Consider the following 57,086-nt stretch of genomic DNA (forward strand, 5'->3'; position numbering starts at 1 on the left):
CTTCGGCCGAGCCGACCTCCTTGCCGCCTACGACCACCTGATCGGCCGCTGGCACAGTCAGGCCGGCAATCGCCTCCGTGCCGCTGTCTCGGTCTCGGCACCGCAGCGGGTCAGCCCAGGGTATTTTGCCGATCTCGACCGGCTCAGCCGCGCCCACGACCTGCCGATCTATGCGCATATGCTGGAAACCAAACTGCAGCGCGTCCTCAAGGACGAGCAGTCGCGCTTCGGCGGTCGCAGCCTTGTCCGCTACACCGCAGACCTCGGTCTGCTCAGTGAACGCATGAACATTATCCACGCGATCTGGGTCGACGACGCGGACCTCGACCTGATCGCGTCGTCGGGAGCCACGATCGCCCATAACCCGATCAGCAATCTTCGGCTCGGTTCGGGCGTGATGCCGTTCCGTCGCATCCGCGACCACGGCATCCCGGTCTGCCTCGGCACCGACGAGGCCATCGCGGACGACAGCGTCAACATGTGGGGCGTGGCCAAGATGGCCGGTCTGATTCACAACATTTCCGGGGCAAACCCCGACCTTTGGCCGACCGCTACCGAGGTGCTGGGATGCCTGACGGAAGGCGGTGCACGGGCCATGCGCCTCGGCCGGGACGCCGGCGCCGTAGCGGTCGGTCGCCTCGCCGACCTCGCGCTGGTCGACCTCGATGCGCTGCCCTTCACGCCGCTGAACGACCTGCACCGGCAGCTCGTTTATTGCGAGAACGGCAGTTCCGTGCGCATGACGGTCGTGGCTGGACAGGTGGTTTACGACGGCACACGCGTCACCATGGTCGACGAGGTCGATCTGCTGGCCGAAGCGCGCGACCTTTTCCGCGCCCGGCAGCCGGCGCTCGAGGCCGCCCGCCGCGCGGCCGACCGCTGGCTCTCGGCCTATCGGGCCATGGTGGGCCGGGCCGCTATGCGCGATGTCGGCTTCAATCGCTGGGTCGGCGACGCGGCCCTAGGGGAAGAACGGGTATGACGCTGCCGAGCCACGGACGGTATGACTACCAGCCCATCACACGTCGCCCGGACTTCACGTGGCCGAACGGCGCCCGCCTCGCGGTTTATGTCGCGCTCGGAGTGGAGGACTATCGTTTCAGCGATGGGCTGACCGAGAACCTGCTCGCGGGGGCCTCGAAGCCTGACTTCGTCAATACCTCCTGGCGCGACTACGGCAACCGCGTCGGCGGTTTCCGGCTCATCGACCGGCTCGCCTCGTTCGGCATCGCGCCCGCCATCCTGCTCAACACCGCGGTCTACGACACCGCGCCCGATCTCATCGAAACCGCGCGCGCGGCTGGCGCCGAGATGGTCGGCCACGGCATCACCAATTCCGACACGCTCGCCGGCATGGGGGAAGCGGAGGAGCGCGCCTATCTCGACGCCGTCGCAACTCGCATCGCGCGGGAGGAAGGCGAGCCGCCACGCGGCTGGTCGAGCCCTTGGCTTGCCCAGACCGAGCGTACCTTCGATCTCCTGGGCGAGGCCGGCTACGGCTATGTGCTCGACCTTCGGCTCGACGACCAGCCGGTCTGGCTGAATACCCGGGCGAAGCCGCTGCTCGCGCTGCCCTACGCCCTGGAACTGAACGACAGCTCCACGATCATCGGCCGGCAGGCCGGTGCGGCCGAATTCGCCGAGATGATCATCAACGAGTTCGACGAGTTGCTGGACGCTTCGGCCAGGCAACCGCTCGTCATGAGTGTCGTGGTTCATAGCTTCATCTCGGGCGCGCCGTTCCGCCTCAAGACCCTCACGCGAGCGCTGGAGCATATCGCAGCCCGCCGCGACGATGTCTGGCTGACCACGCCGCGACGAATTGCTGACGCATACGGCGGCAGGGTTCCTTGAGCGGAGGCACGGCTTCATCGTGCTTCCGGGATCCGTCAGCCGGGGCGCCTGCTCTCCCTTTTGCCGGAGCTGCAGCAGGTAGTCTATCCATGACGAGGACACCCTTATACGAGTGGCAACAGAGTAGAAAACCGACACAACAGGCAGAAGATTGTTTGGTCGAAGCGACGATGATGATCGACGGCAGTGGGTGGGTTGGAGCCGTTGCCCGACATGTGCCGGCCGTATGTCAAGGTCTGCCTAGATGCATCTATCCGGCAGGATCATTGGGATCCTCTAACAGAATTGGAGGGTCGAAGTGGCGCGCTTTCAAGGTTGAAAGGCGCCTGTCCGTTTTCCAGCAAGACAGCTTCGAAGCGGCCATTCCGGTTTCGGCCAACTTCGGTCGTTCGACGGGCGGCTCGCCACGGTACTCGGCTAGTGGCTTGTCGGTTTTTCACGGACGCGATCGGCAGGCAAAGGCACCCGAACTTCCGGTAAGAAAATTGGTAAGAATCCTGGTAGGATTGCGCGGACGAAAAACGTCTAAGTCCTTGTGCGCACATCGATTGGAGCCGAATCCCTTCGCCCGCTCCATATTTGTGTGCCGCGACATATTTGCTTAGACTCGCGACATTAAATCTTGGACTTCTGGCGCCCATCGCTGGCCATTCCATGTCTCATCATCACAGGTAACTGTCCCCATCGACGGGGTATCATTCCTCGATTGCTCATCAGCAAGAGAGTGACCGCCATGAGACTGTTCGGACCCGAGTTCTTCCATCTGTTCACACGTTATGTGAGAATCACGCTATCGATAGGGATGCACGGAAAGATTCGGACAATGGAGCGACGGACTGACAAGCGACGCTGAGTGGAGTTGCAAGCAGAGGTTCGTGCACGAGCGCGGGATCAAGCCCCACATTCCCGTGTTCGACAAGTCCCAGCGGAGCGACGGCACCTTCAGCCGTTCGGACTTTGCCTATGATTATTGGCGCAATCTGTACACATGCCCGGCCGGGCAGCAGCTCTAGCGATACCGCCGTCTTTTCGGTGCAACCCGCGACGGTGCCGATTCCGAGGGCTTCATGCGTTACCGCGCCAGCAAGGTCGATTGCGATCCTTACACGTTGAAGCCTGCGTGCTGTCCCAATGCATCGGCCCGCTAGATCCTGCGCTCGATCCAGGAAGGCGCCCGCGACATGGCCAGGAACATCGCGATGACCGCGGACTACGTCACCTCGCGACGCGAGCGGAAGAAGGTCGAAATGCTGTTCGCCCATCTTAAGCGCATCCTGAAGCTGGACAGGCTGAGGCTACGAGGGCCGAATGGGGCGAGAGACGAGTTCCTCCTTCCCGCCGCCGCCCAGAACCTCAGAAAGCTTGCCAAGCCCGTTCCGCTGCCTGCTCCAGCCCTGGCATGAGGCCCAGGGCAGCCTGTATTTGACATCAAGAATAGCCGGTCAGGCGCGCCCGGACCAACTTTTTAAACGCAATCGACCCTTAGCGGACGTTGCGCCGTATGGGGCCTGCTCTCGAAAGCAGACACAACCTGATCGAGTTGAACAGAGACATGTCTGTTGTTTGCAGGCCGAGGTTCAGCCCGCGCACAGACCGAGGTTTCGCGCTACGTACATTGAACATCCTGCAGTCGTTTGACCTTTATCTGTGGGTACCCAAGCGATTGAGGGGGCAGTCAGCGGCGACGGCCACCGGTCGGCAGGTTGACGGCCGTTCTGCGGGAGCCACCAAAAGTCCCAGCCGCGCGGCGACGTCGCGGTGCTGCTGCGTGTCAACCAACATCGAGGATCGGCGCGCGCCGATACGTCGTCGCTGTTTCGTAGGCGTAGGCGTAGGCCAGCAGGTCCGCTTCGCTCCAGTGTCGTCCGACGAAGATGAGGCAGAACGGCGCCCCAGACCCATGGGTGCCGGCCGGCATCGTGACGCCGGGCAAACCCGCGATGTTGATTTCGCCTACGGTGGTCTCGTGGATCGAGTCGCCGCTGTGCAAGGCCGCCAGGGGTTCGCGCATCTGCGGGAACACCAGGACGTCGAGATTGTGCCGCGCGAACACCTCTTCGATGATGGCCAGATAGGCTTCCTTGAGGGCCACGAATCCCGACAGGTCGGGCGGACGCGTCGGATCGGCGAGACAAGGCCCGAATTCAGGTAGGTTCGGCATGAAGCCGAGCACACCCTTGGGCCCGAAGGCGTTCTCGGCGGCGGTCGCGGCCGCGAAGGCCGCGAAGGTCTTGAGCGCCACGTTCGGCCCCATGCGCTTCAGGTATTGCTCGAGATCGTAGGGGACGGATTCGAGGCCGCGTCCGTCGAATTCGTGCAGCGGCGGGGTGGCCTGGCGCAGCACCGCGAAGCCGGAGTTCGCGAAAGGGTCGTCCACCAGCACGGCGCCCTGAGCCCGCAACTCGCCCTGCGCCCGGGTGTAGAGTTTCTCTGTTTCGGTCGAGAGCGGCATGTCGCGCCATCCGGGGCCGTAGAGGCCGAGGCGTTTGCCCTGCAGCGCGTCGGGCTTCAACTTCGACGTGTAGCCGCCCTTAGGCCTCTTGCCGATCCCCGCGATCGTCTTCGGATCCTCAATCGTGTAGCCGGCGAGGACGTCGAGGCATAATGCGGCGTCGCGCACGCACCGAGCGATCGGCCCCACCACGTCGCGGTTGCTGGACAAGGGCATGACGCCGGCATTCGGCACTAGCGCGAAGGTCGGCTTGATTCCGACGAGCCCCTGGGCCGAGGCCGGGTTTTGGATCGAGCCGCCAGTTTCCTCCGCAAGGCCGAGCACGGCCATGCTGGCAGCCACCGCCGTCGCGGTGCCGGCGCTGCTGCCGCCGGGCAGGAATTCGCGGCCCGCCGCGTTGAAGGTGGGGCCCGCCCAGCTGTCATTGGCATGGGCACCGGTGTGGCTGAGCACCGGCACGTTGGTCTTGCCCAGAATCACCGTGTCGGCGGCCCGCATGCGGGCCACGACGGGCGAATCGGTGCCGGGCATCAGATCGACGCCGCCGGTTTTGCTGTAGAGGAGGCGCCAGCCCGCCGTGGTGGGAAAGCCCACCATATCCATCGGGTCCTTGACCACCACGGGAATGCCGGCGAGCGGCCCGAGCGCTTCCCCGGCGGCGCGCCGCTTGTCGATGGCACGCGCATCGGCCAGCGCCTCCGGATTCATGAAGATGATGGCGTTGTAGGCAGGATTGTACGTCTCGATCCTGTTGAGGCAGGCCTGGGTCAGAGCCTCCGCCGTCATTGTGCCGTCTGCAAAGGCACGCTGTGCCTTCTCTACGGTCATTTCGACGAGGTCGATCGGGCCCGACGGGGCTACGGTGGTCATGGCGGCGAACTCCGATCCTGCAAAGCGAAGCGCCAAGCAGGACTTTGCCTGCCAGCCTGCAAAGACGATGCCGGACACCCGTGGCCGGTCTCGGCGATCCTGGTGGTCGGCGCTTGCGCGGCCGACCCGACCCGCCCAAAACACGACGCGCGGCACATCGGCCGACCCACGGGGGATCAGAAATCGTGAAGGCAAATGATCCCTGGAGGGTCGGCGTGCTGTTTTCCCAGACCGGCGTCACCGCGGCCGTGGAACGAACCGGGTTGAACGGGACGCTGCTGGCGATCGGCGAGATCAACGAGGCCGGTGGCATCCTAGACCGGCCCCTGGAACCGATCGTCTATGATCCCGGATCCCTGCCGAAGATCTACCGCAGCCTGGCCGAGCGCCTGCTATCGAGCGACCGGGTCAAACTCATCTTCGGCTGCTACATGTCGAACTCCCGTAAGATGACCATTCCGGTGGTCGAGGCGTTCCGTGGCCTCCTGTTCTACCCAACGGCCTATGAGGGCTTCGAATATTCCCCCAATTGCATCTACACGGGTGCCTCGCCGAACCAGAACTCGCTGCAACTCGCCCGTTACCTGTTCGAGGTCTACGGCAACCGCTTCCTGATGATCGGTTCCAACTATGTCTTTCCCTACGAATCGAACCGCATCATCACCGATCTCGTGGTGCAGTCGCGGGGCAAGGTGCTCGACGAGATCTATGTGCCGCTCGATGCCGGGACCGACGATTTTACCAAGACGATCCGGCTCATCGAGAAGCTGAAGCCCGATGTGATCTTCTCGACTGTGGTAGGGCGCGCCACCCCGTTGTTCTACCGGGCCTATCACGAGGCCGGCTTCGATCCCGCCACCATGCCGATCGCGAGCCTTACCACGAGCGAGGCCGAGGTGGCCGACATGCCGGCGGCCATCGCCGAGGGCCACATCACGGGCGCACCCTTCTTCGAGACCCTCGGCACCCCGGCCGCGACCCGCTTCGTGCAAGCCTACAAGGCGCGCTTCGGGGCCGACGCGCCCGTCACGGCCTGCGCCGAGGCAGCGTATTTCCAGGTTCACCTCGCGGCGCGCGCGATGCGGCGCGCCGGCACCGACGATCCCGATCGGTTAATGGGCGAGGTGCGGGAAGCGGAGTTCGACGCACCCCAGGGCCGCGTCCGCATCGACCGCGAGAACAATCACGCGTTCCTGTGGCCGCGCGTGGCCCGGCTCGACGCCGCCGGGCGCTTCCAGACGGTGTGGAACCCCGGCGTCCGAGTAAAGCCCGACCCCTACTGCGTGGTGCAGAGCCTTGACGACTGGTCGGCCGACAGCCTGCACCAAACGCGCGGTTGACCGGGAGGGCATCGATGTCGATCAACGTCCTGCGTGACCTGCGTGACCTGCGTGTCCAGGTCGTCCACCCGCCCGACGAGGAGGGGATCAGCCTCGTCGAGCATCTGCGCCGCATTGGCTGCACCGTGGAGGCCAATTGGCCGATACCCGACAGCCCCGCGCCCCAAGCCGACGTGCTGATGCTCCACATCGACTACGATCAGCGGGATCCCATTCGCAAGCTGTTGCGCCAGCAGGGTGACCAGGGCCCTGCGGTCATCGCCATCGTTGATTACGAGAACCCGTCGACCCTGCAGATCGTGCTCGAATGCGGCGCCCTTGCTGTGACCGAGAAGCCGATCCGCCCCTTCGGCTTGCTGACCAACATCATCCTGGCCCGCACTCTGTGGCTGGAGCGTCAGGCCACCGCCCGCAAGATGCGCAAGTTCGAGGCGAAGCTGTCGGGCATCCAGAAGATCCAGCGGGCCAAGGCCATCCTCATGCAGAGCCAGGCTCTTAGCGAGGACGAGGCCTATTCGACGATCCGCAAGCAGGCAATGACGAAACGCACCTCGATGGAGGACATGGCTTCCGCCATCATCAACGCGAATGACCTCTTGACAAAGAAATTCCCCCGCACTTAATTGAAACTGTCTCTCGGGCCTATGCAGTGCTGCAACGCCGAGTGACGTTGGTCGAACAACAATGACGTTGTTTGGCACGGCTCAGTAGCCCGAACGGTCCAACCTGGACCTGTCGGGCTTTTTTTTGTTCGCAGCGTCGAAAACTCTTGTCGCTGCGTTTGCACCACTTTCGCAGCCTTTGCCGGCCTGATCGATTTCGCTCGCCTGCCGGGCGGAACCTGAACACCCATGGGCCCAGACCTGGGCACCTCTGCTTCGCTTCGTCTTCTCCGAGGGACCTCCCATGCAATTCGACCGTCGTGCATTCCTCAAGACGGGTGTCGGGGGTGCTGCAGCCCTGGCCACCCCGGCCCTGTTCACCCGCGTGGCGGAAGCCGCCGATACGATCGACGTCGGTGTGCTGTTCTCGCTGACCGGTGGGCTTTCCATCGTCGAGAAGTCGCTGCACGACGCCACCATGATGGCGATCGCCGAGATCAATGCCTCGGGCGGCGTGATGGGTAAGCAGATCCGCGCCGTCGAGGAAGACGGCGCGTCCGATCCCAAGACCTACAACGAGAAGGCCTCAAAGCTCGTCATCGAGAACAAGCTGCCGACCGTGTTCGGCTCCTACACTTCGGCGAGCCGCAAGGCCGTGCTTCCGGTCTTCGAAAAGCGCAACAGCATGTACTTCTACCCCACCTATTACGAAGGGTACGAGTGCTCCAAAAACGTCGTCTACACCGGCGCGGTGCCGAACCAGCAGCTCTCGAATTTCATTCCCTGGATCATCAAGACGCTCGGCAAAAATAGCTTCTTCATCGTCGGGTCGGACTACATCTACCCGCGTGAGATGTCCAAGGTCTGCAAGATCCTGATCGAGAAGAACGGCGGCAAATACGTGGCCGACGAATATCTCGAGCTCGGACATTCCGAGTGGGGCTCGATGGTCAACAAGATCAAGAGCTCGGGTTGCGACGTCGTGCTGTCGAACGTGGTGGGCGACTCGGTGATCTCCTTCTACCGCGAGTTCAAGAACCAGGGCCTGACCCACGACAAGCTGCCGATCTGCGCCACCGTCACATCCGAAATCGAGATCGCCGCGATGGGAGCCGACTACGCGGTCGGCAGCTACACGTCCTTTCCATATTTTCAGGCCATCGACTTGCCGGAAAACAAGAGCTTCATCGAGCGCTATCGCGCCTTCGTGAAAGACCCCAAGGCCGTCACCCACCACGCCATGTGCTCGGCCTATTTCCAGGTGTTCCTGTGGAAGCAGGCGGTCGAGAAGGCCAAGGAGACGAGCCCCAACGCGGTACGCGAAGCCGTGCGCGGCCAGGAGTTCGACTCGCCCGGTGGCAAGGTGAAAGTCGAAAAGGAAAACCTGCACACTTGGCTGACACCCCGCATCGCCCAGTGGCAGGCCGACGGCCAGGGCAAAATCGTCGACGCCTACCCCGAGCCCGTCATGCCGCTGCCCTATTCGGCCTATGGCGAGACCGAGACCAACCTCTTCTGCACGCCCAAGGGCGTCGACCCGCGCAAGCTGAAGGGCTGATCGCGCCTCCCTTCTTCCGCTCTCGCGGGAGAAGGGCAACCCGCCCCCTAACCTCGAGACCTCCCGTTGACCGACGTTATCTTCATCGGCCTCAGCCTCGGATCGATCCTGCTCCTCGTGGCGCTCGGCCTTGCCATCACCTATGGGGCCATGGGGGTTATCAACATGGCCCATGGTGACCTCGTCATGGTGGGCGCCTACACGACCGTGATGTCGGGCCTCTGGCTGCATCTCGGCTTCCTGGCCTCGATCCCGGTAGCCTTCGTGGTAACAGCCGTAATCGGCCTCGGAATCGAGAAGTTCATCGTGCGCCGGCTCTACGGACGCCTGCTCGATACGCTGCTCGCCACCTGGGGCGTCGCCATCCTGCTCCAACAGGCGGTGCGGCTCGAATTCGGCGCGTCGTTCTTCGGGCGTCACATCGAAGGCCTCGGCTCAGGGCTCCAGAAGGCCGACGTGCCGGCCTGGCTGCAAGGCTCGATTACCCTGCTCGGCGTCGATCTCAACCTCTACCGCACCTTTATCATCGTCGTGACGCTGGCGCTGACGGGGCTGACCTGGTTCATCATGTACCGCCTGCCGATTGGCACCCAGGTGCGCGCCATCATGCGCAACCCGAAGATGGCGGCCGCCTGCGGCATCGATGTCGAGCGCGTCAACGCCCTGACCTTCGCCTATGGATCGGGCCTCGCGGGTGTCGCCGGCGTCATGATGTCGGGTTTCAAGACCGTATTCCCCGACATGGGCACACCCCTCGTGGTCGACGGCTTCCTCGTGGTCGTGGTCGGCGGTGTCGGCTCGCTGTTCGGGTCGCTCGCTGCGTCCGGCATCCTCGGCCAGATCAACGGCATCGTGGCGGCCGGCACCAACGACATCATCGCCCGCGCGGTGGTGTTCGGCGTCGTGATTCTCATCATCATCTTCAGGCCGAAGGGCCTGTTCTCCTTCAAGGGGCGTTGAGTCATGCTGACGAAGCGCCAATTCGAGATCGCGTCCTACGCGCTCTTCATCGGCATCATCCTCATCCTGCCGCTCTTCTTGGGCGAGTTCTGGACGAACCGCATCGCCAAATACCTCGTTTACGGCATGCTCGGCGTCGCCATCTGCCTGTCCTGGGGTTACGCCGGCATCCTCAACCTTGGCCAAGGCCTCTTCTTCGGCCTCGGCGCCTACATGATGGCGATGTCGCTGAAGCTGGCATCGAACACCAGCCAACAACAGGATGCCGCCACCCCGATCCCCGATTTCATGTTCTGGAACGCCGAGCCAGGCGCCAAATCTGACCTATGCTGCATCGTTAAGGGCTCCTGGCTCTGGTACCCGTTCCAGTCGCAATGGTTCGGCCTCGTCATGGCGGTCGTGGTGCCGACGGTCGTGGCGGCGTTGCTCGGCACGATCGTGTTCCGCAAGCGCATCACGGGCGTGTTCATCTCCATCATCACGCTCGCGCTGGTGCTGCTGGTCCGGTTGCTCCTCATCAGCAGCCAGCCGCTGACCAACGGCTTCAACGGGCTCACCGATCTCGGCAGCTTCACGTTCGGCGATTTCGCCTTCGATTCCTATGGCGTGCCGCTCTATTACGTCGTCGCGGTCGCGCTCAGCCTCGTGCTGATCCTGGCCCGGTTGCTGGTCGAGACGCGCGCCGGTCTGGTGCTGCAGGCCATCCGCGACGACCAGAACCGTGTGCGATACCTCGGCTTCGACGTGCCGGCCTTTCAGATTTTCTTCTTCGCGGTGTCGGCCGGCATCGCGGGGCTTGCGGGGCTGCTCTACGTCAACGTCGCCGAATTCGCCTCGCCAACCTTCATGGACCTCGCCTTCTCGATCACCATGGTGGTTTGGGCGGCGGTGGGCGGGCGCTCGTCGCTGCTTGGGGCTTGCATCGGCGCTATCCTAATCAACATGGCGGAAGCCACAATGAGTGAGACGCAGGGTCTGCTCGAAGCTTGGCGTGCCATCATCGGGCTCGTCTTCATCCTGGTGGTGCTGTTCCTGCCGCGCGGCCTCGCCGGGCTCGCCAACGATGCTGTCGACTGGCTCCTCGCCCGCGTCGGTCGCACCCGGCCGACCCCGGCCTCCGTGCCAGACCATCTGACCGCTAGCCGCAACGGGAGCCTCTGATGGCCGCAGCTCTCACGCTCGACGGATTGGGCGTCGATTTTTCGGGCTTCAAGGCCGTCTCTGGGGTCTCAACGGTCGTGGAGGACGGCGAACTCCGGGTGCTCCTCGGCGCCAACGGGGCTGGCAAGACGACGCTGATGGATCTCGTCTCGGGCCGCACTGCTTCGACGGAAGGCCGGGTGTTCCTGTTCGACCAGGAGATCACCAACCGCGAGGAGCACATCATCGCCCGCGCCGGGCTTGGTCGCAAATTTCAGCTCCCGAGCATCTTCAAGGAACTGACGATCCGCCGCAATCTCGAGGTGGCGAGTTGCCCGAGCCGCGGTGTCTTCGCCAATCTCGGCTTCGGCTTTCCAAAGTCGAGCCGCGATCGCGTCGACGAAGTCTTGGAGCTGACGGGCCTGACGGACTTGGCTGAGGGGATTGCCGCGAACCTGTCGCATGGCCAAACGCAATGGCTCGAACTCGGCTTGCTGATCGTCCAAAACCCCAAGGTGCTGCTGCTCGACGAGCCGACCGCCGGCATGACGGCGGGCGAAACCCAGAAGACCGCCCAGATCATCAACGGCCTCAAGGGTCGCCATACGGTCATCGTGGTGGAGCACGACATGGCCTTCGTGCGCGAGATCGCCGAGCGCATCACCGTGCTGCACCTCGGCCAGATCATTGCCGAGGGCAACATGGCGGCGATCGAGATGAACGAAAAGGTGCGCGAAGCCTATCTCGGGTCCGGGGGGATCCACTGATGCTGTCCCTCACCGGCGTCGACAGCTTCTACGATCGCAGCCACATCCTGCACGGGGTGTCGCTCTCCGTGCCCGACAAGCAGATCCTCTCCGTGCTTGGCCGCAACGGCACCGGCAAGACGACGCTGCTGAAGACGCTCATGGGCCTGACCGACAAGGCGACGGGGAAGATCCGTCTCGACGACAAGGATCTGAGCCGCAGCCCGACCCATCTGCGCGCCCGTTCAGGCATCGCCTACGTGCCGCAGGGCCGGCAGATCATCCCGGATTTCACGGTCCGTGAGAACATCCTAATGGGCGCCTTCGCGCGGCCCGACGGCAAGCAGGCGATCCCCGACCTCGTGCCGGTGTTGTTCCCCTACCTGATGGCCAACCTGAACCGTCCGGGTGGGCTTCTGTCGGGCGGCCAGCAACAGCAGCTCGCCATCGCGCGGGCGCTGGCGGCCCAGCCGACCGTGCTGCTGATGGACGAGCCGACCGAAGGCATCCAGCCCAACATCGTGGCCGAGATCGAGGCCATCATCCTCCGCCTCAACCGCGAGGAGGGGCTGACCATCATCCTGGTCGAACAGAACATCGCCTTCGCGCGCCGAGCCGGCCACGTCTTCGCCATTATGGAGAAGGGCCGCGTGGCGGCCGGTGGCCCGGCCGCGGCGCTGACCGACGACCTCATCCATCGCCATCTTGCCGTGTGAGCCCCCGGTCTTCACGACACGAACCTTCCGCCCCCACCGGATAACGACAACACCCAACCAAGGACACGTCCCATGCTGCACGGCGACATTTCCTCCAGCAACGACACGGTCGGCGTCGCCGTCGTGAGCTACAAGATGCCCCGGCTCCACACCAAGGCCGAGGTTCTCGCCAACGCCAAGAAGATCGCCGACATGGTGGTCGGCATGAAGTCGGGCCTGCCCGGCATGGATCTCGTGATCTTCCCGGAATATTCGACGCACGGCATCATGTACGACTCGAAGGAGATGTACGAGACGGCCTCGACGATCCCCGGCGACGAGACCGAGATCTTCGCCGAAGCCTGCCGCAAGGCCAAGGTTTGGGGTGTGTTTTCGTTGACCGGCGAACAGCACGAGGAGCACCCCAACAAGGCGCCCTACAACACCCTGATCCTGATGAACGACCAGGGCGAGATCGTGCAGAAATATCGCAAGATCATGCCGTGGGTGCCGATCGAAGGCTGGTACCCGGGCGACTGCACCTATGTGTCCGAAGGCCCCAAGGGCATGAAGATGAGCCTCATCATCTGCGATGACGGCAATTATCCCGAGATCTGGCGCGACTGCGCCATGAAGGGCGCCGAGTTGATCATCCGCTGCCAGGGCTACATGTACCCGGCCAAGGAACAGCAGATCACCATGTCGAAAGCCATGGCATGGGCCAACAATTGCTACGTGGCGGTTGCCAATGCGTCCGGCTTCGACGGCGTCTACACCTATTTCGGCCATTCGGCCCTGATAGGCTTCGATGGCCGCACACTTGGCGAGACGGGACCGGAGGAGATGGGCATCCAATACGCCCAGCTGTCGAAATTCCTGCTTCGCGACGCCCGCAAGCACGGCCAGTCCGAGAACCACCTCTTCAAGCTCGTGCACCGCGGCTATACGGGCATGATCAACTCGGGCGAGGGCGACAAGGGCGTAGCGGCCTGCCCGTACGACTTCTACGCGAAGTGGATCGCCGACCCGGAAGCCACCCGCGAGATGGTTGAGAAGATGACCCGCGACACGGTGGGCACGGACGAGGCGCCGATGGAGGGCATCCCGAACAAAAAGACCGCGGCACACCGTTAGCGGCACCTCCCTTCTCCCGTTCGCACGGGAGAAGGATCGTGGACCTTGAAGAGGACCCTTCCCATGCTGCTCGTCGAACGTGTCCTGGGGAGCCGGATCGATCCCCTTCTGTCAGATCGCCTGCACCACCTCGAACACCACGGCCAGGTCGATATCCTCAACTTGCCCGCCGCCGAGCTGGCGCGGCGCCGTTTTCGGGCCACTAGCGCGGCCGGTGAGGAGATCGCCATCGCGCTGCCGCGCGACCAGAAACTCTTCGATGGGGCGGTGCTGGTGCTCGAGGATCACAAGGCCATCGTGGTGCGGGTCGACAGCGAGCACTGGTTGCGCCTGCAGCCACGCTCGATCGCCGATGCGGTGGAGCTCGGCTACCACGCCGGCAACCTGCATTGGCGGGTGCGCTTCCAGGGCGAGGCACTGTTGGTCGCGCTCGAAGCGCCGGTCGACAGCTACCTCGACCGTCTCGGGACGCTGATCACAGAGCGCCGCGTCGTCACCTCGGTGTCGAAGACCGACGACCTGTGATGCAGGCGCTTCTCGCGACGCTTTGGCAAAGCGATAGCGCCTTCCCGAGCGGTGGCTTCGCGTTTTCGAACGGCATCGAGGGCGCGGCCGCGCTCGCGGGGTCGCTCGACAAGGAGACGCTCGGCACCGTTCTGGCCTTCACACTGCGGCATCGCTGGGCCACGGCCGACAGGCACGCCATGCTGCATGCGTTCCACGCAGACGACATCGAACGGCTGGCCATCATCGACCACACCTTCGAAACTGCCACGCTTCCCGAACCTCTGCGGGTCGGCTCTCGTCGCAATGGCATGGCGTTTCTCACGGCCCATGCACGATTGGACACACCCGGCGCACAGGACTTGCGTGCCGCCATCGCCGGGGGGCAGTGCCTCGGCCACCTGCCAGTCGTGCAAGGCTGGATCTGGCGGCGTTGCGGGCTTGACCAGAACGCGGCGGTCGCGGCCTCGGCCTATACGGTGACGGCCGCGATGGTGAACGCGGCGGTCCGGCTCGGTCTGGTCGGAGCGATCGAGGCGCAGCGCGTGCTGGCCGGGACCTTTCCATTGATTTCGGACCTCGCAGCGATGCCGTTCGATCTATCCGCCGACGTTGCCTTCCCCAGCGCGACACCCTGGCTCGACATCGCGGTCACCCGGCACGCACGGTCCGACCTGCGCTTATTCTCGAACTAGCCATGGCCAAGCTTTCCCCTGCCGTCATTATGCTGAGGGGGCCCGAAGGGCCGTCCCGAAGGACAAACGGTGGTTGTGCGTCCTTTGACTCGGCCGCAACGCGGCCGGCTCAGGATGAGGATGGCCGGGGCCTGACGTTGACCCGCTTGGAGGAGCCTTCATGCTGCTGACGCCGACCGAGCTCGAACGGCTCACCATCTTCACGGCCGCCGAACTCGCGCGCAAGCGGCGGGGCAGGGGCCTGAAGCTCAACCATCCCGAGGCCGTGGCGCTGATCACCGACGAGATCCTCGAAGGTGCGCGGGATGGAAAATCCGTGGCGCAGATGATGAGCTTCGGATCGACCATCCTGAGCCAGGAGGACGTCATGCCGGGCGTCGCCGCCATGGTGCCGATCCTCCAGGTCGAGGGCGTGTTCCCCGACGGCACCAAGCTCGTGACGATCCACGAGCCGATCCGCCCCGTGGAGGGCGGCGCGGCCGACACGCTGGAACCGGGCGAACTGCTGCCCGCCGAAGGCGACGACATCATCCTCAACGCCGCTCGACGCAGCGTGACGATCTCGGTCGTGAACACCGGCGACCGTCCGGTGCAGATCGGCTCACATTACCATTTCTTCGAGACCAACAAGGCGCTTGACTTCGATCGGGCCGAGGCCTTCGGCATGCGGCTCGACATTCCGGCCGGCACGGCGGTGCGCTTCGAGCCGGGGCAGACAAAGGATGTGACGCTCTGCATCTATGGGGGGCGCCGCGAGGTCACCGGCTTCCACGGCCTCAGCGACGGGCCGACCGACACCGACCAGGCCCGCGACACGGCGCTCGCCCGCGCCCGCGCGGCCGGCTTCAAGGGAGCCTGATCCATGGCCCGCTTGTCCCGCAGAGATTACGCGCAGCTTTACGGTCCCACAGTCGGCGACGGCCTGCGCCTCGGCGACACCTCGCTGATCGCCGTTGTCGAAAAGGACCATACCGTCTACGGCGACGAATGCCTGCACGGCGGCGGCAAGACCCTGCGCGATGGCGCGGGTCTTGCCGCCGGAATCACCAGCGCCCAGGGCGCGCTCGATATGCTGCTCTGCAACGTCGTGGTGATCGACGCGGTGCTTGGTGTCGTCAAAGGCGACCTCGGCATCAAGGACGGGGTGATCGTGGGGCTCGGCAAGGCCGGCAACCCCGCCGTAATGGACGGCGTCGACCCCCGCCTCATCGTGTCCCAGGCCACTACGGTGCGGGATTGCGAGGGGCTGATCGCCACCGCAGGTGCCATCGACGTGCATGTGCATTTCGACTCGGCCGGCCTCTGCGAACACGCCATCTCGTCCGGCATCACCACGATGCTCGGCGGCTCGCTCGGGCCCATCACGGTCGGCATCGACTCGGGCGGCCCCTTCAACACCGGCAAGATGCTGCAAGCGTCCGAAGCCTGGCCGATCAACTTCGGCTTCCTGGGCCGCGGCAACTCCCACAAGCCTGCCTCGCTAGTCGAGCAGATGGAGACTGGCTGCCTCGGCCTGAAGATCCACGAGGACTGGGGCTCGATGCCGGCCACGATCGATAGCTGCCTCAAGGTGGCGGACGAACTCGACTTCCAGGTGCAGATCCACACCGACACGCTGAACGAATCGGGTTTCGTCGAGGATACGCTCGCTGCCATCGGCGGTCGCACCATCCACATGTACCACACCGAGGGTGCGGGCGGTGGCCATGCGCCCGACATCATCCGGGTCGCGGGACTGCCGCATTGCCTGCCGTCGTCGACCAACCCCACCAATCCCTATACGGTGAACACCTTCGACGAACACCTCGACATGACGATGGTGTGCCATCACCTCAATCCGGCGATTCCCGAGGACGTGGCCTTCGCCGAAAGCCGCATCCGCGCCCAGACCATCGCGGCCGAAGACGTGCTGCACGACATCGGCGCTATCTCGATGCTCGGCTCCGACAGCCAGGGCATGGGCCGCATTCATGAGGTGATCTGCCGGACGTGGCAGCTCGCCTCCAAGATGAAGGACCAGCGCGGACCACTGCCCGAGGAGCAGCCCCGGCGCGGCGACAACGCCCGCATCCGCCGCTTCATCGCCAAATACACGATCAATGCGGCGAAGAGCTTTGGCATAGCCGACCACATCGGCTCGCTCGAAGACGGAAAGATGGCCGACATCGTGATCTGGCGCCCGGCCTTCTTCGGCATCAAACCGGAGCTCGTAGTGAAGGGCGGCTTTATCGCCTGGGGCGCCATGGGCGACTCGGCAGCCTCGCTGATGACGTGCGAGCCGATCCGCATGCGTCCGCAATGGGGCGCCTTCGGCCGCGCCGCTTCCGCGCTCTCCGCCTGTTTCGTCCACCCGCTGGCGATCGCGGCCGATCTCGGTGGATCGCTCGGCTTGTCCAAAACACTGCTGCCTGCCCACGGCACGCGGCGGCTTCAAAAATCCGACATGTTGTGGAACGACGCCTGCCCGGACATCCGGGTCGATCCGCAGACGTTCGAGGTCTTCGTCGACGGCATCCTCGCGACCTGCGAACCGGCTGAGCGCCTTCCCCTGGCGCAGCGGTACATGCTGCGATGAGTGCGATGCCAACCCCATCTCACAAGCGTCAAACGGCGGCCCGCGTCGGCATCGGTGGGCCGGTCGGCTCCGGGAAGACGGCGTTGATCGAGCGCCTGATCCCCGTGCTGCAGGAGCGCGGCATCGATCTCGCGATCGTCACCAACGATCTCGTCACCCACGAAGACGCCGAGAGGGTGCGCCGCTCCGGTCTCATCGACCCGGCGCGTGTCGCGGCCGTCGAGGCCGGGGCGTGCCCCCATACGGTGATCCGCGAGGACCCGACCCTCAACATCGCGGCGGGCGACGCGCTCGAAGCACGCTTTCCCGGCCTCGAACTCATCCTGTTCGAGTCGGGTGGCGACAATCTCGCCTCCACGTTCTCGCTCGATCTCGTCGACTGGTGGATCTTCGTGATCGACGTCGCGGGCGGCGACGACATTCCGCGCAAGAAGGGGCCGGGGATCATCCGCTGCGACCTGCTCGTGGTGAATAAGACCGACCTCGCCCCCCATGTCGGCGTCGACCTGCCCCGCATGCTGGCCGAGGCCGGAACCGTGCGGGCCGGCCGCCCCGTCATCGCCACTAACCTGCGCACCGGCGATGCCGTGGAGGCGGTGGCCGATGCCATCTGCGGGGCCGTGGTGTTCAAGGAATGAACGAGCGTGCTGCCGCAGCGCTTCTGCCATCGGCGAAACCGGGAACCCGTGCGGTCGACGCCACGCTCCGCTTCGCGCGCGGTGGCGGCCGAACGTTCCTGGCCCGGCAGGCGATCCCCTACCCATTCCACATCACCCGTCCGCACCACCTGGACCTGGGCCAGCCGGATCTCGCGACGCTGTATCTGCAATCCGCCTCGGGGGGGCTCTATGGCGGCGATCGCCTGACGCTCGCCATCGCGGCCGGCCCCGAGGCCCGCGCCCATGTCACGAGCCAGGCCGCGACCGTGGTCCACACGGGGCGCGACATCCGGGTCGAGACCCACATCGACGTGGCTGCGGGCGCGTGGCTGGCGCTGACCACCGACCCCTATATCCTGTTCCCCGGTACGGACCTGTCGGTCTCCACCAATGTCACGCTGGCGCCGGGCGCCACGGCGATCTTGGCGGAAGGGTTTTCGCCGCACGATCCCGCCGCCCGTGGGGCCCCGTTTGCGCATCTCTCCACCGCAACCCGCATCGACGCGGCGGGCGGCGGTGTGCTGGTCGATGAGCAAAGCCACATCGACGGCCCCGCCTTTGCGGCGCCCAGCTCCCCGCTCGGTTCCTACGGCGCGATGGGGATGGTGTTCATTCTCGGCGACGCCGCCCAGGCCCTCGATGCGGGAGGTCTCGAAGCCGCCCTCGATGCGATCGATGTGCTGGCCGGGGCGTCGCGGCTGCCCGGCGGGGCCGGATGGGGTGTACGCCTTCTGGCGCGCGACGGCGGTCGATTGAGCCGTGGCGTCGATCTCGTGTTCACGGCCGGTTTCACGCTCCTGGTCGGGTGCGCCCCAGCACGACGGCGAAAGTAGCAGGAACTGGTTCAAGACCGTTTAAACAAGCCCCGACCTCATCCTGAGCAGCCGCCAAAGGCGGCCTGTTTAAGGGCGCACAGCCATCGTGCGTGCTTCGAGACGGTATTTCGGGCCTCCTCAGCATGAGGGTCGTGGGAGGTCTCTGACCAGCCTCAAAATGTTCGGCGGCCCGCACCTACCGCCGGGCCACCCGAAAATACAGCTCCGACAGCCGGCTCGGCAGGTCCTCGATCCGGCGCACCGGCATGTGATTGGTTCGGCCGAACACGTCCGCGCCCGAGCCCTGGTCCGAAGGGTCGAGCGTGATGCCGAAGACATCAATGCCGCGGCTTCGGAGCGAGAGAACCGCGCGCCGGGCGTCGTCGACGAGGTCGGTCGGGTTCGGGACATCGATGTCGGAGGGTGCCCCGTCCGTCAGGGCGATGACGATGCGGCGGGTCGCGGCGCGGGGGTCGAGTTCGGCTCCGGCATGGCGCAGGGCCGCGCCGATGCGGGTCGAGAGTTGTGGCTGAAGGCCGCTCAGGCGCGCGCGGGCAACTTGGTCGAACCGCTGGTCGAAGTCCTTGACGCGTGTGACGCGCACGTCCTCGCGTCCGTCGGACGAGAAGGCCCGCAGCGCACACATGTCGCCCAGCGCGTCCATGGCCTCCGCTAGCACTGCCACGGCGCATTTTTCGATGTCGATGATCGACACACCGGCGGCCGGGACAAGGTCGCGGGTCGACTCCGAGACGTCGATCAGAACCAGCACGGCGAGGTCGCGGGTCCGCATCACCTTGCGTTCATGGATGCGCTCGTCCGGGATTTCGCCGGTGCGGAGCGCCTTAGCGGCATCGATCGCCGCATCGAGGTCGAGATCGAGTCCGTCGGGCTGCCGACGCAAGCGCGTCGGTCGCCCGACCCGCGCGGCACGCACAAGGCGCTCAACCCGCATGCGGAGGCCCGGGTCGCGGGCCAGCGCCGCGTCGAGCGCGTGGGTGGACGCTGGCGTGGGTTCGACCTCCCGGATCGTGGTCCAGTCCGGGCGCTCCAGTCCGGCGCCTGCATCCCACTCGGAATAATGAGCCACGACGACACCGCGGTCGTCGGGCTTGACCGCGCGTGCGAGACCGAGGCTGTCGTCCAGCTCCGGCTCCGGATCGTTGCGGTCGGGTGTCTCGCCATCGGGCGTCGTCTCCCGTTCGATGCGGGCCGACTCGACCGCGAGGTCGAGCTGCTCCACGGCTGCGTCGGGTGGGGGCGGCGGCAAGGTCCAGAGCCCCAGATTGTCGTCGCGATACACGGGATCGACGACATGCAGCTTGGCGTTGAATTGGATACGCATCTGGCCGATGTCGTTGCCGAGAAGGCTTCCGATGCGCCGCGACAGGCCTGGATCGCTCAGGTCAGCCTCTGCCCTGAACAGCGTGCGGCCCTTGCTCACGAGACCGTCGTGATCCTCGTAGGCTGGATCGAAGAGGGCGCGTGCCAATCGTTCGAGCAGGATCGGCACCGTTTTCAGCGTCGAAGGTTCTGCCGTGTGGAAGGGCGCCCAAAGATGGAAGAGGCCGGGGAAGCGGCGCATCGCCAGTGCCTCGATCCGCGCGTCCTCGATCAGGCCGACCAGCACGATCTGCACAGGCTTCAGCTTCGCAGGGTCGAAGCGAGGCTCGCCGAGCGCCAGATGCGCCGTGGCATGGGCAACCGTGGCCCGGTAGAGCGCCGGCACCCGGCCCGGCGGCACCGTCCGGAACACATCCGGGACGCGAACGATGCCCGAGGAGATCGTGGTGCGTCGCTCGGGCGAGCCCTCGCCGACGACAGCCGCTTCGCGCATGGGCGGCGCCTGGCCCCAGAGGGCCGCAGCGTAAGCGCTCAGCCGTCGCTGCATCGTCGAAAAGGTGATCTGGCCCGACAGCCGATCGAGCACCCTCCGTGCTTCCGGGTCTTCAAGCGCGAAGAACGCGAGCCGTCTTGCGGGATCGGCGACGGCCCTGAGACCCGCCGCCACGAAAGCCTCGAAGTTGCCGGTCCCACAGGTGGCGACGATGCGGCCGCTCGTGCCTGCCGCGGCATCGATGCAGGTCGGCGCCTCACGCGCGATCCGTACCATGCCGCGCCACCATGCGGCCTCATCGCCGTCTGGCAGAGCGGTGAAACGCTGGGCCAGATCGGCCCGGGCGTCGAGCACTGCCCGAACCGCGTGGGCTCCGGCGGCTCGGCAGACGTCGGTTGCGGCAGCAAGCGCGGCGGCGCTGCGCGCCAGGGCACCGGGCCGGGCCGGGATGAGGGCGCAGACGCGAAAGGCCGCCAGAAGCGCGCCGGGGCCGGCGTTGACATTGGCCAGGCGGAGCATCGCCTCGGCCCAGGCCTCGTGTTCGAACTGGGATGCCTGGGCATGCCGATCGAGCACCGCCCGAAGCCCGCCCGAGAGGACGGGACGCTGACGCACCATGGCTCGCAATTGCCCGTCGGCACCGCGTCGTGGCTCCGGCGACCGTGTCGACGCCAAGCTCATCCGAGGCAGGCCGCGATGGCCGACGTCAACGCTTCGCGGACGTCCCGGTCATCCGTGATGGGCAGCACGATGCCGGACTGCACGGCCGCCTCGAGGGGAATGCCATTTCCGACGAGCCGTGCCGTATGAATCAGCATCCGGGTCGATGCCCCTTCGTCGAGCCCGTGGCCGCGCAGGTTGCGCGACCGCGCCCCGATGTCGACCAGAAGCGAGGCCAACCTAGAGTCGGCGCGGGCCTCGCGGGCCACGATCTCGGCCTCGATCTCCGGCTCGGGGTAATGGAACTCGATGGCGACGAAGCGCTGCTTGGTCGATTCCTTGAGGTCCTTGACGGCACTCTGATAGCCGGGGTTGTACGAGATGGTGAGTTGGAAATCGGGGTGGGCCTCGACGAGTTCGTTGCGCTTGTCGAGGGGCAGCACCCGGCGGGCATCGGTCAGCGGATGGATCACCACGGTCGTGTCCTGCCGGGCCTCGACGATCTCGTCGAGGTAGCAGATGGCACCGCGGCGCACCGCCAGCGTGAGCGGGCCGTCGTGCCAGACGGTTCCTTCCGGCGCGAGCAGGAAGCGGCCCGCGAGATCGGCCGCCGTCATGTCCTCATGCGCCGCGACCGTCACAAGAGGGCGCCTGAGCTTCCAGGCCATGTGCTCGATGAAACGCGTCTTGCCGCAGCCGGTGGGGCCCTTCAACATGACGGGGAGGCGGTCGCGATAGGCCGCCTCGAAGAGGGCGATCTCATTCGCCGTCGGGCGGTAATAAGGCTCCGTCTTGACCAAGTAAGCGTCCATGGTTCCGTTGGCCTGTCTTGTTCTCTCGTTCTTTGTGGACGAACCTATCGTCCATAACCCGACAAGGTAAGGTTGGATCGCGTCGGTGTTGCGATCGCAGCGCAGCAACATTGATGTCCCGGACGAATGCTTATGTCCATCCTCCCGCCGGAAACGGCCATTCCTCTTCTGGCCAGGCGAAGCCATAAATTTATCCCTGAACGATCAGAGTGCTGCCGAGAGCATTCATGGTACAACCGGGATAACCGTTGATATGGTAAGCAGGGCTCATGAAGCGCATCGTCGCCATCGGGGAGATCCTGGTTGAGATCATGGCAGCCGAGCCAGGCGAAGGGTTTCGCGAGCCCCTTGCCCTCACGGGTCCGTTTCCGTCGGGCGCGCCTGCCATCTTCGCCGACCAGGCCGCCCGCTTCGGTCAGCCTGCGGCGATGATTGGATGCGTCGGGGATGACGACTTCGGTCGCGTCAACCTCGACCGTCTCAGCCGGGACGGTGTCGATATCAGCGGCATCCGGATCGATCCCGAGGCTGCCACGGGTAGCGCCTTTGTGCGTTACCGCGCCGACGGTTCCCGCGCTTTTGTGTTCAACATCACGCATAGCGCTTCAGGACGAATCGTTTTCGACAGTGCGGCGCGCGCCGTGCTTGAACAAAGCCACCACCTGCACGTGATGGGAACCGCCCTGTTCGCGCCGGCAATCGTCGAGGTCGTCCTTGAGGCTGCAAGCCTCATCAAGGGTCGGGGCGGCACAATCTCGTTCGACCCGAACCTCCGGCTGGAGATGCTCAACCTTTCAGGGCTGCGGGCGGCCTGCGAGGCGCTTTTCCGGCGTTGCGACCTGTTTCTGCCGAGTGGAACCGAACTCACCCTCTTCACGGATACTGAGGACGAGGATGCGGCCATCGCCGAGATCCTCGCACACGGCGTGTCCGCGGTGGTCCATAAAAAGGGGGTCATGGGCGCCAGCTATTACGACGCAACGACCCGGCTCACGCAGCCCGGCTTCGCAGTTGACGAGGTCGATCCAACGGGCGCCGGTGACAGTTTCGGAGCCACCTTCGTCAGTTGCTGGCTGCGAGGCATGCCGCCCGGCACCTGCTTGGCCTACGCGGCCGCCAGCGGCGCCCTCGCGGTGACCAAGCTAGGCCCCATGGAGGGCGCAAGCACCGAGGCGGAGATCAAAGACTTCCTAGCCGATCGAAACAAGCGAGCCGCCCCTTGATCCGCCCCCTGCCGCCGCTGCTGAGCCAACGCCTGACCGACGATGCCGCGGGGATCACCTCCGTCTGCACCGCCCATCCGATCGTCATTGAGGCGACCCTGGCCCATGGGCTGAGAACCGGGCGTCGGGTGCTGATCGAGGCGACCTGCAACCAGGTGAACCAGGAGGGCGGATACACCGGCATGACGCCAGCGGCGTTCCGCGGTTTTGTCGAAGCCATCGCGGCCAAGGTCGGTTTCGATCCTGCCCGCATCATCCTCGGGGGTGACCACCTCGGCCCCAATCCCTGGAAGCACCTTTCGCCGGGCGACGCCATGGGCCGCGCCCTTACCATGATCGGCGCATATGCGCAGGCAGGCTTCAGCAAGCTGCACCTGGACACAAGTATGGGTTGCGCCGGGGAGCCCGCGGCACTCGCCGACGCGGTCACGGCCGAGCGCGCCGCGGCCCTCGCGAGCGCTGCCGAGGCCGAGGTAGGCGTCGGGCTTAGCCCCGTCTACGTCATCGGCACTGAGGTGCCAGTGCCGGGTGGCGCTCAGCATGCGCTCGACACGCTCGCGGTGACGCGTCCCGAGGCGGCGTTCCGCACGTTGGAGGTGCATCGGCAAGCCTTTCGCGCGAGGGGGCGGGACGATGCCTTCGCGCGCGTGATCGGCGTCGTGGTGCAGCCGGGCGTCGAATTCGGCAGCACGGACGTCATTGGATACCAACCCGTTAAGGCTGAAGCGCTGGCGGCGGCTCTCGACCACATGCCCGGCCTCGTGTTCGAGGCGCATTCGACGGATTACCAGTCGGAGGGCGCGCTCGCGGCTCTGGTGCGCGACGGCTTCGCAATCCTCAAGGTCGGACCCTGGCTCACCTTCGCGCTCCGGGAGGCGCTGTACGGGCTCGACGCCATCGCAGGAATTTTGCCCACGCAGGACGGCGCCGACCCCGACAGGACGGAGGGCCTGCCGGCTCTGATGGAAGCCCTGATGGTGCGAGAGCCGGAGTATTGGAGGAACTATTACGCTGGCGATGCCGACGCGCTTCGGCTGCAGCGTCACTACAGCTTCAGCGATCGCATCCGCTATTATTGGCCTCACCGTGAGGCGCAGCATGGGGTCGAGCGATTGTTCGCACGTCTCGGCGACCGCCCGATCCCCGGCCCGCTCGTCAGCCAGCACCTCGGCAAGCTTTATGGCGCCGTAGCTGATGGCTCGCTCGCGCCACGGCCCCGCGACCTGGCCATCGCCGCGGTGCAGCAGGTACTGGATCGCTATGATCGCGCCTGCCACGCCACGCCACGCGGCTGATCTGCGGCGGTGGACCTTGAAGCCAGCTGTCGGATGGCCCTCGCCCGAGTCTAACCGCCGACCAGACGACTGGACGACGAGGGTTGTCGCCAGCTCGGCGCTCGCCCGGCTGCCGCAACACGGGACGACGATGCGGACCCCGCTAGTGACGACACTGGGAGGCCGTGGCTGACGGAACCGACCGAGCGTCCTGGAGCCTTGAGCTTACGGACCGACGTGGGAACATCGTACCGTTCCGGTGTCTCAAGGTAGCCGTAAGCTCCCTCGTCGACATGAGGCGAGCGTCCCAGGATACCGCCCGGCCGATGACCATCTACCGCTGCACGTCCGGTCGGTTTTGCCTCAAGTCGGATTTTCTGGCGCCTGGCAGATAGACGGCGTGATCATCGATGGTGAGCTCTGTCGTGCCGGCGCCGTCCTGGATCGGCCACGCATGATCGACTCGATCCCAGGGATGCGCCACGTTTGACCCGTGGAATGACACCTGCCGCCGGTTGCGTGAGGCACCGAGCTGCCTCATGTCGCATCGTGGAGCCGCAATAGCGAAAAGGGAAGCAGACTGCGCTTGATAAAGCAGCAATTTAGATCACAATCGTCATTGGTTTCTGATTGAACGTGACGTGGTTGGGTCGTAGCCTCGCATCAAGTGGGACGAAGCCTATGCAGACCGACCGCCTCGAAGCCATACGGCATCACCTTTATACCCAGGGCGCCTGCTCGATCCCGGCGCTTGCCGAGGCCGTAGGGACCTCGCTTGCGACGGTCCGGCGCGATCTGCAGCTGCTTGAGCAACAGGGCATAGTCAGCCGCTCGCACGGGAGTGCCCGCATCGCCAACGGGGCCGAGACGGAGGCAGCCTTCGCGGTGCGTGAGAAACAAAACCTCGAGGCCAAGCGGGCTATCGCTCAGGCCGCCTACGACCTCCTCGAGCCGCACAGCGCTGTTTTCCTCGATGCGGGCACCACGGTGCTGCAACTGGTGCGCCTGCTCCGCATCGCGCCCCTGCCATTGACGGTCTTCACCAACGGCCTTGTCGTCGCTCAGGAGCTGATGCCGGTTGCGAAGATCAAGACCAGCCTCATCGGCGGGCAGTTGCGGGTGGAGAATGCCTCGCTGGTCGGGCCAGCCGCGGAAGCGGCGCTTCACGGTCTATGGTTCGACCAGTTGTTCCTGGGCGCAGGCGCGGTCGGGGACGATGGCCTGATCTACAGCGTGGATCCCGCGGAGGCGAGCCTCAATGCCCTGATGCGCCAGCGCTCCGCCGAAACCGTGATGCTGGCGGATGCGACAAAGTTCGGGCGTCGCGCCACCTATGTGGTCACCGCCGTGAATGCTTCGCTGCAGGTCATAACCGACGATGCTCTCCCGGCCGCGGCCTGCGCGGCCGTTCGCCAGACGGGGGCGGCCCTCAGCTTGGTGACGCCAGCGGGCCGCTCGGGCCTGCGGCTGGCCTCGGGCAGGGTGGCCTGAGCCAATGGCGCCTGATCCAGACCTCATCCTGGGACTGGACGGCGGAGGCACCAAGACGCTGATAGCCGTGGCCGACCGCGACGGAGCGATCCTCTATCTCCGTCGCCATCCGTCACTCGATCCCTTTACCCACCCTGATTGGGCCGACCGCCTGCGGGCGATGCTCGCAGGCCTGTCACCCTGGTACGCGCGGCTTGCGGAGGCCGTTCTCGCCCTGCCATGTCATGGCGAGGTTGCCGATCTGTCCGAGCGGCAGCGCGCGGTCGCGTCCGAGCTGATCGCCTGCCGACACGAGGTGGTCAACGACGTCGAGGCCGCCTTCGATGGGGCGCTCGCGGGCGCGCCCGGCGTGCTGTTGCTGGCCGGCACGGGATCCATGGCCTGGTCAGGCAACGGATCGCGCACGATGCGCTGCGGTGGCTGGGGCGATGTCTTTGGCGACGAGGGCAGCGCTTATTGGATCGGACGCGAGGCCCTGGCCGAGGTGAGCCGGGCGCTCGACGGACGCTCGTCGAACATGGCGTTCGCACATGCGGTGCTGGCGGGTCTTGGCCTCGATGCGGGCGACCTCCTGGGTTGGTGTTATGACTTGCCGGCCCGCCGCGCCTCTATTGCGGCCTTGGCATCGAGCCTGGATGCCCAAGCCGAAGCCGGCGAGCCCTCAGCCCTTGCCATCCTACGGCGGGCCGGCGATGCGCTGGCCGCGCATGCCGAAGCCTGCGCGCGGCAGCTCGACCTCCGCCCACCCCTGGCCTGGTCGCACGCAGGCGGCGTGTTCCACAGCCGCACGGTCATGCGGCGCGTCACCGGGCAGCTCGGTTCCGAGCCCCTCGCGCCGCGGCTGCCCCCTGTTGGCGGGGCCCTGCTTCGGGCCGCGCAGCGAGCGGGCTGGAGAACGGAAGATACATGGATCGAGCGGCTCGATCGAGCGCTCTCCGAAGGCGAACGCAGCGCTTGGGCAGCGTGAGGAGAAACGTGTGATGAACATGCGGAAAGTTCTTCTGGGGTCGGTTGCCGCGTTTCTGATGGCGGGGGTCCTACCAACGCGGGCCGATGAGGCCAAACCCTATGCCGGTCAGATCATCACGGTGCTGTTTCCGCCATGGACCACGCTGCCGAAGGACATGACGGATCGCTTCACTGCGCAGACCGGCATCAAGCTCGACCTGCAGACCCTGGGATGGGACGACATTCGCACCAAGATCGTGACGTCGATGGTGGCAGGGACGGCGCCCGCCGACGTGACGGAAGTCGATTGGTCCTGGGTGGGCCAGTTCGGCGCCGCACAATGGTACGTGCCGCTCGACGGCGATGTCGATGCCGCGGTGAAGGCCGACCTGCCCACGGATTCGATCTTTACCTTCGACGGCAAGCTGATCGCCTTACCTTACAACAACGACTACCGCCTTCTGATCCTCAATGAGGACCATCTCAAGAAGGCCGGCATCGACCATGCGCCGACGACGCCCGACGAACTGATGTCCGATGCCAAGGCCATCAAGGCGAAGGGTGTGGTGGCCTATCCGATCGGCCTGCCGTTCTCGGCCACCGAGGGGTCGGCAACCGCGTGGTACCTGCTGACCAGGGCATTCGGCGGCGAACTCTTCGACGCCGCTTCCAAGCCGCTCTTCACGTCACCCGACTCGCCCGGCTACAAGGCGCTCGCCTGGGAGATGGCGGCGCTCAAGGACGGCCTCATCGATCCGGCCGCGACGGGTTTGAAGGACGTCGAGATCCAGGAGCTGTTCAAGAACGGACAGATCACCTTCGATGTTGCGGGCTGGGCCGGCAACCTTTCCGTCTACACCGATCCCACGAAATCCAAGGTCGCGGCCGCCGCCCAGGGCGCGTTGATGCCGAACGTTTCAGGCAAGACGCGCACCTTCGGCCTACCGGGCGCCGCCGGCATTCCGGCTGCTTCGCAGCACAAGGAGGCTGCTGCCGTCTTCGTCAAGTGGATGGTTGCCCCCGAAAGCCAGATCGAGAGCTACACGGCGCTCGGCAACCTTCCGACCCGCACAAGCGTGCTGCAGACCCTCGACCAGGACGGCAAGCTCGCGAGCGGCAAAGTCCTGCTCGAGCAGGCCGCCACCGTTGAGCCTTTGTTCAAGCAGGGCACGCCCGGCTGGTACCCCCAGTTCTCGAGTGCGGTCGCGACGGCCCTCAACCAGGCCGCCAAAGGCCAACTCACCGTTGATGCCGCGATCAAGCAGATCGCGGCAGGTGCCGAGGACGCGCAAAAGTGACGATGGTTTGTAGACCATGCTCACGCGCGTGAGCCAGGCGACCCTGCCCGTCGGAGCCATAGCTCAGCCAGGGCGATTGCGGGAACGCGTACCCCGCAATGAGCAATGGCTTGGCTTCGCCTTCGCGGCGCCGGTCGTGCTGCTGATGGCGGCCCTGGTCTTCGTGCCCCTCGGGTTGACCCTGTGGGACAGTCTTCACCGAGTCGATCCGATGCGACCCGGAACGCCCTTCATCGGCCTGAAGCACTACGTGGACCTCCTGTCGGATACCCAGGTCAGGCAGGCTTGGTTGAATACGGGCGCCTATGTGGTCATCGCGGTGGTGCTGGAAACGCTTGGGGGACTTGGCGCGGCGTTGCTGCTACAGCGGGTCACGATCGGCCGACGCTGGCTGCTCGCGGCCGTGATCCTGCCTTGGGCGTTACCGCCCGTGGTCAACGCCATCGTCTGGATGTGGATCTACAACCCAAGCTACGGGCTCCTTGACGGCGCCCTCCTGCGCTTCGGCCTGATCTCCGCCCCGAAAGTATGGTTCAATGATCGCGTGACCGCGCTGTGCTTGGTCTCCCTCGTCCATGTGTGGCGCATGATGCCGCTGACGGCCGTGATCCTGCTGGCAGCATTGCAGAGCGTGCCGAGAGAGCTTTACGAGGCCGCGAAGCTCGATGGGGCTGGCCCTGTGCAGGCCTTCATTCACGTAACGCTTCCACTCATTGCTGGCGGGCTGGCGATCGCCATGAGCCAGTCCACGGTTTTTGCCTTCAACCTGTTTGACGAAGCCTGGATCCTGGCGGGCTCGAGTCTGGATACCCGCACCGTGCTGGCGCAGGTCTATATGTCGGCATTCCAGAACCTGCACTTCTCCTATGGCATGGCGTTGTCGGTGCTGGTCATGCTTGCGTCTTGCCTCGTATCTCTTGTCTACGTGCTGCGGGTCTACCGCGAAACGCGGTACGGCTGATGCGCGCCGCTGCATTGATGCGTCGCTTTGGCCTATGGGCCGCCACGGCGGGGCTGCTGCTTTGGTCTCTCGGCCCCATCTACTGGGCGGTCATGACAAGCCTGACGGCCCCCACCGACCTCGTGGCGCAGCCGCCGCATTTCCTGCCGCCGCGGATCACCTTCGAACATTATGCGAAGCTGCTCGGCGCCTCGAGCAGCTATCTCGGCACGGAGGTGCAATCCGTGTGGCCGCAGTTCAGCCGCGCCCTGGTGAATAGCCTTGTGGTATCCATGCTGGCCACGGTCGCAACCGTGACACTGGCGACCTTCGGGAGCTACGCTTTCGTGCGGTTGCGCTTTCCCGGTCGCGATCTCCTGTTCGTACTCATCGTCGCCACATTGGCGGTGCCGGCCTATACGGTGATGATCCCGCTCTACCGCCTGCTCGTCAGTCTCCACCTTATCGATACCTACCTCGGTGTCACGCTCATCTATGTGTCGGCGTTCCTGCCGTTGGCTCTCTGGCTGATGCGCAGCGTTTATCAATCGCTGCCGCTGTCGCTTGAGGAAGCGGCGCGGCTCGATGGCGCCGGCCGTACCACCACGCTGTTGGTCATCGTGCTGCCCATCGCGGCGCCGGGCCTGATCGCCAGCGCCATCCTCACCTTCCTGAGTGCATGGGGTCAGTTCATGATCCCGCTCGTCTTCTCGCCGACGCTGGCCACCAAGCCGTTGACGGTGCTGATTCCCGAGTTCGTCACCAAGAACTACGTCGACTATGGGCTGATGAACGCCGCGGGCGTGCTCGCCATTCTGCCGCCGATCGCGGTGGTGCTCTTTCTCAACCGCTACCTTGTCCAGGGCTTAATGGCCGGATCGGGCAAGTAGCTCCACCACGGACTCAATCTATGAACACGACCGAGCGCGTCATCCGCGAGCAGTTCCGCTTCTTGCGTGAGGCCCCGACCCCACCGGCCTTCCAGGACCGGGCCACGACCTTCGTGATCGTGGGCTGCGGCACGTCCTACCATCTGGCGCAAAGCATCGCGGCCTCGTTCAACCTGCGCGGGCTTCGGGCGATGGCCGTGCCTGGCGGGGAATGGTCGCGCCGTCGCGCCGCCTACCATCCCGATGGCGTCAAGACGCACGTGATCGGCCTTTCGCGCAGTGGCGAATCCACCGAAACCGTTCAGGCTCTCGAAGTCAGCCGGACGGCCGGCTATGGCACCACGGCCGTCACCTGCGAGCAGGGCAGCAGCATCACGAAGGCGGCCGATACGGTGATCTTCGCCGCGACGCATCCCGACGAGGGAATCGTCATGACGGCCTCGGCGAGCCTCATGCTGCTGGTCGGATTGCGCCTGGCCGGCATCGCCGTGGGCGAGCCGGAGGTCGTGGCGGCCGAGGCGGCGCTGGATGCCTTCGAGGCCGTTCTGCCGGCAATGATCGAGGGCCGCGATCATCCGGTGTTGCTGGGTGCGGGCGCGCTCTACGGCATCGCGGCGGAAGGTGGCATCAAGCTGCAGGAGATGAGCCTTAGCCACGTGCAGGCTTATCATCCGATGGAATACAGGCACGGCCCCATCAGCTTGATCGACGACCGCAGCCTAGCCGTATTGCTGTACAGCGCGGAAACCCACGGCGAGGAGGTTCGGATCGCGGCCGAAGTGCAGGATAAGGGGGCGCGTGTGATCGGCCTCGGCGGTCCGGGTGACGTGAGCCTGGATATTGGCGGTTCGCTCGAGGCGCGTAGCCTCGTGGTGTTGCCGATCCTACAGCTGCTCGGTGAGCGCGCCGCCGAGGCGCGCGGCCTCGACACGGGCGCGCCGCGTCACCTCAACAAGGTCGTGGTTCTCGACCGAGCTTCTGCCTAAAAGCTCAAGCGAAGCGATCGAGCGCGAAGGGGCGCAGGTCGATGCGGCTCCGGCCTTCGCTCAGCGTCTCGGCGAGCGCCTCGCCGAGACCGGCGGAATGCTTGAAGCCGTGGCCCGAGCAGGCCGACACCACGGTAATCCGGTCCTGTTCCGGGTGCCGATCGATGATGAAGCCTCTGTCCGGTGTGACTGTATAAAGGCAGACGGCTGCTTTCGCGACCTGCGAAGTGGCACCGGCGAGCCGGCCCGCGATGTTGGCACGGTACATCCGCGCGGATTCGGATGGATCAACACGGCGGTCGACGCTCGTGGCCGTGGTGTTGGTTTCGTATTGTTCCTTGGCGACTTTCACCCGTGGATCACCCGCAAGCGGAGGAAATCCGTAAAAGTATTCGGCGTCGGTCTTGCCATACATCCAGATGTAGACGGGCGAGGACCGGCGATAGGCACTGGTGTCGTCGAGCGCGAACCAATGCAGCAACTGGCGGCTCACGCTCAGCAGCCGATCGAACGGTGGGCCAATGAGCGGTACCGACCAAGCCCCGGCCGAGACGACGACGCGGTCTGCCAGGATGATACCATCGGAGGTTGTGAGGCGAACGACCGAGCCGTCCTGCTTCACCTCGTCTACCACAACCCCGGTTCGGATCGTGGCACCAAGCGCCCCGGCCTGTCCAAGTTGGGCCGCGATGCAGGCTTCCGGCATCAGGAAGCCGCCGCCCGGTTCGTAGTAGGCCTTTTCGCTGCCCGAGAGGCCGAGGAACATGGGAAATCGTCGGGTCACTTCGGCGCCGTCGATCACCTCGTGCGGCACGCCCCCCGCCTCGGCCGAGGCGATCGAGCGCGCCGTGAAGTCCGGCATGCCGTGGTGGGTCGTCTCGCCATCCCCCGGGCCCATGACGAGCGCGCCGCATTGCTGGAACAGCGTCGATCCTGAAACAGCTTCGAGCTCGCGCCAGATCCTTTGGGAGGCCTGGGCGAAGGGCACGTAGCTCCGTCCCTCGCCCACGCCGACGCGGGTGATGCGGGACTCGCCGTGGCTCGAACCGAGATCGTGCGGTGGCTCGTAGCGATCGAGGCCGATCACCTTGGCGCCCCGTTTGGCAAGCTGATAGAGCGTGGCGCTGCCCATGGCGCCGAGCCCCACCAAGGCCACGTCGTATCGTGCGGTCATTGCGTCCTGGCTCGGCTTTGTTTCGGCTGCGTCACACGTCGAGCGTGGTGTCGCGCTCCCACTGGGTGAAATGCGACGCGTAGCTCTGCCACTCGATGTGCTTCATCTTGAGATAGGCGGCCGAGAAGTCGGACCCCATCATGGCTTTCAGCGTCTCGTCGCGGTCGAACGCCCGCAACGCGTCGAGCAGGTTCAACGGCAGCTGCGGCGCGTCGGTCACCGTATGGCCCATCTGGTACATGTCGATATCCGACCGTCGCCCGGGATCGGCCTCGGTCCGCACGCCGTCGAGCCCGGCCGCGATGATGACGGCCTGCAGCAGGTAGGGGTTGGCGGCGCCATCGGGCAGGCGCAGCTCGAAACGCCCCTTGCCGGGCACCCGCACCATGTGGGTCCGGTTGTTGCCCGTCCATGTCACGGTGTTGGGTGACCAGGTGGCGCCAGAAACGGTGCGGGGCGCATTGATGCGCTTGTAACTGTTGACCGTCGGGTTGGTGACGGCCGCGAGCGCCTCGGCGTGGGTCATGATACCGCCAAGGAAGTGGTAGCCCTGGCGGGATAGGCCTAGGGCGTCTTCAGCGGCGTAGAAGGCATTGGTCCCACCTTCCCGATCCCAAACCGAGATGTGGGCGTGGCACCCCGAACCGGTAAGGCCCGGGAAGGGCTTCGGCATGAAGGTTGCCCTGAGGCCATGCTTCTCGGCCACCGAACGCACCATGAACTTGAAGAAGGAGTGTCGGTCTGCCGTGACCAGCGCGTCGTCGAAGGCCCAATTCATCTCGAACTGGCCGTTCGCATCCTCATGATCGTTCTGGTAGGGCTGCCAGCCGAGCTCGCCCATATAGTCGCAGATCTCGGCGATCACGTCGTAGCGGCGCATCAGCGCCTGCTGGTCGTAGCAGGGTTTCTGAGCGTTATCCTTGCTGTCCGAGATGGCCAAGCCGTCGGGATCGATCAGGAAGAACTCGGCCTCAACGCCGGTCTTGACGTAAAGGCCTTCCTTGGCGGCCTCGGCCACGAGCGTCTTCAACACCACGCGCGGCGCCTGCGGCACCGGCTTGTTCTCCATGACGCAATCAGCCGGCACCCAGGCGACCTCGCGCTTCCAGGGAAGCTGGATCACGGCCGAGGCATCCGGCAGCGCGAAAAGGTCTGGATGGGCCGGCGTCATGTCGAGCCAGGTGGCAAAGCCCGCGAAACCCGCGCCGTCCCGCTGCATGTCGGCAATCGCGGCCGCGGGCACCAACTTGGCCCGCTGGGCGCCGAACAGGTCCGTGTAGGAGATCATGAAGTAGCGGATGCCGCGCTCTGTCGCGAGGCTGGCGAGATCGGGGGTCAAGCGCGGGCTCCTTCGATCGAGCAAAAAAGAAGGCGGCCTAGAGGCCGCCTTGTCCGGGGATCCAATCCGTTCCCGCGAGCGGCACGCGGGCCATGGCGGCGGCCTCAAGCGTCAGGGCGCAAAGGTCCTCGGGCTCTAGATTATGCAGGTGGTTCTTGCCACAGGCTCGAGCGATGGTTTGCGCCTCGAGCGTCATCACCTTCAGGTAGTTGGCGAGGCGACGGCCGGCCAGCACAGGATCGAGCCGGGCCATGAGCGCCGGGTCCTGGGTCGTGATGCCGGCCGGATCCCGGCCCTCGTGCCAGTCGTCATAGGCGCCGGCCGTGGTGCCGAGCGCGTTGTACTCCGCCTCATAGGCAGGATCGTTGTCGCCTAACGCCACGAGGGCTGCCGTGCCGATCGACACGGCGTCGGCCCCGAGCGCCAGGGCCTTGGCGACGTCGGCGCCGTTGCGGATGCCGCCCGACACGATGAGCTGGACAGTGCGGTGCAGGCCGAGATCCTGTAAAGCCTGGACCGCGGGGCGGATGCAGGCGAGGGTCGGCATGCCAACGTTCTCGATGAAGACGTCCTGAGTGGCGGCCGTGCCGCCCTGCATGCCGTCGACTACCACCACGTCGGCCCCGGCCTTGGCAGCGAGCGCCACGTCGTAATAGGGCCGCGACCCGCCGACCTTCACGAAGATCGGGGTTCGCCAATCCGTGATCTCGCGCAGCTCGAGGATCTTGATCTCCAAATCGTCCGGCCCCGTCCAGTCGGGGTGGCGGCACGCCGAGCGTTGGTCGATGCCCTTGGGCAGGGTGCGCATGGCGGCGACGCGGTCGGTGATCTTCTGGCCGAGCAGCATGCCGCCGCCGCCGGGCTTGGCGCCCTGGCCGATCACGATCTCGATGGCGTCGGCCTTGAGCAGGTCCTCGGGATTCATGCCGTAGCGCGAGGGCAGGTACTGGTAGACGAGGGTGCGGCTTTGATCGCGCTCCTCGGTCGACATGCCGCCGTCGCCCGTGGTGGTCGAGGTGCCGGCCGCCGAGGCGCCGCGCCCGAGCGCCTCCTTGGCGTTGGCCGACAGAGAACCGAAGCTCATGCCGGCCACCGTGATCGGGATCTTCAGTTCCAGCGGCTTTTTGGCGAAGCGCGAGCCGAGGACGACCTCGGTGCCGCAACGCTCACGATAGCCTTCGAGCGGGTAGCGCGAGATCGAGGCCCCGAGGAACAGCAGGTCGTCGAAATGCGGCAACCGCCGCTTGGAGCCGCCGCCACGGATGTCGTAGATGCCCGTCGTGGCGGCGCGACGAATCTCCGACAGCGTGTAGTCGTCGAAGGTCGCGGACTTGCGGGGAACAGTGGGCGGATTCTGGTAGGACATGGAGGGCTTCCGCAATCCCTTCTTCTGCATCTGCGGAAGAAGGTGGCCCCGTGACGCGGGGTCGGATGAGGGTCAGTGCCTGCTTGCGCTTCCGGGGCCTGCGCCGACCCCTTTCAGCCGTAGGCGTCGGCGTGATCGACGCTGAAATTGTAGAGGTTGCGGGCCGAACCGTAGCGCTTGAACTCTGCCGCTTTCGCGTCCGTGATGCCGGCGCGGTCCAGCAAGGCCTGCACGGCGGCGAGGTGCTCGCTCCGCATAGGCTTCTCGATACAATCAGCCCCGAGGCTCTTCACGGAACCGCGCACGAACAATTTCGCCTCGTAAATCGAATCCCCGAGCGCATCGCCGGCATCGCCACAGACCACGAGGTGGCCGGCCTGGGCCATGAAGGCCGACATATGACCGATGGAGCCCCGCACCACGATGTCGATGCCTTTCATGGAAATGCCGCAGCGCGAAGAGGCGTTGCCCTCGATCACCAGCAAACCGCCCTTGCCGGTTGCCCCGGCATATTGGCTGGCATCTCCCTTCACCCGGACCTCGCCCGACATCATGTTTTCGGCAACGCCGGGGCCGGCGGAGCCATGCACGGTCACGATGGCCTCGCGGTTCATGCCCGCGCAATAATAGCCGACGCTTCCTTTGATCTCGACCATGATTGGGGCATTGACCGCGACCGCGACCGCGTGGCCGCCACGGGGGTTAAGCACCTCCCACAGCGTTTCATTGGTGCCGGGGCCCTGGCCGTGCAAAGCGGCGTTTAGGGCACGAAGCCCGGTCTGCGCGAGGTCGACGACGGGCATCAGCGCTCCCAGAAGTAGACGGTGGCGGGCTCGGGCTCCCAGACGCGGGCCGCCTCGATGCCCGGCAGATCGACGAGTGCCCGATATTCCGAACCGAAGGCCACGTACCGGTCGGTCTCGGCCAGCACGGCGGGCTTGCAGGCGACCGGGTCGCGCAGCACGCCGAACCCGGTCTTGGTGCCGACCACGAACGTGTAGAAGCCATCGAGGTCGTCGAGGCTTCTGGTCAGCGCCTTACCAAGGCTCAGGCCCTTGTCCATCTGGGCCGTGAGGTAGGCGGCCGCCACCTCGGAGTCATTCTCCGTCTCGAACGTCATGCCGGCGCGCTTCATGTCGCGGCGCAGGTTGTTGTGGTTCGACAGCGAGCCGTTGTGGACGAGGCATTGGTCGGCCCCTGTCGAGAACGGATGCGCGCCAAGCGTGGTGACGGCCGACTCCGTTGCCATGCGGGTGTGGCCGATGCCGTGCGTCCCTTGCATGTCGGCGAGCCCGAAACGCTGCGCAACGTCGGTCGGATGACCGACCTCCTTGTAGATCTCGATCGCATCGCCGGTCCCCATGACCCGCACGGCTGGATGGTTAGCCCGCAGCGCGTCCCGCACGGCTTTAACCCGATCGGCCGGCACGCTCAGAACCGCGTGGGTGCTCTTGCGATGAAGCGCGACTTCGGCGCCGATGCTTCGTGCCAAAGCTGCGTCGAGTCCATTGAAAGCGGCATCCGGTTCAACCGCTTGAACGGTGATTTTGGCCGTGCCAGCCAGCGGGGCTCCATAAACGGCGAAGCCGGCGCTATCGGGTCCCCGATCGCACATGGTGGTCAGCATGCCGGACAACAGCATACCCAGCTGCGGCCCCAGAGCCTCGTCCTTCAGGAATAATCCGACGATCCCGCACATGCGCGCGCTCCGTTCGCCCTGCTTGTTCGTCAACAACTAACGCAGCGCAATTTCCATCACAAGAAACATTTATTCTTTGAGAGAAAAAGTGATTGTGCGGGGCGCTTGAATGGCGACGCTGGCAGTCATCTTGAGCCGACAGGGCGAGCATCAGCCGTTTGCCGCATCGGGTGCCCGCAGCCGGTGGGTGCGCGCGGTCTGTCGCTTATGAGCGCACCGACGCTGAAGCGCGTGTCGATGGACTGCGGCGGCGACGGCCATCGGTTTAAACGACGCCGTGTCGAACGCGTTCGATCGGCGAAATCCGAAGCGGGCCAGCCCGTGGGCAGAGGCGCTATCTCTCTTCTCGTGGATAGGAGATCACCGATAGGAAACGGATTGGCAGGCGGCGCAGTTCTTCGGGCCCGTGTGGGGCGTCTGCATCGAAGAACAGGCTGTCGCCGGGCTGCATGACGTATAGCTTCTTGGCGTGCCGATAGGCTACCTCACCCTCGATCATGTACAGGAACTCCAACCCGTCGTGCTGGAACAAGGGGAAAACGTCCGACTCCGCCGTCAACGTAATCATGTAAGGCTCGACCACCACGCGCGACGAGCGGTCTCCTGAATGGCCAAGGAGGTGGTATTGATGACCATTGCGGGTGCCCCGGCGCTCGATCGCTAAACCCTGGCCAGCTTTCACGAAGACTGCGTCGCGTTTTTCCTCGTAACGGCGAAACAACGCCGTCACAGGGACGCCGAGCGCGCCAGACAGCGACTGCAACGTCGTCAATGAGGGCGAGGTCATACCGTTCTCGATTTTCGACAACATCCCGTTGGACAGCCCAGCCGCAGCAGCGAGATCCGACACCGTAAGGCCAAGTTTAGATCGGAACGCATGCACCTCCCGGCCTATAGCGACCTCAAGCAGATTGTCTCTCGCGCCCGTCAGCGCATGAGGATCCTGGGCAAGGCCGGAAGGGTGGTCGCCTTGCACAGCCACTTCCTGAGGCGGAAGGCCAGCGATTTTCGTCTTCCTTGACCCTTGCCTGTTTCTAGCCATCCCGCCCGTGCTCGTTGCGAGCCAATCCAATCAGGCTGGCCAAGAGACTGTCGCGGCAGAGTTACCAGCTACGAGCATCCGCGACTACACGTGCTGATTTGACGGAACACCCCTATCCAAGCGCTCGCCCAAATGACAAGCGTCGAACCAGAAGCAGCCAGACCGCTTTGGCACCCAAGTCGGTCACTCAGGAACTCATCGACCTTCCTGCAAAGCTAACGGGCGGGCTTGCAGGCGTATCGCTAGCCTTTTTACCGGCTTGCTTTCAGTGCTGCAGGATCCGGCTCAGGAAGGTCTTCGCGCGCGGCGAGGCCGTGTCGCCGAAGAACGCGGCCGCCGGGCAGTCCTCGGCGATCGTGCCGCCGTCGATAAAGACGACCCGGTGGGCGACTCGTCGAGCGAAGCCCATCTCGTGGGTGACGCACATCATAGTCATGCCGTCGCGGGCGAGCGCCGTCATCACGTCGAGCACCTCCGAAATCATTTCGGGGTCGAGCGCCGAGGTCGGCTCGTCGAACAACATGGCGAGCGGGTCCATGGCGAGCGCCCGGGCGATGGCGACGCGCTGCTGCTGACCGCCAGAAAGCTGGCCCGAATATTTTTTCGCGTGATCCACAAGGCCGACGCGGTCGAGCAGCGCCAAGCCCTTGCGACGGGCGAAGTCCGGGCTGCGGCCCAGCACCTTTTCGGGCGCCAGCGTCAGGTTTTCTAGGATGGAGAGATGCGGGAACAGTTCGAAATTCTGAAACACCATGCCGACCCGGGCCCGCAACGACGGCAGGTCCGTCGTGGGGTCGCCGACCGAGATGCCGTCGACCGTGATCGTGCCAGCGTCGAAGGGCTCCAGCGCGTTGACGCATTTGATCAGCGTCGACTTGCCCGAGCCCGAAGGGCCGCACACCACCACGACCTCACCCTTGGCCACATGGGTGGAACAGTCCTTCAGCACTGGCGTGGCGCCGTAGCGCTTCGTCAGGTTGCGGATCTGGATCATGCGGCGGCCCTGTTGTCGAAGCGCGCAATGGAAAAGCCCGACACGTCGCGATCGGTCACGCCGCGGGTCACGAGGTCGGCGGTGATGCGGCCGACGAGCGGCCCGAGCGTGTAGCCGTTCGACGTCACGGCATGGAAGAGGCCGGGCTGGCGCGGGTCCTCGCCGAGGATCGGTGCGCCATCGATGTTGATATTCATGGCGGCCCAGGACCGGACGACGTGCAGCTTGCCAAGGCCGGGCAGCACGCGCTGCGCCACCCAGAGATTGCCCTCGAGGCTCGCCATCAAGGGCCGGGGGTGGCGATGCACCGGGTCGAGTCCGGCTGTCCAGCCACCGCCGATCAGGAACGAGCCGTTGCCGGCCTGCTTCAGGGTCAGGTGCCGGTCCGCATGGGCGACGAGGCAGGTCAGCGCCGGCGCGGCCGGCTCCGTCACGACCATCTGCAGCGGTGCGCCATGCACCGGCACGTCGAGGCCGAGCAAGCGGCCCACCGTCGACGCGAAGGCGCCGGCCGCGTTGACGATGCGGCGCCCCAAAACGCTGCCGCGCGATGTCGCGATCTCGAAGCCATCCGGGAGTTGGGTGATGCCGGTGACAGCGGCGCGCCGTTCGATCCTTACCCCGGCCCGCAGCGCCGCCGTGAGGATCCCCTGGGTGGCAACGAGAGGGTTGATCTTGCCCTCGTCCGGACAATAGGCGGCGCCGATGAAATCGCCTGCGAGGGCAGGCTCGAGCCGGCGCAGGTCGGCGGCCGTGATGACGTCGCAGCGGACGCCCTGGGCGCGTTCCACGCGGGTTTTCGCGTCCAGGAAGGCGAGGTCGCGCTCGGTTTCGGCCACCATCAGGCCGCCGGTGCGCTTGATCTCGAAGTCTGCCCCGAGCTCGCGCTCGAGCGCTCCCCAGAGCGCGATGGAGTCGTTCTGTAGCGGCAGGGTGCGGGCCGCGGGGCCGCCGCCGGCCTCGGCGCGGGCGCCATGGTCGAAGGACAGGAGCTGGCCATGAAGGCTGCCGGCGTTGCCGCCCGAGGCGAGGCTGTTCGGCTCGGCGCGATCGAGCACCAGCACGTCGGCACCGGCCCGGGCCAGGAACAAGGCCGTCGACAACCCGGCGATGCCGGCGCCGATCACAACCACATCGGCCCTGAGGTCGCCATGCGGTTCGAGCGGTGTTGACGGAGGCGTCCAGTCGGCCAGGAGGCTGCGCTTATGGCCGCCCCATTCGGGCTTCTCCAGCGCCAGGGCGGCGAGCGGCACCGGGCGTAGCGGCATCTGCGGCGCGAAACCCGCGCGCTCGTCCGGTGCGGTTCGCACGAGGCGCTGCAGCGCTTCGCCGCAATAGCGGGCCTGGCAGCGGCCCATGCCGGCGCGGGTGAGGCGCTTCAGGGTGGCGACGTCGCTCACCCCATGCTGTGCGATCGCCAGTTCCAGGGCGTCGCGGCTCAGGGCCTCGCAGCGACACAGGATCGTATTGGCGGTGGCACGGGACAGGCCTGGCGGCTCGGCGGCGAACAGGGCCCAAAGGTGACGCTGAAAAGTTTTCGCGCGGGCGAGGCGTTTAAGGGCCGGCCGGTCGTCAGCGGGCACTGGAAACCCGAGCTGCCGCGCGGCGGCGCGGCCCGCGAGCGTGCCCTGCTGGCGCGCCATGACGGCACCGCCGAAGCGACCGGCTTCGCCGGCTACCAGGATGTCGGGTTGCGAGGTGGCGCCGTAGGGATCGTGGTCGAGCGCCAGCCCGCCACCGCCATCGGCCCTGTAGCGACAGCCGAGAAGGCGCGGCAGCTCATGGGCCGGGCGGAATCCTTCGCCGATGGCCACGAGGTCGACATCGAGGTCTCGCGCACCCGCGTCGTCTGCCGCGCTCACGACGATGCGAGACACACGGCCGTCCCCCGCGGCCGTGACGACGCGGCTGTTCCACAGCACCGGGACGCCTGCTCGGCGCAGCGCCTGGAGGTGGCGCAACCCGGCCGCCGCGAGCTGCGGGCCGGCGCTGAAAAGCGCCGCCGCTTCGCGGGGTCGCGTCCAGGGCGGCGGCGCGGCCTCGATCACCGCAACCGGCGTAACGCCGTGGCGCAACAGTTCGACCGCCACCTGCAGGTTCAGCGGCCCATTGCCAGCGACCGCGATGCGGGCGCCGGGGACGACGCCGTCGCTGCGCAACAGGGTCTGCAGCGCGCCCGCCGTTATCACGCCTGGCAGCGTCCAGCCGGGGAACAAGGGCGCGGGCTCGTAGGCGCCGGTGGCGACGATCAGCCGGCGCGGGCGGATGCGCCGCGCGCCGCCATCGACGAGGCAGCCCACCACGAGGTCGCCGGCGGCCTCACGCTCGGCGCCCCATACGAAGCCGTTCGACAGGAGGTCGACGCCGCCTGCCCGCGCGCAAGCGATCAGGGCAGCCCCCTCGCGCGCCTGCCGGTCGGCCGCGGCGGTGCCGGTCGCGGGCTGCTTATAGTATTGGCCTCCGGCCACCGGGCGTTCGTCGATGAGCAGCACCGTGGCCCCGGCGGCACCGGCCTCCTGGGCCGCCGCGAGGCCGGCCGGGCCAGCGCCGACCACCAGAACATCGACGGCAATATCGGGAATAGACTGAGGTGCCTCGGCCAGGAACGCCAAGGTTTCGGCGCCGATGTCAGGTCTTTGCGGCTGCAGGCTCAATCGCATGCCGTCGTGCGCCTTGGTCAGGCAGGCGCGCTGTCCGGCGCGGTCGTCGATCGTCAGAAGGCAGTCGTGGCACACGCCCATGCCACAGAACGCACCACGGGCGCTGCCGTCTTTTGCAGTACCTTGGGCCATGAAGCCTGCGGCCAGAAGTGCCGCCGCGACGCTCTCGCCCGGCACGGCAGACAAGGGCACGCCGTCGAGCGTCAGCCGCCAGGAAGCGCCGGCTCTAGCCAGCATGGGAGAAGCGGAGGCCGAGCCGTGCCACCAACGCCTGCATGGCCTCGTCCTCGGCCGCCGGAAGCGGGAGGCGCGGCGGCCGTGGCGGGCCGACGGGCAGGCCCATATGGGTCAGCAATGCCTTGGTGGCCGCGACATAGCGGTGGCCGCCCACCGCCTCGATCACGGGCAGCCATTCCATGTAGAGCGCATGGGCCTCGCGCACCCTGTCGTGGTCGGCCACGAGGCTGAACAGCCGCGACAACGGCCCCGGTGCCACGTTGGAGGCCACCGCGACCCAACCCTCGGCGCCCTCGACGAAGGATTCGAAACCGAGAATGCCGCCGAACACCGTCATGCGGTCGCCGCACAGGCGCAGGATGTCGCGGATGCGGGTCACCTCCAGCGTCGATTCCTTGATGTAGCGGCAGTTGTCGATGGCCGCCAAGCGGGCCACCAGCGCGGGCCTGAGGTCGACGTTCGAGGTTGCCGGATTGTTGTACACCATCACGGGCAGGCCAATGGCGCCCGCGATAGCGTCGTAGTGATGCACGACCTCATCGTCGGTGGGGGTCGAATAGAACGGCGGGATCACCATGACGCCGTCGGCGCCGAGGCGCTCGGCCTGCCGGCTGAGCCGTACGGCCTCGCGGGTGTCCTCGGCCCCGGTGCCGACCAGCACCGGCACGCGGCCCGCCGCGGTGCGGATCACGGTCTCGGCCACGGCGACGCGCTCGTCCTCGGACAACGACAGAAACTCGCCCGTCGAGCCAAGCGGGATCAGGCCATGGATGCCCTCGCGGATCTGCCACTCGACAAAGGCCGCGAGCGCCGCGAGGTCGAGGCGTCCCTCGGCATCATTGGGGGTGATCATCACCGTATAGGTGCCACGAAAGGTCTTGGGCATGATGGTTGGTCCCGAGCGCCTTTGCGCTCCCGTGGTCAGATAGGGTCAGGCGCCCGCGGCGGTGGGCGGAGCGTCGCTACGGTCGGCGTAGCGTTCCAGCTGGCGCTGCACGAGCTGCCAGGCCGTGGTCATGGCGAGGTAGTAGAGCGCCGCGACGCTGAACAGTTCCAGCACCTCGAACTGCTCCTGGATCAGCACCTGGGTGCGGCGCAGCAGCTCTTCCATGGAGATCACGGAGGTGATGGAGGTGGTCTTCAGCAACCCGTTCACGGAGTTGCCGAGCGGCGGCAGGACGATGCGCAGCGCCTGCGGCAGCACGATGTAGCGCATGATCTGCCGTTCGCGCATGCCGAGCGCGCGGGCGGCTCGCACCTGGCCGGGCGGCACGGCGCCGATGCCGGCCCGGATGATCTCGGCCAGATAGGCGGCCTCGTTCAGCGACAGGCCGATCAGCGCCGACTGCACCACGCCAAACTTGATGCCGAGCTGCGGCAGCCCGGTGTAGATGACGATCAACTGCACCAGCAGCGGCGTGCCGCGGAACAGCCAGATGTAGAGCCCGGCCGGCGTGGAGATCAGCCGGAGTTGCGAGCGGCGCATCAGGGCCAGCACGAAGCCGAGCGCGAGGCCGCAGACCATGGACACGGCCGTCAGCCACAACGTCGCCCAGGCGCCGGCCAGGATGTAGGGGCTCACGAGGTACTCGAAGAACCCCGCCCAATCCCAGATCTTCATGGGCCGAGGCTCGACGTCGCGGCTCGGGCGCTCAGCTCGCCGGGCCTTGCACGGCCAGCGCGCCTGACGGCGGCACGACGCCATAGCGATCGAACAGCGTCTTGTAGCTGCCGTCGTGCTGCATGGCGTCGAGTACCTTCAACACCGCATCGGCGAGCGGCTTGCTTTTCAAGGCGAGCGCGACGGGCGTCGGGTAGAGGCCCGCGACGGCGCGCTTGAAGGCGCCGCGGTCAGCATATTCCTTGGCGACGCCGTCGATCGACACCACGGCCTCGACCTGGCCGGCTCGGAGGGCCTGGTAGGCCAGTGCGAAGCTGTCGAAGGTACGGATCGTCATGCCGTGGCCGCCGTTCTTCTTCAGCTCGGCATCGATAGCCTTGGCCTTGGTCTCCTCGAAGCCACCAATCTCGACCCCGACCGTTTTGCCCTCGAGGTCCTCGACCTTGCTGATCGCAACTTTCGCATCGGGCTGCACCGAAATGCTGATGGCCTGCATCTCGTAGGGGATCATCTGCATCAGCTTGGCGCGCTCGGGCGTGAAGAAGATGCCGGTGTCGATCATGTCCCATCGGCCGCCCTTGAGGCCGGGCACCATGGCGTCGAACTCGATCTTGATGAACTCGGGCGCGAGGCAGAGGCGCTTGGCGATCTCGGTGCCGAGCTCGATCCGCATGCCCACGAGCGCGCCCGACTTGTCGACGTATTGCAGCGGCGGCAGCGTCGGATTGGTGGACATCACCAGCGTCCCCGGTTTGATGAGGTCGGACGCGGCAACCGGAGAGGTGCAATCGGCCGCCGAAGCGACGCCCGACAGGCAGGTGGCGGCGTAAAGGGACAGCATCAGGCCGGCAAAGCGGATCATCGAACATCCCCCAAATTGATTGGCATGCTAACGGTATACAATCGGGATGCTGTTTGGCAAGGTGCGATTGCGGGCGCCTCGGCGTGGCGCTTGCCCATGTTGCCGTCCGGCCCATAAGGACTGTCGATGCGCCTTCCCAGTGACGCCCCCGCATGACGGCACCCGCCGCAAAATCCAGCCCAGTGAACCTGGGCAACCTCGCGCACGAGGCCTTATCGGATATGATCCGCCACAAGCGGTTGCGCGGCGGCGAGGCGATCGTCGAAGCGCGACTTGCGGAGGCGATCGGCGTCTCGCGGACGCCGCTGCGGGAGGCGCTGCAGCGGCTCGAGGGCGAGGGTATGGTCGAGAAGGTCGGCGGTCGCTCCTACGTGGTGCGTCGCGTCGATCTCGGCGAATACCTGAAGAGCCTGAAGGTGCGCGCCGTGCTGGAGCCCGAGGCCGCAGCGCTCGCGGTGGACCGCATCCCGGGCGCCCAGCTCGCCGCCGTGCGGCAAGAGGCGTTGGGGATGCTGGAGGCCACCGCCTACCATACCGACGCGCACTGGCGCTCGGACGACAACCTGCACGGCATGTTCATCGACCGCTCCGGCAACGAGGTGATGGCGCGCATCCTCACGCAGCTACGCGCCACAACGCGGCTCTTCGAGATCGACCGGCTCAAAGATCGGTTGAAGCCCGACTCACGCGAGCACCTCGCCATCGTGGACGCGCTGATCGCCGGCGACGCCGCGAAGGCGCACGCAGCCGTGGCGATCCACATCCGCAGCCTGATCGATTTCGCGCTCGCGACGGTGCGTTAGGTTATTTGACGCGGCATGCCGGGCTACGTTCGTTCCGACAACGGCCCGAGTTCGTCGCCTAGGCCGTGCAGGACTGGATCAAGGCTGTGGGTGCCAAGGCCGCCTACCTTGCCTCGGGCAGTCCTTGGAAGAACGGCTACGTCGAGTCGTTCAACGTGCGGCTCCGGAACGAACTCCTCGACGGCGAGATCTCCAACTCGCAGCAGGAGGCGCAGGTCATCATCGAGAGCTGGCGGCGGCACTACAAAGGGATCCGTCTACGCAGCTCAGTTGTTAGAGGCCGCCAGCGCCGGAGGTCTTGTGCCTGCCTTCGCCGCATGGACGGCTCCTCCACCTCAATCAGCTCCGCCGGCCATGCTCACGCTAGTACCCAGACCGGCCCTAGAAAACATCAAACTCGGATCACCCAATGGGTGCAGGCATTCAAAGGGGGAAGACCAATCCAACCAGCGAGGCGTCGCCACCCGGACCGACCGCCGTGACGAAGCTTACCGCCTCGTAGCCGATGCCGGAGGGCAATGTCGGCTGCTCCATGTAAGCGCCATGATAATACATGCTCTCGGCCCGGTTCAGGCCCACAGCCTCGACCTTGAGCGAGACTTCACCCGATCCGGGTCTTCGCTCGTCGATCATTCCGAAGCGCAGGACTTCCGGACCGCCGACGCTATCGAAGCGTATGGCTTTAAGCATAATGGAGACTCCTGCTGCTGAGGCATCGCGCATGCATGCGACATCGACCGGCTCACATGCCTATGGTATGAAGCGAGGCGTACCTCAGCCGCAGTCACAACCTCCTGCCGATAGGCTCCTGGTAAGAAGGGTCTAGCACGTCGGAAAGGGTGTTCGACCCGTGGCGGGCATCGATGGCCGGCTTCTGGACGAGAGGGTCTGTTGCCCTGGCAAGGTCCTCCAACGCCCGGTCGTGGTCGACGCTGACCCCGACACCGTCGTTGCGACTTTCTGCACATCAGCGACAAGCGAACCTGTGACGCTGCCCCGCGTCTTCCTATGGCATCTGACCAGCACTGGCCCTTCATGGAACGTATGCCGTTCATCGGACAATCGTTGCCGCGTGTCGATGGACTTGCAAAAGTCCGCGGCGAGGCCGTGTTCGCTGCCGATCAGCTATTGCCGAATACGGCATACGCGGCGCTGGTCACCAGCTCGATCGGCAAGGGGCGGGTTTGTCATGTCACCCGAAGCTCAGCCGCATCGATCACCGGCGTGCTTGCGATTTTCACACACGAAGATTTGACGGCCGATATCCGCCCCGTGGACCACGTTCTGGCTGGGGGCTACGCCAACAGCACACTGCTGCCGCTTGCCGCCCCGGACATTGCCTATCATGGCCAGATTGTTGCTCTCGTTGTCGCCGAAACCGGTGAGATCGCCCAGGAGGCGGCCGCTATTCTCGAGATCGTTTATGCGCCGGCGCCGGTTGAGCCTGCGATGGATTCGGCAACTGGCGCCGCCATCCCGGTCGCGGCGCTCCAGCCCGCTCATCAGGATGTCAGCCAGGGCGACGTTGAAGGGGCATTAAGGCGTGCGCCCGTCTCGGTAACGGCGGTCTACGAGACACCGGTCCAGCACCACAATCCCATCGAGCTCGTGGGCACGACCTGCACGTGGAACGGCCCGAAGCTGACGGTTTACGAGCCGACCCGCTTCGTCGAGGGAGTTCGACACGGTTTGGCGATCCAACTCGGCCTGGATCCGGCGGATGTCCGGGTCATATGCCCATTTATTGGTGGGCACTTCGGGTCCAAGCTGGCCCTCTCGCAGTATACCGCGCCGGTGGCGCTCGCGGCGCGTCGCCTTGGACGTCCTGTCACGCTGGTTGCGACCAGGGCACAGGGCTTCACCATCGCAAATCACCGCCCTGAAACGCACCACACCATCCGGCTCGGTGCCGATCGCGACGGACGCCTGCTGGCCTTGCAACATGATGCCGTGGTGGCGACCTCGCAATTCGACGATTTCGCCATGCCAGGAACGGACGTCACGACGGCGCTGTATGCCTGCCCGAATCTGTCCGCAACAGAACGGGTGATCCGCGTGGATCGCAACACACCGGGCCCCATGCGGGCACCGCCAGAGGTCCCCTACCTGTTTGCACTTGAGTCTGCGATGGACGAGTTGGCCCATGCACTCGATCTCGACCCAATCGCGTTGCGACGACGCAATGACACCTTGACCAATCAGATCTCCGGCAAGCCCTTCTCGAGTCGATCCCTCCTGCGCTGCTTCGATCAGGGCGGGCAGGCATTCGGCTGGGATCGCCGGTCAAACAAGCCACGCGCCGTGCGTGAGGGCGACTGGTGGGTGGGCCTGGGTTGCGCGAGTTCGGCACGCCCCGTGAAGGTCGCTTCGGCATCTCTGCGTTTACGCGTCGGGGCAGATGGACGCGTGCTGGCAGAAACCGCGCATCATGAGATCGGCAACGGCTTGTACACGATCCTCACCCAGATGGTGGCCGACGCCCTCGGCGCGGACCCCGCGCGTATCACCGTGCGCCTGGGCGACACGTCTTTTCCGCCGGCAGGATTGTCGGGCGGGTCGTCGACCACCGTGTCGGTCGTTGGTGCCGTGCGATCGGCCGCGATCGACCTCAAGCGACAGCTGATGCGTCGGTCGACCCGCGCGGGGAACAACGGCGACCCGGACATGCTGTCGCTCAACGTCGAGCGTGGCGAGCTCCGATGGCCGGACGGCTACGCCGAGCCGCTCGCCGATCTGCTTGGCCGCGGCGACATCGACCTGGTTGGACGGTTCGAGGGATCAGGCGAAGGCGGGTTTGCCAAACTGGATCGTGGCCTTGTCGCCGTGGGCCCGGGACCGGCCCTGAGCTGGAGCTTCGGGGCGCAATTTGCCGAGGTGAGAGTCCACGCCGAGACGGGCGAACTCCGCGTGCCACGGTTGCTGGGCGCTTTCGCTGCAGGCTCCATCGTCAATCCCATGACGGCCCGCAGCCAGCTTACCGGAGGGATGATCTGGGGTTTGGGTTCGGCGCTGCTTGAAGAAACAGTGATCGACCCCCGCTCCGGAGCCTATGTCAACGCGAATTTGGCCGAATACCTCATGCCGGTGGCGGCCGACATCGGGGCGGTCGAAGCCATCCTGCTCGACGAGATTGATCACCAGGTCAATCCGCTCGGCGTGAAAAGCCTCGGCGAACTCGGCATCATCGGGGTCAATGCCGCAATCGCCAATGCCGTGTTCAATGCGTCGGGGCGTCGTTTGCGTCGCCTGCCGATTCGCGTCGACGACCTGCTTGGATAGACCTCTGGACCTGTCCGCTTCCGCTCGGGTTCGGCAAGCTAGTCATGATCTCGCGCCGCTCACCAGCAGGTGAAGCCGCCGTCGACCACGACGATCGAGCCCGTCATCAGGCTCGCGGCATCCGAGGCGAGGAAATGCACCACCGAGGCGATCTCCTCGGGCTGGCCGAGGCGACCCATCGGCGTGTCGCGGATCCAGGCTTCGAACATCGTCTTGTCCTGCATGCCGAATGTCGTGAGCGGCGTCTCGATATAAGTGGGCGCCACCGCATTGACGCGCACGCCACGGTCGGCCCACTCGGCCGCCAGCGAGCGCGTCAACTGATGCACGGCGGCCTTGGAAGCGTTGTAATAGGCCTGCTTCTGGGGGCGGTTGCTGATGATGCCCGACATGGAGCCGATGTTGACGATCGAGCCCCGACCGGCCTTCAGCATTGGGCGCGCAAAGGCGCGGTTCGACCAGAACACGCCGTGATAGTTGATGTCGTTCACCGCGAGCCAGTGTTCGTCGGTGACCTCCTCGGCCGCGGTGCCGGACCGGGCGATGCCGGCATTGGCCACCAGAACATCGACCCGGCCGTGCTGGCGCAGCACGGCCTCGGCCAACCGATCGACCTCGCCGGATTTCGCGACATCCACCGGTTGCACGCCGACCGCGTAGCCCTTGGCCTTGAGCGCGTCCCGGCCGGTCTCGGCCACGCCGGGGTCGATATCGGCGATCACCACCGTGGCGCCGTTCTCGGCCAGCGCCTCGGCGCAGGACAGGCCGATCCCCTGGCCGCCGCCCGTCACCACGGCCACGCGGCCATCAAGCCTCAGTTTTTCGGCAAACATCAGCTTACTTCCCGCTGTTTTGTGTAAGTCCCGAGAGTCGGCCCGCATCCGCGGCCGGAGTGTCAGCCCTCGCCGAGCACATTGACCCGCAAGGCATCGACCGCCACCGCAATGAAGATCAGCACGCCACCAATCATCGTCACATAGAAGGACGGCACATAGACGATGGCGAGACCGACGTGGATCACCGTGAGCAGCAGCACGCCGCCCAGGATGCCAAGCGTGCCGCCGCGGCCGCCGAAGACGCTCACTCCCCCGATGATCGGCGCCGCGATGGCATAAAGCAGGAAGCCGTCACCCTGGTTCGACGTGATGGCCATTTGCCAAGCCGCCAGCAGATAGCCGGCAATACCGGAGATGAACCCCGACAGCGTGAAGGCGATGATCTTCACTTGCGGCACGCGGATACCCGCCACGAAGGCGGCCGCGGCGTTGCCGCCGGTGGCATAGAGGCTCCGGCCGAGAACGGTGCGCCGCAGAGTGAAGCCCATCAACAGGAAGGCCGCGAGTAACACCACCGGCATCACGGGCCAGCCGCCGATCGTGGCCTGGCCGATCCAGTAATAGCTGTCGGGCAGGTCGGTGATGGTGTTGCCGCGGGTGATGGCCAACAGGCCGCCCTGCAGCGTGATCATCATGCCGAGGCTCTCGATCAATGACACCATGCGCAGCTTGGTGACGCAAAGGCCGTTGATGAAGCCGATCCCGGTCGCCAGCGCGATGCCGAGCACCACGCCCACCCCTACCGGGACGCCCGTCCTCTGGATCAACAGCGCGCCAAGCGCCGACGAGATACCGGTGACGGCCGCGATCGAGAGGTCGATCTCGGCCACCAGCAGCACCAGCGACTGCGCCAGCCCGAGAAGGCCCAGAACGGTGGCCTGCACCAAAACATTCTGCAGGTTGGGAATCGAAAAGAAGAACGGGTTCAGGAGTCCGAAGATGACGATGAGCCCGGCGAGCCAGATCCACACCACATGGGCGAGGACGCCCTGCAGCCGCTGCGCTGCCGTGCGGCCGCGGCGTGGCGGGGCCATGGTGGCGGGTGCGGTCGCGATCTGATCGGTGTGGGCGCTCATGACGCGAGGACCTTTGGCGGATGTTGCAGCAGGGCAGGGCGGGCCGAGCCGGGTGGGGGCACCCGGTCCGGCCCGCCGGTCGAGAAGGCGATGCGGAGCACGTCGTCCTTGGTCAGCGTACCGGCCGGGTGGTCGCCGACGATCCGGCCGCCGGCGAACAACACCATCCGGTCAACGGTGCGCAGCATCTCGTCGAGGTCGGAGGTGACGATGATGACGCTGACGCCCTCGCGGGTGAGCCCATCAATGAGGCGGTGGACCTCCTCCTTGACGCCGACGTCGATGCCGCGCGTCGGCTCGTTGAGGATGAGGAGCCTCGGCTTCGTGGCAAGCAGGCGCGACAGCAGCACCTTTTGCTGGTTGCCGCCGCTCAACTGCCCCACGGGCTGCTCCGCTCCGCGCGCCTTGATGGCGAGACGCTTGAAGAAGTCGGCCACGAGCGCGCGCTCGCGGCCGGGCCACACGACGCCACCCGTCGCCATGCGGCCGAGGCTCGACAGGCTGATGTTGCTGGCGATCGAGTGGATACCGACGATGCCATCCTTGAGCCGGTCCTCCGACAGGAAGGCGATGCCGGCTGCAAGGCCTGCCGCTGGCTCGGCCGGCAGCGGTTTTGTGGCTCCGTTATGGGTTACGGTGCCCTGCGCGGGCAGCAATCCGTAGATGGCGCGTGCCACTTCGCCGGCCCCCGATCCTGGTAGTCCCGCGAAGCCGACGATCTCGCCCGGCGCGAGCGCCAATCGATCCACCGCGAAGCCGCGCCCCTTGATACCCGTGAAATTCCAGGACGGCGCCTCGGCCTTCGCCCGATCGGCGTCATGGCGCGCGAAAAGAGCGAGGCCGCGCCCCAGCACCATCTCACTGAGCGCGTCGGAACTGACGGCCGCCACCGGCTGGTTGCCTGCGACCAGCAGCCCATCACGCAGCACCGATACCGCGTCGCAAATCTCCAGGATCTCTTCGTTGTAATGCGAGATGAACATGAAGGTGACGCCATCCTGCTTCAGCTTGCGCATGAAATCGAACAGCACCCGACGATCCGCCATGGTCAGCGCCGTGGTGGGTTCATCAAGAATGATGAGGCGGCCACCGCTGTGCAGCGCCCGCAGGATGTTGAGCTTGCGGCGGTCGACCGCCGAGAGCCGGCCGGCCGGGGCGAGGGGGTCGAGCCCCGTGCCCTCCAGGTATTCGGTGGCGAGCCGCCGCATGGCGCGCACGTCCACCAAAGGCCCACGACGGGGCCACCGCCCCAGCATCAGGTTCTCGGCCACCGACAGCGGATTGACGATGGCGGGTTCCTGCGTGACCAGGAACACGCCATGCCGCTCCATGGCTTTGACGTCCACGGGGCCGAGCGGGGTGCCGTCGAGAAGCACTTCGCCCTCGGTCGGGTTGTGCAACCCGGCCACGATCTTGACCAGCGTCGATTTGCCGGCGCCGTTCTCGCCGAGCAGCCCGTGCACGCTGCCGGCCTCGACCGTGAGCGACACGCCCTTGAGCGCCGCCACCCCGCCGAAGCGCTTGATCACGTTGCGGGTTGCCAGAAGAGGCGTTTCGTTCGCCAAGGCCGTTCTCCTGTCAGACGGCCGGGCTTTCGTCCCGGTCGCCGCGCCATGGTTGGGGGGAAGGATCGCCCTTACTTGTACTTCAGGCCCCATTCGTTGAAGGCGATGTTGCCCCACATGCGCTTGTCGTCGGCATTGGCGGCGCTGATCTCGAAGGGCGGGATGACGAGGCTCGGCCCGGAGTCGGACATCTTGATTTCGCCCTTCTCCCAGAAGTAGTTCTTGTTCTCAAAGGGGCCGAGCGGCACCTCCTGGCCCGCCATGGCGTATTTGTCGATCATCTCGACCGTGATCTGCGCATAGGCGACCGGGTCCTGCGAGATCACGGCATCCATATAGCCTTCCTTGATCCACTGCAGGGCGATCGGCTCGCCGTCGATATTGACGAAGATCATATGCCCTTCCTCGCCGACCTTCTTCCAGCGACCCTTCTGCTGCAGGGCTGTGACGATGCCGCGCGAGGGCGTGTCGGAGGGTGCGTGCACGGCGTCGAGGTCGGGGAACTCGGCAAGCGTCGAGGTTGTGACGCTCAGCATCTGCTTGAGTTCGCCCTCGGTCGGACGCGCCAGATATTTGATGTCGGGATATTTCTTGAAGGTCGCGTCCATGCCTTCCTTGCGAAGGCGCCAGGCGACGCTCTGCAGGGCGCCGTAACAGTTCAGCACCGTCCCCTTGGCTTGGCCGTTATATTTCTTCTTCAGGCGATCCACGATGGCTTCCGCCGCCAGGACGCCGCCCTGGTAATTGTCGAAGTCGACCGTGATCGCGACCTTGCCGCCGGTCGCAGGTGTATCGATGATGCCGACCGGGATCTTCTTATAGTTGTATTTCTTGATGACGCTGACGATGGCTTGGCTGTCGATCGGGTCGCTGATGATGGCCGAGGGCCCATTGAGCAGGATCGACTCCCACTGCTGCAGCTGAGTGGTGTTATCGAAACTGGCGTTGACGGCCTGGAAGCGCCAGCCCTTGGCCTCGACGGCCCGCTTTACGGCCTCTTCCTGGGCGACGAAGAAGTAATAGTCGAGGCTCTTGTTCGAATAGGGCACAAATTTCTGATCGGCCGCAAAGGCTCGACCCGTGCCGGCCAAGGCACTCGCGGCGGCGGTTGCTGCCGCGCTTGCGAGCAAGGTACGGCGATCCAGGTTCAATCGGCTCATAGGTTTTCCCTCCCCATATTTTTTTGATTGCAAAGCGGGACGTCAGTCCCGCGTATCGAGGTCGATCAACTCGATCTTGTAGCCATCGGGGTCTTCCACGAAGGCGATCACGGTGGTGCCGTGCTTCATCGGCCCAGGCGGGCGGGGCAGCTTGGCACCGCTCGCCTCGAGCTCCTTGCAGACGCCGTAGATGTCACGGACCCCGAGCGCGATATGACCATAGCCGTTGCCGAGGTCATAGGCCGAGCCCTGGTCCCAATTATGGGTCAGTTCCAGCACCGCATGGGTGTCCTCCGGACCGTAGCCCACAAAGGCCAGTGTGAATTTGCCCTCCGGAAACTCCATCCGGCGCAGCAGCTCCATACCGAGCAGGCGAGTGTAGAAGTCGATCGACCTGTCCAGATCCCGGACCCGGACCATTGTGCATGACGCGGAATTTCGCTTCAGTCATCGTCGTCGTCCTTGCGGTTTTCGGGCTCGCAGCCCGGCGCCGGATGGCTGATCCGGGCCTCGAGGTAGAGCCGGCACATTTCGGCATTGGCCTCGGCGGCGCCCTTGATGCGGCGCAGGGTTCGCAGGTGCATCCCGTAGGCGGCGGGTGCGATTGATGCGCCGTCGAGCGTGATGAAGGCTGGGGCCGCGCCGTCCGACCCGCCTGCCTCGTGGCGGCGGAGCGCCAGGTAGCGCAGGGCCCCGGCTTGGAGTTCGTCCGGCCTACCGCGCGTCAAGGCCTCGAGACCGGCCATCGTGGTGGCGAGCGCCGCCTCGATGCCGTGCCGGGCCACCAGGGCCCGCAACAATTTCTCCTGTCGCCCCAGAAAGGCGCGTTCACGGAAGGCGCGGCGGATCTCGGCAAGGTCGGTGCTGGCTTCGCCGGCGAACACCTCCGCGAAGCCGCGCCCTTCGGCGACGCCGCGATTGATTTTCCCCGAAGCGAAGTGATCGACGAGCCGCACCCGGGCCGTGTCGATGGACGACAGTTGTTCCACCGCCAGCCGCATATCGCTCGCCATCAGGAAGGCGAAATTCGCCGAACACCAGAAGGTGGGCAGGCGAAAAGTGATGTCGGCCCGCCGGCCCTCCACCGCCACGGCCTCGATGAAGCCCATGGCGGCGACGGATTCGTCGAGTTCGGGGTCCATGACAGTGTCGAGGGCCGCCATCACAGCCGCATTGCTCCCTGGAGTGGCGTCCACCGGCTCCGATTCACAAGCGTCAGGCCGCGACATCGACCTTCTCATCGCCGCGTGTCAGCAGGATTTCGCCGTCATCGGCTGAAGTCGGTTCCGGCAGCCGGCACTCGGACGGCACATCGATGTCGTAGAGGCGGGCCATGTTGAGGCCGAGGATCTTGCGCTTGACCTCCATGGTCAGCTCGGTCGCGGCCTCCTTGGCGAGGTCGTCGGGGAACTCATAGGCCATGAACTGCTCGACGATCCACTTCGGGCTGGTAATCCCGTAGTCGGAGCCGAAGGTCAGCCGGTCCGGGCCGAGGAAATACAGGAGGTCCGAAAGCATCTGGCCGAAGTACTTGGGCCGCGCATGGATGAAGGACGGGATCAACGCCAAACCGCCGATGACGTTCGGCTCCTGGCCTGCGATCCAACAGAAGTCGTCGATACGCGGCATGCCGCAATGGTCGACCACGAAGGTGAGGTCCGGGAAGGCGGTTGCCACATAGTCGACATCCCGTACGTCGAACGCGTCGAGGTTCAAGGGGTGGATGGTCGGCCCCTTATGGATATGGACGTTCTTGATACCGAGCTCCCGACACTTCTCCATATAGGGCGCAACGATATCCTCTCGGAGCGTGTAGCCCTTCGACACCCCGTTCCATTCGGCCGTGTAGAGCTTGACGCCTTTAAATCTATGCTTGGCGTGATCCGCCTCGAGCTTCTCGAGACCACGGGCACCGTCGCGCGGGTCGCAGCGTCCATTCAGGATCACCTTATCGGGGTACGCGCGCTTGAAGGCAGCGCATTGTTCGGTGGTGTTGAAGCCGTCGACGAAGAAATCGTGCAGGTTGGTCGGCAGCATCACGGCCATGTCGACGTAGCCGTCCTCGAACAGGTCCTTGGCAGCCCCTTCGACGCCGTAATGGCAGAAGCGGTCGAAGTCCCAGCGCTGCTCCTTCGGCGTCATGCCGACGTGTGAGCCCCAAAAGCTTTCGATGAAGGTGAGGCCGTATCGATTACGCCGGTTCTCGGGCCGCGCATCCCAGAGATGAATGTGACCGTCGACGACGAAGACCTTGTCACCTTGTGGCGTGACAAACATGGGAGCTCTCCCGCACTCGATTGGAGGTCGGCCATTCCGGCTCTTTGCCCGCCAAATCACTATGCCATGATGTTCAAATGTCCTACAACTTAAAAAACGGCAAGGGGTCGGTCATGCTGGATGGAAACGCAGGCTTCTTTGAACGGTTCGGCGCCGTCGGCGCCGAGGCCCAGGACCGCTACGTCACGGACTGGTCGCGTGATCTCACCGGGCGCGCCCGGGTGGTGGTACGGCCGACGTCGACCGAAGAGGTCGCGGCCGTGGTGCGCCATTGCGCCGAGCAGAACCTCGCGGTCGTGCCGCAAGGGGGGCACACGGGCCTCGTCGGTGGCGCTACGCCCTCGCCGGAGGGGGGCGAGGTGGTGATCAGTCTGGAGCGTCTCGACCGGGTGCGCGAGATCGACGCTGAGAATTTCACCATGACGGTCGAGGCGGGCTGCATCCTCGAGAAGATCCATGCGGCTGCGGCTGTGGCGGACCGGCTGTTTCCCTTGCAGCTCAGCGCCCAGGGCTCCTGCCAAATCGGCGGCAACATCGCCACCAATGCGGGCGGCCTCAATGTGGTGCGCTACGGCATGACGCGCGATCTCGTGCTCGGGGTGGAGGCCGTGCTGGCGGACGGGCAGGTCTGGAATGGTCTGCGCAAGCTGCGCAAGAACAATACAGGCTATGATTTGAAGCAGCTGTTCCTCGGCTCGGAAGGCACGCTCGGCATCGTCACGGCAGCCTGCTTGAAACTATTCCCCAAGCCGACGCAGGTCGAAACCGCCTTCCTGGCGGTCGAGTCGTCCGACGCGGCTGTGGCCCTGTTCGGCCGGGCACGCCGTGACCTCAGCGATCTGCTGTCCGCGTTCGAGCTACTGCCGCGTCGTGGGGTCGAGCTTGGCCTGACGGCAGCGCCGCAGGCCCGGGACCCGCTCGAGGCGCCATCGCCGTTCTACGTGTTGATGGAGGTCACTGCGAGCGGGCTCCTCGATTTGAAGACGCTCGTGGAGCGCTTCCTCGAGGGCATCGTCATCGACGGCCTTGTGGCCGACGGGGCACTGGCCGCGAGCGGCGCCCAGGCGGCCGCCTTCTGGCAGATCCGCGAAGGCTTGATCGAGGCGCAGGCCAGGCAGGGCCGCCACCTGCGCACCGACGTGTCGATCCCGATCTCCGGCCTCGCGTCGTTCCTCGATCGAACCCATGCGGCGTTGGCCGACGCGGCGCCCGGTTGTGTGCCGCTCGCCTATGGCCATCTCGGTGACGGCAACATCCACTTCAACGTACTTCCGCCGGCGGGGCTCGACGATGTGGCGCGCGTGGCGCTGCTGTACCGCTGCGAGGCCATCATCTTTGCGGAGGTGGATGCTGCGTCCGGATCGATCAGCGCCGAACACGGCATCGGCCGCGTCAAGCGCAGCGCCTTTCTGGCGCGCACGCCACCACTCGACCTCGCCTTGCTGCGCAAGGTAAAATCCGCCCTTGATCCTGCTGGCCTGATGAGCCCGGGGCGGATTTTTGAGTGACGGCCGGAGCGCCACCCATGAGCCTGAACTCGCTGGACCGAACGCCGCAGCTGCCGATCCGCATCGTCGAGGCGATCCGGCGTGAGATCGGAGAAGGGCGACTGAAGCCGGGAGACCGGCTGCCGGGCGAGCAGATGCTGGCCGACACGTTCAAGGTCAGCCGCAACGTGGTGCGGGAGGCGATCGCACGGCTCCGCTCCGACGGGGTGGTTCAGTCGCGCCAGGGTATCGGCGCTTTCGTGGTGCGGAATACGCCGTTGCCCATCCTGCGGGTCGAACCTGATGCTGCGAACAACCGCGCCGCCTTTACTCACGTCTTCGAACTTCGGACCATGCTGGAAGTGCGGGCCGCCAGCCTGGCGGCCCTGCGCGGCACAGAGGCCCAGCACGCCGCCATCTCGGAGGCGCTCATGAAAATGCGCGGCATTGAGAAATGGGCCGACAAGGGAGTCGACGCTGACCTGGAATTCCACCGTGCGGTGGCGCTCGCGACGGGCAACGACTACGTGGCTCGGGTGGTGGGCTTTGTGTCGGAACACATGAGGGACAGCATCCTCGAGACGCGTCGCCGGCCGAATGCCAATCTCAAGGACATCGTTGACATCACCATCACAGAGCATGAGGCGATCC

At 65.6% G+C, this 57,086-nt stretch carries 50 protein-coding genes and 2 pseudogenes (1 of these 52 running past the window's edge); 30 read left to right on the top strand and 22 right to left on the bottom strand.

Annotated elements, in window-relative coordinates; genetic code table 11:
• The 3 genes and pseudogenes from P7D22_RS06265 to P7D22_RS06275 form a co-directional block, all read left to right on the top strand.
• Positions 1 to 982 (top strand): amidohydrolase family protein (locus P7D22_RS06265; protein WP_319933365.1); only part of this gene is annotated, 982 nt, incomplete at its 5' end.
• On the top strand, positions 979 to 1,854 hold the full coding sequence (locus tag P7D22_RS06270; protein ID WP_319933366.1) for a polysaccharide deacetylase family protein: 876 nt from the start codon (positions 979 to 981) through the stop codon (positions 1,852 to 1,854). The genes P7D22_RS06265 and P7D22_RS06270, both read left to right, overlap by 4 nt.
• A gap of 809 nt (positions 1,855 to 2,663) precedes the next feature.
• Positions 2,664 to 3,257: pseudogene (locus tag P7D22_RS06275) on the top strand (transposase); the annotation flags it as partial.
• A 368-nt stretch (positions 3,258 to 3,625) separates the two neighbouring features.
• Here P7D22_RS06275 and P7D22_RS06280 read toward each other — a convergent pair.
• Complete coding sequence (locus P7D22_RS06280; RefSeq protein ID WP_319933367.1) at positions 3,626 to 5,176, bottom strand: amidase; 1,551 nt, start codon at positions 5,174 to 5,176, stop codon at positions 3,626 to 3,628.
• 185 nt (positions 5,177 to 5,361) lie between these two features.
• Between P7D22_RS06280 and P7D22_RS06285 the strand changes: the two genes are divergently transcribed.
• From P7D22_RS06285 to P7D22_RS06350, 14 genes are all read left to right on the top strand, one after another.
• Positions 5,362 to 6,516: a transporter substrate-binding domain-containing protein gene (locus tag P7D22_RS06285; RefSeq protein ID WP_319933368.1), complete on the top strand. Its 1,155-nt coding sequence runs from the start codon at positions 5,362 to 5,364 to the stop codon at positions 6,514 to 6,516.
• Between the two features lie 14 nt (positions 6,517 to 6,530).
• Positions 6,531 to 7,139: an ANTAR domain-containing response regulator gene (locus P7D22_RS06290; protein WP_319933369.1), complete on the top strand. Its 609-nt coding sequence runs from the start codon at positions 6,531 to 6,533 to the stop codon at positions 7,137 to 7,139.
• 283 nt (positions 7,140 to 7,422) lie between these two features.
• On the top strand, positions 7,423 to 8,676 hold the full coding sequence (locus tag P7D22_RS06295; protein WP_319933370.1) for an ABC transporter substrate-binding protein: 1,254 nt from the start codon (positions 7,423 to 7,425) through the stop codon (positions 8,674 to 8,676).
• Between the two features lie 66 nt (positions 8,677 to 8,742).
• Positions 8,743 to 9,636 (top strand): urea ABC transporter permease subunit UrtB, encoded by an 894-nt coding sequence (gene urtB, locus P7D22_RS06300; RefSeq protein ID WP_319933371.1) that lies wholly within the window; start codon positions 8,743 to 8,745, stop codon positions 9,634 to 9,636.
• Between the two features lie 3 nt (positions 9,637 to 9,639).
• Positions 9,640 to 10,797, top strand: a complete 1,158-nt coding sequence (gene urtC, locus P7D22_RS06305) for an urea ABC transporter permease subunit UrtC (RefSeq protein WP_319933372.1) — start codon at positions 9,640 to 9,642, stop codon at positions 10,795 to 10,797.
• On the top strand, positions 10,794 to 11,543 hold the full coding sequence (gene urtD / locus P7D22_RS06310) for an urea ABC transporter ATP-binding protein UrtD (RefSeq protein WP_319933449.1): 750 nt from the start codon (positions 10,794 to 10,796) through the stop codon (positions 11,541 to 11,543). Before urtC ends, urtD begins: the two co-directional genes overlap by 4 nt.
• Entirely contained in the window at positions 11,543 to 12,238 is a 696-nt protein-coding gene (gene urtE / locus P7D22_RS06315; RefSeq protein WP_319933373.1) for an urea ABC transporter ATP-binding subunit UrtE, read from the top strand. The genes urtD and urtE overlap by 1 nt, the downstream gene beginning before the upstream one ends.
• Positions 12,239 to 12,310: 72 nt before the next feature.
• Entirely contained in the window at positions 12,311 to 13,351 is a 1,041-nt protein-coding gene (locus P7D22_RS06320; protein WP_319933374.1) for an aliphatic amidase, read from the top strand.
• Positions 13,352 to 13,414: 63 nt separating this feature from the next.
• Entirely contained in the window at positions 13,415 to 13,876 is a 462-nt protein-coding gene (ureE, locus tag P7D22_RS06325; RefSeq protein ID WP_319933375.1) for an urease accessory protein UreE, read from the top strand.
• On the top strand, positions 13,876 to 14,550 hold the full coding sequence (locus tag P7D22_RS06330; RefSeq protein WP_319933376.1) for an urease accessory protein UreF: 675 nt from the start codon (positions 13,876 to 13,878) through the stop codon (positions 14,548 to 14,550). The genes ureE and P7D22_RS06330 overlap by 1 nt, the downstream gene beginning before the upstream one ends.
• A gap of 160 nt (positions 14,551 to 14,710) precedes the next feature.
• Positions 14,711 to 15,409, top strand: a complete 699-nt coding sequence (locus P7D22_RS06335; RefSeq protein ID WP_319933377.1) for an urease subunit gamma — start codon at positions 14,711 to 14,713, stop codon at positions 15,407 to 15,409.
• A gap of 3 nt (positions 15,410 to 15,412) precedes the next feature.
• Positions 15,413 to 17,125, top strand: coding sequence for an urease subunit alpha (ureC, locus tag P7D22_RS06340; protein ID WP_319933378.1), 1,713 nt, complete (start codon positions 15,413 to 15,415; stop codon positions 17,123 to 17,125).
• The gene (gene ureG, locus P7D22_RS06345; protein WP_319933379.1) at positions 17,122 to 17,763 is read left to right on the top strand and encodes an urease accessory protein UreG; all 642 of its coding nucleotides are present in this window, start codon (positions 17,122 to 17,124) and stop codon (positions 17,761 to 17,763) included. Before ureC ends, ureG begins: the two co-directional genes overlap by 4 nt.
• Positions 17,760 to 18,617 (top strand): urease accessory protein UreD, encoded by an 858-nt coding sequence (locus P7D22_RS06350; RefSeq protein ID WP_319933380.1) that lies wholly within the window; start codon positions 17,760 to 17,762, stop codon positions 18,615 to 18,617. The genes ureG and P7D22_RS06350 overlap by 4 nt, the downstream gene beginning before the upstream one ends.
• Positions 18,618 to 18,795: 178 nt before the next feature.
• Here the strand turns inward: P7D22_RS06350 and P7D22_RS06355 are convergent, their stop codons facing one another.
• Together P7D22_RS06355 and P7D22_RS06360 are read right to left on the bottom strand one after the other, a co-directional pair.
• Positions 18,796 to 21,054, bottom strand: a complete 2,259-nt coding sequence (locus tag P7D22_RS06355) for a nitric oxide reductase activation protein NorD (RefSeq protein ID WP_319933450.1) — start codon at positions 21,052 to 21,054, stop codon at positions 18,796 to 18,798.
• Between the two features lie 59 nt (positions 21,055 to 21,113).
• Positions 21,114 to 21,908, bottom strand: coding sequence for a CbbQ/NirQ/NorQ/GpvN family protein (locus tag P7D22_RS06360; protein WP_319933381.1), 795 nt, complete (start codon positions 21,906 to 21,908; stop codon positions 21,114 to 21,116).
• A 269-nt stretch (positions 21,909 to 22,177) separates the two neighbouring features.
• Here P7D22_RS06360 and P7D22_RS06365 point away from each other — a divergent pair, with 269 nt between their 5' ends.
• The 8 genes from P7D22_RS06365 to P7D22_RS06400 all read left to right on the top strand — a co-directional run bounded on the left by P7D22_RS06365 (position 22,178) and on the right by P7D22_RS06400 (position 30,958).
• Positions 22,178 to 23,131 carry a tagatose kinase gene (locus P7D22_RS06365; RefSeq protein WP_319933382.1) on the top strand — a complete coding sequence of 318 codons (954 nt, stop codon included), beginning with the start codon at positions 22,178 to 22,180 and terminating at the stop codon, positions 23,129 to 23,131.
• Positions 23,128 to 24,426, top strand: coding sequence for a D-tagatose-bisphosphate aldolase, class II, non-catalytic subunit (locus P7D22_RS06370; protein ID WP_319933383.1), 1,299 nt, complete (start codon positions 23,128 to 23,130; stop codon positions 24,424 to 24,426). Before P7D22_RS06365 ends, P7D22_RS06370 begins: the two co-directional genes overlap by 4 nt.
• Positions 24,427 to 25,086: 660 nt before the next feature.
• Entirely contained in the window at positions 25,087 to 25,896 is an 810-nt protein-coding gene (locus P7D22_RS06375; RefSeq protein ID WP_319933384.1) for a DeoR/GlpR family DNA-binding transcription regulator, read from the top strand.
• 4 nt (positions 25,897 to 25,900) lie between these two features.
• The gene (locus tag P7D22_RS06380) at positions 25,901 to 26,863 is read left to right on the top strand and encodes an N-acetylglucosamine kinase (protein WP_319933385.1); all 963 of its coding nucleotides are present in this window, start codon (positions 25,901 to 25,903) and stop codon (positions 26,861 to 26,863) included.
• Positions 26,864 to 26,882: 19 nt separating this feature from the next.
• Entirely contained in the window at positions 26,883 to 28,142 is a 1,260-nt protein-coding gene (locus tag P7D22_RS06385; protein WP_319933451.1) for an ABC transporter substrate-binding protein, read from the top strand.
• A gap of 16 nt (positions 28,143 to 28,158) precedes the next feature.
• Positions 28,159 to 29,103 (top strand): carbohydrate ABC transporter permease, encoded by a 945-nt coding sequence (locus P7D22_RS06390; protein WP_319933386.1) that lies wholly within the window; start codon positions 28,159 to 28,161, stop codon positions 29,101 to 29,103.
• Entirely contained in the window at positions 29,103 to 29,972 is an 870-nt protein-coding gene (locus P7D22_RS06395) for a carbohydrate ABC transporter permease (protein ID WP_319933387.1), read from the top strand. The genes P7D22_RS06390 and P7D22_RS06395 overlap by 1 nt, the downstream gene beginning before the upstream one ends.
• A 20-nt stretch (positions 29,973 to 29,992) precedes the next feature.
• Entirely contained in the window at positions 29,993 to 30,958 is a 966-nt protein-coding gene (locus P7D22_RS06400; protein ID WP_319933388.1) for an SIS domain-containing protein, read from the top strand.
• A 4-nt stretch (positions 30,959 to 30,962) separates the two neighbouring features.
• Here P7D22_RS06400 and solA read toward each other — a convergent pair whose 3' ends face one another.
• The 11 genes from solA to P7D22_RS06455 all read right to left on the bottom strand — a co-directional run bounded on the left by solA (position 30,963) and on the right by P7D22_RS06455 (position 43,952).
• On the bottom strand, positions 30,963 to 32,132 hold the full coding sequence (gene solA / locus P7D22_RS06405; RefSeq protein ID WP_319933389.1) for an N-methyl-L-tryptophan oxidase: 1,170 nt from the start codon (positions 32,130 to 32,132) through the stop codon (positions 30,963 to 30,965).
• 31 nt (positions 32,133 to 32,163) lie between these two features.
• Complete coding sequence (gene glnT / locus P7D22_RS06410; RefSeq protein ID WP_319933390.1) at positions 32,164 to 33,471, bottom strand: type III glutamate--ammonia ligase; 1,308 nt, start codon at positions 33,469 to 33,471, stop codon at positions 32,164 to 32,166.
• 37 nt (positions 33,472 to 33,508) lie between these two features.
• The gene (locus tag P7D22_RS06415; RefSeq protein WP_319933391.1) at positions 33,509 to 34,837 is read right to left on the bottom strand and encodes an FMN-binding glutamate synthase family protein; all 1,329 of its coding nucleotides are present in this window, start codon (positions 34,835 to 34,837) and stop codon (positions 33,509 to 33,511) included.
• 113 nt (positions 34,838 to 34,950) lie between these two features.
• Positions 34,951 to 35,640: a protein GlxC gene (locus tag P7D22_RS06420; protein ID WP_319933392.1), complete on the bottom strand. Its 690-nt coding sequence runs from the start codon at positions 35,638 to 35,640 to the stop codon at positions 34,951 to 34,953.
• Positions 35,640 to 36,536, bottom strand: a complete 897-nt coding sequence (locus P7D22_RS06425) for a class II glutamine amidotransferase (protein WP_319933393.1) — start codon at positions 36,534 to 36,536, stop codon at positions 35,640 to 35,642. Before P7D22_RS06425 ends, P7D22_RS06420 begins: the two co-directional genes overlap by 1 nt.
• Positions 36,537 to 36,870: 334 nt before the next feature.
• On the bottom strand, positions 36,871 to 37,578 hold the full coding sequence (locus P7D22_RS06430; RefSeq protein ID WP_442916037.1) for a helix-turn-helix domain-containing protein: 708 nt from the start codon (positions 37,576 to 37,578) through the stop codon (positions 36,871 to 36,873).
• 265 nt (positions 37,579 to 37,843) lie between these two features.
• A complete protein-coding gene (locus P7D22_RS06435) occupies positions 37,844 to 38,572 on the bottom strand; it encodes an amino acid ABC transporter ATP-binding protein (protein ID WP_319933395.1) in 729 nt (242 codons plus the stop codon).
• Positions 38,569 to 41,469 carry an FAD-dependent oxidoreductase gene (locus tag P7D22_RS06440; protein WP_319933396.1) on the bottom strand — a complete coding sequence of 967 codons (2,901 nt, stop codon included), beginning with the start codon at positions 41,467 to 41,469 and terminating at the stop codon, positions 38,569 to 38,571. Before P7D22_RS06440 ends, P7D22_RS06435 begins: the two co-directional genes overlap by 4 nt.
• Positions 41,459 to 42,355: a dihydrodipicolinate synthase family protein gene (locus P7D22_RS06445; protein WP_319933397.1), complete on the bottom strand. Its 897-nt coding sequence runs from the start codon at positions 42,353 to 42,355 to the stop codon at positions 41,459 to 41,461. The genes P7D22_RS06440 and P7D22_RS06445 overlap by 11 nt, the downstream gene beginning before the upstream one ends.
• Positions 42,356 to 42,400: 45 nt before the next feature.
• A complete protein-coding gene (locus P7D22_RS06450) occupies positions 42,401 to 43,090 on the bottom strand; it encodes an amino acid ABC transporter permease (protein ID WP_319933398.1) in 690 nt (229 codons plus the stop codon).
• A gap of 31 nt (positions 43,091 to 43,121) precedes the next feature.
• Entirely contained in the window at positions 43,122 to 43,952 is an 831-nt protein-coding gene (locus P7D22_RS06455) for an ABC transporter substrate-binding protein (RefSeq protein WP_319933399.1), read from the bottom strand.
• Between the two features lie 152 nt (positions 43,953 to 44,104).
• On the opposite strand from P7D22_RS06455, the gene P7D22_RS06460 reads away from it, so the two are divergent.
• Complete coding sequence (locus tag P7D22_RS06460; protein WP_319933400.1) at positions 44,105 to 44,755, top strand: GntR family transcriptional regulator; 651 nt, start codon at positions 44,105 to 44,107, stop codon at positions 44,753 to 44,755.
• Positions 44,756 to 44,764: 9 nt separating this feature from the next.
• Positions 44,765 to 45,122, top strand: a pseudogene (locus tag P7D22_RS06465) (integrase core domain-containing protein); the annotation flags it as partial.
• A gap of 56 nt (positions 45,123 to 45,178) precedes the next feature.
• Here the strand turns inward: P7D22_RS06465 and P7D22_RS06470 are convergent.
• Positions 45,179 to 45,478, bottom strand: coding sequence for an alcohol dehydrogenase catalytic domain-containing protein (locus tag P7D22_RS06470; protein ID WP_319933401.1), 300 nt, complete (start codon positions 45,476 to 45,478; stop codon positions 45,179 to 45,181).
• 321 nt (positions 45,479 to 45,799) lie between these two features.
• Between P7D22_RS06470 and P7D22_RS06475 the strand changes: the two genes are divergently transcribed.
• Positions 45,800 to 48,034 carry a xanthine dehydrogenase family protein molybdopterin-binding subunit gene (locus P7D22_RS06475; RefSeq protein ID WP_319933402.1) on the top strand — a complete coding sequence of 745 codons (2,235 nt, stop codon included), beginning with the start codon at positions 45,800 to 45,802 and terminating at the stop codon, positions 48,032 to 48,034.
• A gap of 59 nt (positions 48,035 to 48,093) precedes the next feature.
• Here the strand turns inward: P7D22_RS06475 and P7D22_RS06480 are convergent, their stop codons facing one another.
• From P7D22_RS06480 to P7D22_RS06510, 7 genes are all read right to left on the bottom strand, one after another.
• Positions 48,094 to 48,867, bottom strand: a complete 774-nt coding sequence (locus tag P7D22_RS06480) for an SDR family NAD(P)-dependent oxidoreductase (RefSeq protein ID WP_319933403.1) — start codon at positions 48,865 to 48,867, stop codon at positions 48,094 to 48,096.
• 62 nt (positions 48,868 to 48,929) lie between these two features.
• Positions 48,930 to 49,946: an ABC transporter permease gene (locus tag P7D22_RS06485; RefSeq protein WP_319933404.1), complete on the bottom strand. Its 1,017-nt coding sequence runs from the start codon at positions 49,944 to 49,946 to the stop codon at positions 48,930 to 48,932.
• The gene (locus P7D22_RS06490) at positions 49,943 to 51,511 is read right to left on the bottom strand and encodes a sugar ABC transporter ATP-binding protein (protein ID WP_319933405.1); all 1,569 of its coding nucleotides are present in this window, start codon (positions 51,509 to 51,511) and stop codon (positions 49,943 to 49,945) included. The genes P7D22_RS06485 and P7D22_RS06490 overlap by 4 nt, the downstream gene beginning before the upstream one ends.
• A 71-nt stretch (positions 51,512 to 51,582) precedes the next feature.
• A complete protein-coding gene (locus P7D22_RS06495) occupies positions 51,583 to 52,671 on the bottom strand; it encodes a sugar ABC transporter substrate-binding protein (protein WP_319933406.1) in 1,089 nt (362 codons plus the stop codon).
• A gap of 42 nt (positions 52,672 to 52,713) precedes the next feature.
• On the bottom strand, positions 52,714 to 53,091 hold the full coding sequence (gene gloA, locus P7D22_RS06500; RefSeq protein ID WP_319933407.1) for a lactoylglutathione lyase: 378 nt from the start codon (positions 53,089 to 53,091) through the stop codon (positions 52,714 to 52,716).
• Positions 53,092 to 53,114: 23 nt separating this feature from the next.
• Entirely contained in the window at positions 53,115 to 53,834 is a 720-nt protein-coding gene (locus tag P7D22_RS06505; RefSeq protein ID WP_319933408.1) for an iron-sulfur cluster assembly protein, read from the bottom strand.
• 52 nt (positions 53,835 to 53,886) lie between these two features.
• On the bottom strand, positions 53,887 to 54,948 hold the full coding sequence (locus tag P7D22_RS06510; RefSeq protein WP_319933409.1) for an amidohydrolase family protein: 1,062 nt from the start codon (positions 54,946 to 54,948) through the stop codon (positions 53,887 to 53,889).
• A 113-nt stretch (positions 54,949 to 55,061) separates the two neighbouring features.
• On the opposite strand from P7D22_RS06510, the gene P7D22_RS06515 reads away from it, so the two are divergent.
• Both P7D22_RS06515 and P7D22_RS06520 read left to right on the top strand, forming a co-directional pair.
• Positions 55,062 to 56,456 (top strand): FAD-binding oxidoreductase, encoded by a 1,395-nt coding sequence (locus P7D22_RS06515; RefSeq protein WP_319933410.1) that lies wholly within the window; start codon positions 55,062 to 55,064, stop codon positions 56,454 to 56,456.
• Between the two features lie 17 nt (positions 56,457 to 56,473).
• On the top strand, positions 56,474 to 57,086 hold the 5' portion of the coding sequence (locus P7D22_RS06520; protein ID WP_319933411.1) for a FadR/GntR family transcriptional regulator. It continues 107 nt past the right edge of the window; only the first 613 of its 720 coding nucleotides appear in the window; it begins with the start codon at positions 56,474 to 56,476; the stop codon falls past the right edge of the window.

The sequence above is a fragment of the Lichenihabitans sp. Uapishka_5 genome, assembly GCF_033947565.1.
Lineage (GTDB): Bacteria > Pseudomonadota > Alphaproteobacteria > Rhizobiales > Beijerinckiaceae > Lichenihabitans.

What these genes read in the sequence shown, in the direction of transcription:
- P7D22_RS06270 (WP_319933366.1), top strand. Translation starts at nt 979, where the DNA reads ATGACGCTGCCGAGCCACGGACGGTATGACTACCAGCCCATCACACGT.
- P7D22_RS06350 (WP_319933380.1), top strand. Translation starts at nt 17,760, where the DNA reads ATGAACGAGCGTGCTGCCGCAGCGCTTCTGCCATCGGCGAAACCGGGA.
- ureE (WP_319933375.1), top strand. Translation starts at nt 13,415, where the DNA reads ATGCTGCTCGTCGAACGTGTCCTGGGGAGCCGGATCGATCCCCTTCTG.
- P7D22_RS06420 (WP_319933392.1), bottom strand. Translation starts at nt 35,640, where the DNA reads ATGCCCGTCGTCGACCTCGCGCAGACCGGGCTTCGTGCCCTAAACGCC.
- ureG (WP_319933379.1), top strand. Translation starts at nt 17,122, where the DNA reads ATGAGTGCGATGCCAACCCCATCTCACAAGCGTCAAACGGCGGCCCGC.
- P7D22_RS06480 (WP_319933403.1), bottom strand. Translation starts at nt 48,867, where the DNA reads ATGTTTGCCGAAAAACTGAGGCTTGATGGCCGCGTGGCCGTGGTGACG.
- ureC (WP_319933378.1), top strand. Translation starts at nt 15,413, where the DNA reads ATGGCCCGCTTGTCCCGCAGAGATTACGCGCAGCTTTACGGTCCCACA.
- P7D22_RS06335 (WP_319933377.1), top strand. Translation starts at nt 14,711, where the DNA reads ATGCTGCTGACGCCGACCGAGCTCGAACGGCTCACCATCTTCACGGCC.
- P7D22_RS06485 (WP_319933404.1), bottom strand. Translation starts at nt 49,946, where the DNA reads ATGAGCGCCCACACCGATCAGATCGCGACCGCACCCGCCACCATGGCC.
- P7D22_RS06290 (WP_319933369.1), top strand. Translation starts at nt 6,531, where the DNA reads ATGTCGATCAACGTCCTGCGTGACCTGCGTGACCTGCGTGTCCAGGTC.
- P7D22_RS06445 (WP_319933397.1), bottom strand. Translation starts at nt 42,355, where the DNA reads ATGCCCAAGACCTTTCGTGGCACCTATACGGTGATGATCACCCCCAAT.
- P7D22_RS06280 (WP_319933367.1), bottom strand. Translation starts at nt 5,176, where the DNA reads ATGACCACCGTAGCCCCGTCGGGCCCGATCGACCTCGTCGAAATGACC.
- P7D22_RS06320 (WP_319933374.1), top strand. Translation starts at nt 12,311, where the DNA reads ATGCTGCACGGCGACATTTCCTCCAGCAACGACACGGTCGGCGTCGCC.
- P7D22_RS06395 (WP_319933387.1), top strand. Translation starts at nt 29,103, where the DNA reads ATGCGCGCCGCTGCATTGATGCGTCGCTTTGGCCTATGGGCCGCCACG.
- P7D22_RS06475 (WP_319933402.1), top strand. Translation starts at nt 45,800, where the DNA reads ATGCCGTTCATCGGACAATCGTTGCCGCGTGTCGATGGACTTGCAAAA.
- solA (WP_319933389.1), bottom strand. Translation starts at nt 32,132, where the DNA reads ATGACCGCACGATACGACGTGGCCTTGGTGGGGCTCGGCGCCATGGGC.
- P7D22_RS06295 (WP_319933370.1), top strand. Translation starts at nt 7,423, where the DNA reads ATGCAATTCGACCGTCGTGCATTCCTCAAGACGGGTGTCGGGGGTGCT.
- P7D22_RS06365 (WP_319933382.1), top strand. Translation starts at nt 22,178, where the DNA reads ATGAAGCGCATCGTCGCCATCGGGGAGATCCTGGTTGAGATCATGGCA.
- P7D22_RS06430 (WP_442916037.1), bottom strand. Translation starts at nt 37,578, where the DNA reads ATGGCTAGAAACAGGCAAGGGTCAAGGAAGACGAAAATCGCTGGCCTT.
- urtE (WP_319933373.1), top strand. Translation starts at nt 11,543, where the DNA reads ATGCTGTCCCTCACCGGCGTCGACAGCTTCTACGATCGCAGCCACATC.
- P7D22_RS06355 (WP_319933450.1), bottom strand. Translation starts at nt 21,054, where the DNA reads ATGGTGCGTCAGCGTCCCGTCCTCTCGGGCGGGCTTCGGGCGGTGCTC.
- P7D22_RS06425 (WP_319933393.1), bottom strand. Translation starts at nt 36,536, where the DNA reads ATGTGCGGGATCGTCGGATTATTCCTGAAGGACGAGGCTCTGGGGCCG.
- P7D22_RS06510 (WP_319933409.1), bottom strand. Translation starts at nt 54,948, where the DNA reads ATGTTTGTCACGCCACAAGGTGACAAGGTCTTCGTCGTCGACGGTCAC.
- P7D22_RS06460 (WP_319933400.1), top strand. Translation starts at nt 44,105, where the DNA reads ATGACGGCACCCGCCGCAAAATCCAGCCCAGTGAACCTGGGCAACCTC.
- P7D22_RS06380 (WP_319933385.1), top strand. Translation starts at nt 25,901, where the DNA reads ATGGCGCCTGATCCAGACCTCATCCTGGGACTGGACGGCGGAGGCACC.
- urtC (WP_319933372.1), top strand. Translation starts at nt 9,640, where the DNA reads ATGCTGACGAAGCGCCAATTCGAGATCGCGTCCTACGCGCTCTTCATC.
- P7D22_RS06400 (WP_319933388.1), top strand. Translation starts at nt 29,993, where the DNA reads ATGAACACGACCGAGCGCGTCATCCGCGAGCAGTTCCGCTTCTTGCGT.
- P7D22_RS06440 (WP_319933396.1), bottom strand. Translation starts at nt 41,469, where the DNA reads ATGCTGGCTAGAGCCGGCGCTTCCTGGCGGCTGACGCTCGACGGCGTG.
- P7D22_RS06385 (WP_319933451.1), top strand. Translation starts at nt 26,883, where the DNA reads ATGCGGAAAGTTCTTCTGGGGTCGGTTGCCGCGTTTCTGATGGCGGGG.
- P7D22_RS06455 (WP_319933399.1), bottom strand. Translation starts at nt 43,952, where the DNA reads ATGATCCGCTTTGCCGGCCTGATGCTGTCCCTTTACGCCGCCACCTGC.
- P7D22_RS06360 (WP_319933381.1), bottom strand. Translation starts at nt 21,908, where the DNA reads ATGGACGCTTACTTGGTCAAGACGGAGCCTTATTACCGCCCGACGGCG.
- P7D22_RS06435 (WP_319933395.1), bottom strand. Translation starts at nt 38,572, where the DNA reads ATGATCCAGATCCGCAACCTGACGAAGCGCTACGGCGCCACGCCAGTG.
- P7D22_RS06470 (WP_319933401.1), bottom strand. Translation starts at nt 45,478, where the DNA reads ATGCGCGATGCCTCAGCAGCAGGAGTCTCCATTATGCTTAAAGCCATA.
- gloA (WP_319933407.1), bottom strand. Translation starts at nt 53,091, where the DNA reads ATGGTCCGGGTCCGGGATCTGGACAGGTCGATCGACTTCTACACTCGC.
- P7D22_RS06495 (WP_319933406.1), bottom strand. Translation starts at nt 52,671, where the DNA reads ATGAGCCGATTGAACCTGGATCGCCGTACCTTGCTCGCAAGCGCGGCA.
- P7D22_RS06505 (WP_319933408.1), bottom strand. Translation starts at nt 53,834, where the DNA reads ATGGCGGCCCTCGACACTGTCATGGACCCCGAACTCGACGAATCCGTC.
- P7D22_RS06330 (WP_319933376.1), top strand. Translation starts at nt 13,876, where the DNA reads ATGCAGGCGCTTCTCGCGACGCTTTGGCAAAGCGATAGCGCCTTCCCG.
- P7D22_RS06415 (WP_319933391.1), bottom strand. Translation starts at nt 34,837, where the DNA reads ATGTCCTACCAGAATCCGCCCACTGTTCCCCGCAAGTCCGCGACCTTC.
- P7D22_RS06375 (WP_319933384.1), top strand. Translation starts at nt 25,087, where the DNA reads ATGCAGACCGACCGCCTCGAAGCCATACGGCATCACCTTTATACCCAG.
- P7D22_RS06450 (WP_319933398.1), bottom strand. Translation starts at nt 43,090, where the DNA reads ATGAAGATCTGGGATTGGGCGGGGTTCTTCGAGTACCTCGTGAGCCCC.
- P7D22_RS06515 (WP_319933410.1), top strand. Translation starts at nt 55,062, where the DNA reads ATGCTGGATGGAAACGCAGGCTTCTTTGAACGGTTCGGCGCCGTCGGC.
- P7D22_RS06390 (WP_319933386.1), top strand. Translation starts at nt 28,159, where the DNA reads ATGCTCACGCGCGTGAGCCAGGCGACCCTGCCCGTCGGAGCCATAGCT.